The sequence below is a fragment of the Paenibacillus sp. JJ1722 genome, assembly GCF_048282685.1.
GTDB lineage: Bacteria > Bacillota > Bacilli > Paenibacillales > Paenibacillaceae > Paenibacillus > Paenibacillus polymyxa_B.
Genome location: NZ_CP182500.1, coordinates 5,836,776 through 5,894,446, shown reverse-complemented (window position 1 = coordinate 5,894,446; position 57,671 = coordinate 5,836,776). Strand labels below are relative to the sequence as shown.

General features: G+C 44.2%; 47 protein-coding genes, 1 tRNA gene and 2 pseudogenes (1 of these 50 only partly in view). 29 read left to right on the top strand and 21 right to left on the bottom strand.

Translation table 11 applies throughout. The features are described from left to right. From ACM1ND_RS26220 to ACM1ND_RS26210, 3 genes are all read left to right on the top strand, one after another. Positions 1-272, top strand: partial view of a hypothetical protein gene (locus ACM1ND_RS26220; RefSeq protein WP_264454387.1) — the 3' portion only. The gene continues 295 nt to the left of window position 1, outside the view; 272 of the gene's 567 nt are visible here — the last part of the coding sequence; the start codon falls outside the window, past its left edge; its stop codon occupies positions 270-272. A 9-nt stretch (positions 273-281) separates the two neighbouring features. Next, positions 282-431: a hypothetical protein gene (locus tag ACM1ND_RS26215; protein ID WP_179085434.1), complete on the top strand. Its 150-nt coding sequence runs from the start codon at positions 282-284 to the stop codon at positions 429-431. Positions 432-592: 161 nt separating this feature from the next. After that, entirely contained in the window at positions 593-1,030 is a 438-nt protein-coding gene (locus tag ACM1ND_RS26210) for a hypothetical protein (protein ID WP_023990966.1), read from the top strand. Positions 1,031-1,102: 72 nt separating this feature from the next. Here ACM1ND_RS26210 and ACM1ND_RS26205 read toward each other — a convergent pair whose 3' ends face one another. Next, a complete protein-coding gene (locus ACM1ND_RS26205) occupies positions 1,103-2,218 on the bottom strand; it encodes a WG repeat-containing protein (protein ID WP_418026883.1) in 1,116 nt (371 codons plus the stop codon). A 510-nt stretch (positions 2,219-2,728) separates the two neighbouring features. On the opposite strand from ACM1ND_RS26205, the gene ACM1ND_RS26200 reads away from it, so the two are divergent. The 5 genes from ACM1ND_RS26200 to ACM1ND_RS26180 all read left to right on the top strand — a co-directional run bounded on the left by ACM1ND_RS26200 (position 2,729) and on the right by ACM1ND_RS26180 (position 7,180). Beyond that, the gene (locus tag ACM1ND_RS26200) at positions 2,729-3,046 is read left to right on the top strand and encodes a PTS sugar transporter subunit IIB (RefSeq protein WP_029518773.1); all 318 of its coding nucleotides are present in this window, start codon (positions 2,729-2,731) and stop codon (positions 3,044-3,046) included. After that, entirely contained in the window at positions 3,039-3,371 is a 333-nt protein-coding gene (locus ACM1ND_RS26195; RefSeq protein WP_013312602.1) for a PTS lactose/cellobiose transporter subunit IIA, read from the top strand. The genes ACM1ND_RS26200 and ACM1ND_RS26195 overlap by 8 nt, the downstream gene beginning before the upstream one ends. Positions 3,372-3,455: 84 nt before the next feature. Further along, entirely contained in the window at positions 3,456-4,784 is a 1,329-nt protein-coding gene (celB, locus tag ACM1ND_RS26190) for a PTS cellobiose transporter subunit IIC (protein ID WP_023990964.1), read from the top strand. Positions 4,785-4,857: 73 nt separating this feature from the next. Continuing rightward, the gene (locus ACM1ND_RS26185) at positions 4,858-6,267 is read left to right on the top strand and encodes a glycoside hydrolase family 1 protein (protein WP_071559557.1); all 1,410 of its coding nucleotides are present in this window, start codon (positions 4,858-4,860) and stop codon (positions 6,265-6,267) included. 202 nt (positions 6,268-6,469) lie between these two features. Then, entirely contained in the window at positions 6,470-7,180 is a 711-nt protein-coding gene (locus ACM1ND_RS26180) for a GntR family transcriptional regulator (RefSeq protein ID WP_023990962.1), read from the top strand. Positions 7,181-7,275: 95 nt separating this feature from the next. Here the strand turns inward: ACM1ND_RS26180 and ACM1ND_RS26175 are convergent, their stop codons facing one another. After that, positions 7,276-7,812: a PadR family transcriptional regulator gene (locus ACM1ND_RS26175; protein ID WP_028540865.1), complete on the bottom strand. Its 537-nt coding sequence runs from the start codon at positions 7,810-7,812 to the stop codon at positions 7,276-7,278. A 212-nt stretch (positions 7,813-8,024) separates the two neighbouring features. Between ACM1ND_RS26175 and ACM1ND_RS26170 the strand changes: the two genes are divergently transcribed. Both ACM1ND_RS26170 and ACM1ND_RS26165 read left to right on the top strand, forming a co-directional pair. Continuing rightward, on the top strand, positions 8,025-9,296 hold the full coding sequence (locus ACM1ND_RS26170) for an OFA family MFS transporter (RefSeq protein WP_023990960.1): 1,272 nt from the start codon (positions 8,025-8,027) through the stop codon (positions 9,294-9,296). A 36-nt stretch (positions 9,297-9,332) separates the two neighbouring features. Beyond that, positions 9,333-11,282 (top strand): FAD-dependent oxidoreductase, encoded by a 1,950-nt coding sequence (locus ACM1ND_RS26165; RefSeq protein WP_023990959.1) that lies wholly within the window; start codon positions 9,333-9,335, stop codon positions 11,280-11,282. A gap of 172 nt (positions 11,283-11,454) precedes the next feature. Here ACM1ND_RS26165 and ACM1ND_RS26160 read toward each other — a convergent pair whose 3' ends face one another. After that, complete coding sequence (locus ACM1ND_RS26160) at positions 11,455-12,996, bottom strand: family 43 glycosylhydrolase (RefSeq protein WP_076295198.1); 1,542 nt, start codon at positions 12,994-12,996, stop codon at positions 11,455-11,457. Positions 12,997-13,398: 402 nt separating this feature from the next. Here ACM1ND_RS26160 and hmpA point away from each other — a divergent pair, with 402 nt between their 5' ends. Continuing rightward, positions 13,399-14,628, top strand: coding sequence for an NO-inducible flavohemoprotein (gene hmpA / locus ACM1ND_RS26155; RefSeq protein WP_418026881.1), 1,230 nt, complete (start codon positions 13,399-13,401; stop codon positions 14,626-14,628). Between the two features lie 111 nt (positions 14,629-14,739). Here hmpA and serS read toward each other — a convergent pair whose 3' ends face one another. Further along, positions 14,740-16,029, bottom strand: a complete 1,290-nt coding sequence (serS, locus tag ACM1ND_RS26150; RefSeq protein WP_075154934.1) for a serine--tRNA ligase — start codon at positions 16,027-16,029, stop codon at positions 14,740-14,742. Positions 16,030-16,746: 717 nt separating this feature from the next. Between serS and ACM1ND_RS26145 the strand changes: the two genes are divergently transcribed. From ACM1ND_RS26145 to ACM1ND_RS26130, 4 genes are all read left to right on the top strand, one after another. Then, positions 16,747-19,299: a DUF2339 domain-containing protein gene (locus tag ACM1ND_RS26145; protein WP_418026880.1), complete on the top strand. Its 2,553-nt coding sequence runs from the start codon at positions 16,747-16,749 to the stop codon at positions 19,297-19,299. Between the two features lie 162 nt (positions 19,300-19,461). Further along, on the top strand, positions 19,462-20,811 hold the full coding sequence (locus tag ACM1ND_RS26140) for a sodium-dependent transporter (protein WP_013312591.1): 1,350 nt from the start codon (positions 19,462-19,464) through the stop codon (positions 20,809-20,811). A gap of 276 nt (positions 20,812-21,087) precedes the next feature. Beyond that, entirely contained in the window at positions 21,088-23,046 is a 1,959-nt protein-coding gene (locus ACM1ND_RS26135) for an acyltransferase family protein (RefSeq protein WP_023990954.1), read from the top strand. Positions 23,047-23,241: 195 nt separating this feature from the next. Next, positions 23,242-24,198 carry a polysaccharide deacetylase family protein gene (locus tag ACM1ND_RS26130; protein ID WP_418026879.1) on the top strand — a complete coding sequence of 319 codons (957 nt, stop codon included), beginning with the start codon at positions 23,242-23,244 and terminating at the stop codon, positions 24,196-24,198. A 77-nt stretch (positions 24,199-24,275) separates the two neighbouring features. Here ACM1ND_RS26130 and ACM1ND_RS26125 read toward each other — a convergent pair whose 3' ends face one another. The 3 genes from ACM1ND_RS26125 to ACM1ND_RS26115 all read right to left on the bottom strand — a co-directional run bounded on the left by ACM1ND_RS26125 (position 24,276) and on the right by ACM1ND_RS26115 (position 28,450). Beyond that, the gene (locus tag ACM1ND_RS26125; protein ID WP_023990952.1) at positions 24,276-25,403 is read right to left on the bottom strand and encodes a glycoside hydrolase family 88/105 protein; all 1,128 of its coding nucleotides are present in this window, start codon (positions 25,401-25,403) and stop codon (positions 24,276-24,278) included. A gap of 49 nt (positions 25,404-25,452) precedes the next feature. Next, positions 25,453-26,985, bottom strand: coding sequence for an MFS transporter (locus ACM1ND_RS26120; protein WP_029518760.1), 1,533 nt, complete (start codon positions 26,983-26,985; stop codon positions 25,453-25,455). Between the two features lie 112 nt (positions 26,986-27,097). After that, entirely contained in the window at positions 27,098-28,450 is a 1,353-nt protein-coding gene (locus tag ACM1ND_RS26115; RefSeq protein ID WP_418026878.1) for a right-handed parallel beta-helix repeat-containing protein, read from the bottom strand. Between the two features lie 331 nt (positions 28,451-28,781). Between ACM1ND_RS26115 and lepB the strand changes: the two genes are divergently transcribed. Then, entirely contained in the window at positions 28,782-29,402 is a 621-nt protein-coding gene (gene lepB, locus ACM1ND_RS26110; RefSeq protein WP_068939127.1) for a signal peptidase I, read from the top strand. A 61-nt stretch (positions 29,403-29,463) separates the two neighbouring features. Here the strand turns inward: lepB and ACM1ND_RS26105 are convergent, their stop codons facing one another. Beyond that, positions 29,464-30,666 (bottom strand): GTP-binding protein, encoded by a 1,203-nt coding sequence (locus ACM1ND_RS26105; RefSeq protein WP_279833306.1) that lies wholly within the window; start codon positions 30,664-30,666, stop codon positions 29,464-29,466. Between the two features lie 326 nt (positions 30,667-30,992). Between ACM1ND_RS26105 and ACM1ND_RS26100 the strand changes: the two genes are divergently transcribed. Beyond that, the gene (locus tag ACM1ND_RS26100; RefSeq protein WP_028540856.1) at positions 30,993-32,681 is read left to right on the top strand and encodes a methyl-accepting chemotaxis protein; all 1,689 of its coding nucleotides are present in this window, start codon (positions 30,993-30,995) and stop codon (positions 32,679-32,681) included. A gap of 101 nt (positions 32,682-32,782) precedes the next feature. On the opposite strand, the gene ACM1ND_RS26095 is transcribed toward ACM1ND_RS26100, so the two are convergent. Continuing rightward, positions 32,783-33,613 carry a carbohydrate ABC transporter permease gene (locus ACM1ND_RS26095; protein ID WP_013312583.1) on the bottom strand — a complete coding sequence of 277 codons (831 nt, stop codon included), beginning with the start codon at positions 33,611-33,613 and terminating at the stop codon, positions 32,783-32,785. Further along, positions 33,613-34,509 (bottom strand): carbohydrate ABC transporter permease, encoded by an 897-nt coding sequence (locus tag ACM1ND_RS26090; RefSeq protein WP_013312582.1) that lies wholly within the window; start codon positions 34,507-34,509, stop codon positions 33,613-33,615. The genes ACM1ND_RS26095 and ACM1ND_RS26090 overlap by 1 nt, the downstream gene beginning before the upstream one ends. A gap of 122 nt (positions 34,510-34,631) precedes the next feature. On the opposite strand from ACM1ND_RS26090, the gene ACM1ND_RS26085 reads away from it, so the two are divergent. From ACM1ND_RS26085 to ACM1ND_RS26050, 8 genes are all read left to right on the top strand, one after another. Further along, positions 34,632-36,491 carry a cache domain-containing sensor histidine kinase gene (locus ACM1ND_RS26085; RefSeq protein WP_023990949.1) on the top strand — a complete coding sequence of 620 codons (1,860 nt, stop codon included), beginning with the start codon at positions 34,632-34,634 and terminating at the stop codon, positions 36,489-36,491. Continuing rightward, a complete protein-coding gene (locus ACM1ND_RS26080; RefSeq protein ID WP_418026877.1) occupies positions 36,484-38,130 on the top strand; it encodes a response regulator transcription factor in 1,647 nt (548 codons plus the stop codon). The genes ACM1ND_RS26085 and ACM1ND_RS26080 overlap by 8 nt, the downstream gene beginning before the upstream one ends. A gap of 106 nt (positions 38,131-38,236) precedes the next feature. Beyond that, complete coding sequence (locus ACM1ND_RS26075; protein WP_028540854.1) at positions 38,237-39,541, top strand: ABC transporter substrate-binding protein; 1,305 nt, start codon at positions 38,237-38,239, stop codon at positions 39,539-39,541. 317 nt (positions 39,542-39,858) lie between these two features. After that, positions 39,859-40,887: an NADH:flavin oxidoreductase/NADH oxidase gene (locus tag ACM1ND_RS26070; protein ID WP_338532971.1), complete on the top strand. Its 1,029-nt coding sequence runs from the start codon at positions 39,859-39,861 to the stop codon at positions 40,885-40,887. 174 nt (positions 40,888-41,061) lie between these two features. Continuing rightward, complete coding sequence (locus tag ACM1ND_RS26065; protein WP_103744484.1) at positions 41,062-41,991, top strand: ABC transporter ATP-binding protein; 930 nt, start codon at positions 41,062-41,064, stop codon at positions 41,989-41,991. After that, positions 41,975-42,694 carry an ABC transporter permease gene (locus ACM1ND_RS26060; RefSeq protein WP_034095122.1) on the top strand — a complete coding sequence of 240 codons (720 nt, stop codon included), beginning with the start codon at positions 41,975-41,977 and terminating at the stop codon, positions 42,692-42,694. Before ACM1ND_RS26065 ends, ACM1ND_RS26060 begins: the two co-directional genes overlap by 17 nt. A gap of 28 nt (positions 42,695-42,722) precedes the next feature. Continuing rightward, on the top strand, positions 42,723-43,460 hold the full coding sequence (locus tag ACM1ND_RS26055; protein WP_023990943.1) for an ABC transporter permease: 738 nt from the start codon (positions 42,723-42,725) through the stop codon (positions 43,458-43,460). A gap of 163 nt (positions 43,461-43,623) precedes the next feature. Continuing rightward, positions 43,624-43,737: a putative holin-like toxin gene (locus tag ACM1ND_RS26050; protein ID WP_010347020.1), complete on the top strand. Its 114-nt coding sequence runs from the start codon at positions 43,624-43,626 to the stop codon at positions 43,735-43,737. Positions 43,738-43,906: 169 nt separating this feature from the next. Here ACM1ND_RS26050 and ACM1ND_RS26045 read toward each other — a convergent pair whose 3' ends face one another. The 5 genes and pseudogenes from ACM1ND_RS26045 to ACM1ND_RS26025 all read right to left on the bottom strand — a co-directional run bounded on the left by ACM1ND_RS26045 (position 43,907) and on the right by ACM1ND_RS26025 (position 48,734). Continuing rightward, on the bottom strand, positions 43,907-47,500 hold the full coding sequence (locus ACM1ND_RS26045) for a family 14 glycosylhydrolase (protein ID WP_103744531.1): 3,594 nt from the start codon (positions 47,498-47,500) through the stop codon (positions 43,907-43,909). Between the two features lie 319 nt (positions 47,501-47,819). After that, positions 47,820-47,978, bottom strand: a pseudogene (locus ACM1ND_RS26040) (hypothetical protein); the annotation flags it as partial. 174 nt (positions 47,979-48,152) lie between these two features. Beyond that, on the bottom strand, positions 48,153-48,365 hold the full coding sequence (locus tag ACM1ND_RS26035; RefSeq protein ID WP_025719390.1) for a hypothetical protein: 213 nt from the start codon (positions 48,363-48,365) through the stop codon (positions 48,153-48,155). 31 nt (positions 48,366-48,396) lie between these two features. After that, positions 48,397-48,630 carry a glutaredoxin family protein gene (locus tag ACM1ND_RS26030; protein WP_025719392.1) on the bottom strand — a complete coding sequence of 78 codons (234 nt, stop codon included), beginning with the start codon at positions 48,628-48,630 and terminating at the stop codon, positions 48,397-48,399. A gap of 32 nt (positions 48,631-48,662) precedes the next feature. Then, positions 48,663-48,734, bottom strand: a tRNA-Cys gene (locus ACM1ND_RS26025). Positions 48,735-48,873: 139 nt separating this feature from the next. On the opposite strand from ACM1ND_RS26025, the gene ACM1ND_RS26020 reads away from it, so the two are divergent. From ACM1ND_RS26020 to ACM1ND_RS26010, 3 genes are all read left to right on the top strand, one after another. Further along, positions 48,874-49,101: a hypothetical protein gene (locus ACM1ND_RS26020; RefSeq protein ID WP_025719393.1), complete on the top strand. Its 228-nt coding sequence runs from the start codon at positions 48,874-48,876 to the stop codon at positions 49,099-49,101. A 690-nt stretch (positions 49,102-49,791) separates the two neighbouring features. After that, the gene (locus tag ACM1ND_RS26015; RefSeq protein WP_025719395.1) at positions 49,792-50,340 is read left to right on the top strand and encodes a sigma-70 family RNA polymerase sigma factor; all 549 of its coding nucleotides are present in this window, start codon (positions 49,792-49,794) and stop codon (positions 50,338-50,340) included. A gap of 197 nt (positions 50,341-50,537) precedes the next feature. Next, on the top strand, positions 50,538-50,783 hold the full coding sequence (locus tag ACM1ND_RS26010; RefSeq protein WP_049827576.1) for a helix-turn-helix domain-containing protein: 246 nt from the start codon (positions 50,538-50,540) through the stop codon (positions 50,781-50,783). Positions 50,784-51,094: 311 nt separating this feature from the next. Here ACM1ND_RS26010 and ACM1ND_RS26005 read toward each other — a convergent pair whose 3' ends face one another. The 5 genes from ACM1ND_RS26005 to ACM1ND_RS25985 form a co-directional block, all read right to left on the bottom strand. Continuing rightward, positions 51,095-51,400 carry a hypothetical protein gene (locus ACM1ND_RS26005; protein ID WP_025719399.1) on the bottom strand — a complete coding sequence of 102 codons (306 nt, stop codon included), beginning with the start codon at positions 51,398-51,400 and terminating at the stop codon, positions 51,095-51,097. After that, positions 51,382-52,452 carry an anti sigma factor C-terminal domain-containing protein gene (locus ACM1ND_RS26000; protein ID WP_418026876.1) on the bottom strand — a complete coding sequence of 357 codons (1,071 nt, stop codon included), beginning with the start codon at positions 52,450-52,452 and terminating at the stop codon, positions 51,382-51,384. Before ACM1ND_RS26000 ends, ACM1ND_RS26005 begins: the two co-directional genes overlap by 19 nt. After that, positions 52,439-52,945, bottom strand: coding sequence for a sigma-70 family RNA polymerase sigma factor (locus tag ACM1ND_RS25995; RefSeq protein WP_418026875.1), 507 nt, complete (start codon positions 52,943-52,945; stop codon positions 52,439-52,441). Before ACM1ND_RS25995 ends, ACM1ND_RS26000 begins: the two co-directional genes overlap by 14 nt. Before the next feature lie 1,498 nt (positions 52,946-54,443). Continuing rightward, the gene (locus ACM1ND_RS25990) at positions 54,444-55,166 is read right to left on the bottom strand and encodes a hypothetical protein (protein WP_418026874.1); all 723 of its coding nucleotides are present in this window, start codon (positions 55,164-55,166) and stop codon (positions 54,444-54,446) included. A 70-nt stretch (positions 55,167-55,236) separates the two neighbouring features. Then, positions 55,237-55,407 carry a hypothetical protein gene (locus ACM1ND_RS25985; RefSeq protein WP_155252347.1) on the bottom strand — a complete coding sequence of 57 codons (171 nt, stop codon included), beginning with the start codon at positions 55,405-55,407 and terminating at the stop codon, positions 55,237-55,239. Positions 55,408-55,763: 356 nt separating this feature from the next. On the opposite strand from ACM1ND_RS25985, the pseudogene ACM1ND_RS25980 reads away from it, so the two are divergent. Next, positions 55,764-56,003 (top strand): annotated as a pseudogene (locus ACM1ND_RS25980) (IS3 family transposase); the annotation flags it as partial. A 272-nt stretch (positions 56,004-56,275) separates the two neighbouring features. Here ACM1ND_RS25980 and ACM1ND_RS25975 read toward each other — a convergent pair. Continuing rightward, on the bottom strand, positions 56,276-57,199 hold the full coding sequence (locus ACM1ND_RS25975; protein ID WP_418026873.1) for a S8 family peptidase: 924 nt from the start codon (positions 57,197-57,199) through the stop codon (positions 56,276-56,278). Positions 57,200-57,671 lie beyond the last annotated feature (472 nt).

Here is a 57,671-nt window from a genome sequence, read left to right as displayed (position 1 = left end):
ATGAAGTGCTGCGGATCGCAGGTACAGAGCAGTTCCGCAGCTGGATCAGCGATATGCGGAATTACTGGGTGGAATCGGCTCCATACCGATTCGGGGATGATCGTCTTTCGCTGCTGTCGGTTGCGAGCGAGGAAGAGGGTCACTTTTCCATGCTCGTCTGGAAGGAGCCTGGTGAAGAGCCTGAAGTATGGACGTATGCTTTGCAGCATGAATACCGATTCAGTCATCTGCTCCATTGGTTCAAGTGGCTGAACGGGCGCAGTGAAGAATGAGAGGTACAGATGATGAAAAAGAATCGTAATTGGGTCGTGCTATTTATCGGCATCGCTCTGATGATGGGGGCAGCAGACTATTTAACACAAGCTAAGCCTACGACTCCTCCTGAGCTTATCGTTCCAACCGTAATCAGTGAAGAAAGCCTTCAGTTGTGAGAATGAAGTTAATTTTTTGTAGTATTACGTTGTTAAAGTAAGCCGGAATTCACCCTAATAGTTGAGAGGGAATTGAGGCCAACATCAATGAATGTGGAGCCATTCAGATGTTCAAGCGACTCCGTCATTTCCTCTACAGCTTATATTCAGGGGGAATTTCAATGGCTAGAAGTGCAAGTACTTACGCGTCTGTAATTGACGGTTTTAAGGTAGAAACGAACAAAAAGTATTCGCCAGTAGGTGGAACGAAGTGTAATATTTTTGCACAAGATGTGATGTCTGCGATGTCGGCTTCCCTGCCAAGTGGCTTAGCCAATCAAATGGCTGATGCTTTACTGAATAAAAAGGCGCCGGGCTGGGACTCTGTAACCTTTCAGGATGCTCAAAAAAGAGCAAATCTAGGGTATCCTACCATCGGTATCAAAAAAGCGGATGGTCATGGTCATGTAGTCGTTGTCAGACCAAAGGGTTCATCGATTACGATTTTGAAAGAGGTACAGGTTGCTCAGGCGGGGACAAAAAATTATAACAGTAACACTATTAACTACTCGTGGGTGGCAGCAGATTTGCCTGGAGTGAAATTCTACACACACGACTAATTGGATTCGAGATATCGGCAATCTAATGACCCTGGAAGCAGATCCATTCGATCTGCCTCCAGGGTCGTTTTTTTATTTCGAAACAGAATGTTTAGATACAATGAACGCTTTGCCTGGCTTGATAAAAGCAACAGCATAGCCATTGGAGAAGGAGGAGGATTCCACTCTGTACTCAAGTTTAGTCAGCAGTTGTCCCTGACGATTGATGTAACCGAATTTGCCGTCTGAGACGGATGATTGTGTTTGTTTACCGACTAAAGCAAGGCCTTCTTTGAACGGAGTAGTAACATCATATTTTTGTTGATATTTAATGACTAGCGTTCCGTTTTTATCAATAAATCCGACTTCGTTTTTTGCATTTTTCACACTCGCCAAGCCTTCACTAAAATCCTGGGCATCCGTAAATTTAAAGGGAATCGCGACTTTTCCCAGTTTATTGATGAATCCCCATTTTCCCTTGGCATTTTGGACTGGAGCCAATCCTTCCGAGAAGTCTCCACCGGATTTATATTGAGGAGGAATGACTTCTTTCCCTGCTGTATTGATGTACCCGTATAGCCCTTTGCTATTCTGAACAATAGCCAAGCCATCCGAGAAACCACGACTGTATTTATATTTATAAGGAATCGCTAGTTGACCAGAGGCATTCACAAAACCGATCTTGCCGGTGTTAGGGGCGTAGGCGAGGGCCAGACCGTCTGTAAATACATATTCTGACTCCCCATTTTCTTTAAAATGAGAAAGAATTTTTCCCGTTCGATCTATAATTGCATTTTCTTTGGTGTCTGCTATGGTTACCTTTGCTTTTCCTTCAGAAAAGAAATTGGCTTCGGTATATTGGCAAGGGATGACCAGTGCCCCTTTGGTGTTAATGTATCCATAGAGATTGGTTTTTGTATTTTTGACTACGGCTCGCTGCTCATGAAAATCACCAATGGGTTTAAGCTCGGCGGGAAGTGAGAAAGCTTTCTCTCCTTTGGAATTGTAATACACGAGGTTTCCAGCAGATGTTTCAGCGGCTAATAAGCCATCATGAAAAGCACCATCGCTCAGCGGGCGAGCAACGTTGTAATCCAGAGCAGTTTTAGAAACTTCAATGGTTGTTGTGCTGGATGCGGCCCAGCCTGTTCCAATAACGGAGAGGCTAGTAACCAGAATCAATGCAGCTAATCCTAACTTTTTTAACATGCATAAGCTCCTTTGTGAGTTGACTTTTTAACTTCAGGCTTCGAAAAATCTTACCCTCATACGTAAGGTCTTCCATAATATAGACGATAAAAATGTAGGAATGTTTCTTGATATTCTAAATTTTTCTAATTTTCAGCACATGAGAAAGCCCTGCTTCCAAGTATGACACTTGCTATTCTCATCTCTACTCATCTCTTCTCACCCCAGCTATTCTTTGGCTACGGAGGGGCTATCAAGTTACTCCGTAAGCTCATGTTAGCATTTTACAGAATCGAATAACATATCATTTGGCAGAACCTCTTATAGTGAAAATCGATTACTATTGAGAGATTAAAGATAAGAGATCACGTTCATTTTCAAGAAAAAAAGTGAAGAAACAGTGTCATTTTAAAAAAAGTCTATACATATAAATTAAATGTATAGACAAATCAAAAGACTGGATTTATAATTACGCTGTAAACGTTTTCTAGTACTTAACATCCAATCAGACCTTGAAGGGAAGGAATAATCATGAAGAAAATTTTACTGGCTTGCAGCTCAGGTATGTCTACAAGTTTGCTAGTTACTAAGATGCAGGAATATGCTAAGTCCATTGGGGACGAGGCTGAAATTTGGGCAGTAGGTCAAGATCAGGCGGCAGAGGACATGGCTAAGGCTGACGCGGTATTGATTGGCCCACAAATGAGCTTTCTGAAAGGACAACTGGAAAAGGAAGCTGCTCCATATGGTATTCATGTAGAAGTGATCGACATGATGGCCTACGGAATGGTTGACGGTAAGAAAGCCTATGAACAGGCCGTGAAGCTGGTGGAACGCAAAAATGGATAAAGTCAATATAGCTGAACTGACGGAAGAGCAAATTAGTTTCCAACTTATTCTTCATAGTGGAAGCGCTCGCAGTAAAGTAATTCAGGCGCTGACCGAGTACCGAAATGAGAATGTAGAAGGTGCGGACGAACTGCTCAAACAAGCCAAGCAGGATTTACGTGCTGCGCATGATATCCATTTTCAAATGGTTAAGAAGGAAGCGGGAGGTACCCAAACTCCTTTCTCGCTCCTTCTAATGCATGCCGAGGATCATCTGATGTCCACGGTTACCATGAAGGATCTGGTTCTAGAATTGCTGGAGCTGTTCAAATCCAGAAATTTATAACGAAACATATAAGTATGTGAAATTTGGGACATGAAAAGCTTGCAACCCTATTGATGCAAGTCACTTCGCGGGGAGGAATAGGCTTTGTTTGAAAAATTAAGCCGGATACTGATACCTATTGCCGGTAAACTGAACAACAACCGCTATCTTACTGTACTGCGTGATGCATTTATGCTGTCATTTCCATTAACGGTTTTTGGCTCCATTATCGTCGTTATTATCAATCTGCCGTTTCTAAAAGGGTGGATGGGCGACGGCAATTATGCGACTTTTAGCAGTCTGCTGAACATTGCGCCTAATGCCACATTGAATATCATGACCTTATTTGTAATCGTCGGGATTGGGTATTACCTATCTCGAAGTTATAAGGTCGAGCCCATATTTGGCGGCATGATTGCGTTGGCTAGTTTCTTGATGCTCACCCCGTTTGTGCTGACACAAGAAAGCGGTGCCACGATTGCTGGTGTCATTCCGGTTGATCGGATTGGTGCCAAAGGCATGTTCCTTGGTATGATCGTCGCTTTTATTGCGGCAGAGATATACCGAAAGGTGACGCAACGAAATTTTGTCATTAAAATGCCTCCAGGCGTTCCGCCGGCAGTTGCCAAATCATTTGCCGCTTTGCTTCCGGCATGTATTACATTGGGCATATTTTTGATCATTAATGTTGTAGTTACACTGACCCTTCATAATAACCTGCATGATCTGATTTATCATGCTGTACAGGCACCTCTGGTGCATTTGGGCAGTGGCATTATACCTACATTGATTGCTATTTTCTTTGTTCAGCTTTTATGGTTCTTTGGGCTTCATGGTCAAATTATTATTAACTCGGTTATGGACCCAATCTGGAATACGCTGGCACTTGAAAACTATGAAGCGTACTCCAAAGGAGCAGAACTGCCGCATATCATCACCAAGCAGTTTGTGGATATTTACACCGTAGGTATCGGTGGTACAGGTATGACACTGGCTGTCGTGCTTTCGATTCTGATCTTCCTGAAGAGTAAGCAATTGAAGCAGGTCAGTAAGCTGGCCCTTGGACCGGGTCTGTTTAATGTCAACGAACCCGTCATATTCGGTCTGCCGATTGTGATGAATCCGCTTATTTTTGTTCCATGGGTTATTTCTCCAATGATCGTTACGCTGATTACTTACTTTGCCATGACCACCGGGATTGTGCCGCCGCCAAACGGAATACAGGTTCCTTGGACGATGCCGTTGTTCTTTAGTGGAATGATGGCTACGGGCTCCCTGATGGGTGGCGTGCTGCAGTTGTTTAATATGGCTGTCGTCTTTGTCATCTGGTTCCCGTTCCTGAAAATTATTGACCGGATGAACGTTCGTAAAGAGCAGGAAGAGGAGCTTAGCCAAGCAGCCATTGCTGGTAAGGATCAAACTGTTGGAATGTAATGTGGATAAGCTGCTAGATTAGCAGCTTATTCATTGCAAAAGAGAGAGGAGTAGAGCTGTGAATCATACCGAAATGAAAGATACAGAGCAGCAAACCATTCAATACCGTTTTCCATCCGACTTCTGGTGGGGCTCATCGGCTTCGGCTACCCAAACAGAAGGAACCGTGGAGGGAGACGGCAAAGGACCGAACATTTGGGATTATTGGTTTGAGCAGGAGCCGAACCGTTTTTATGACGGGGTTGGACCTGGCGAAACGTCCCGTTTCTATACCCGTTACAAAGAAGATATTGCACTCATGAAAGAGCTTGGTCACAACTCTTTCCGGTTCTCTATTTCCTGGTCGCGTCTGTTTCCGGCAGGGAAAGGTGCAATAAACCAGCAGGCGGTTCAATTCTATAATGCCGTCATTGAAGAGTTGCATCAGGCGGGTATTGAGCCGTTTGTGAATTTGTATCATTTTGATTTGCCGATGGCTTTACAGGAAAATGGAGGCTGGGTGAACCGGGAGACGGTCGAAGCTTACGTGGATTACGCTAACACTTGCTTTGAGCTATTCGGGGATCGTGTAGCCAAATGGTTTACACATAACGAGCCGATTGTCCCGGTGGAAGGCGGCTATCTATACGATTTCCACTATCCGAATGAAGTGGATTTCGGTAAAGCCGTACAGGTGGGATATCATACCCTGTTATCGAGCGCCAGTGCTATTAAGGCTTACAGAGAAGGCGGTTATAAGGGCAAAATCGGAATTATTTTGAACCTGACGCCAACTTATCCGCGTAGTCAGCATCCGGCAGACGTGCAGGCTGCTGAAATATGCGATGCGTTCTTTAACCGTTCCTTTTTAGACCCATCTGTGACGGGAGAATTCAATCCTTTGCTCGTGGAGCTGTTACGCCAAGAGGGATATGTACCAAGCATGGAAGACGGAGATCGGGAGATCATACGCCAGGGCACTGTGGACCTGCTGGGGATTAACTATTATCAGCCACGCAGAGTTAAGGCTCGCGAAAGTCTGCCGAACCCGGATGCGCCTTTTGTGCCGGAACGTTTCTTCGATTATTACGTCATGCCTGGTCGCAAGATGAATGAAATGCGGGGCTGGGAGATTTATGAGAAAGGCATTTACGACATTCTGACCAATGTCAGAGAAAATTATGGCAACATTGAATGCTTCATTTCGGAAAACGGAATGGGCGTTCAAGGTGAAGAAAAGTTCAGAGATGAACAGGGCATGATCCGCGATGACTATCGCATCGATTTTATCCGTGAGCATCTCAAATGGGTCCAACGAGCGATCTCAGAAGGCTCCAATGTGAAGGGCTATCACTTATGGACGTTTATGGACAATTGGTCCTGGACGAATGCTTATAAGAATCGCTATGGTTTTGTGTCTGTCGATCTTCAGGACGGTGGCAAGAGATCCGTTAAACAGAGTGGGCACTGGTTCAAACAGGTGATCGAGAATAACGGATTCTAAGGTGGTCCTCTGGACCGCCTTTTTTTCTTCATCATCGTCAAAGAACTGTGCTGTACGCCGCTGGTGAGAAAGTATAATGTTCGGTATACTTACTTATACCGTAATACCTTAACGTCCCGCCTGCAGAACAAAAGGAACCAGCGCTACCGATGTTTTGGTAAAATGCTGACATAAAACAATTTTTAGTACAGGTGGTAGACAGATGAACAAATACGAGCGGATTGCACAAGAGGTCAAAGAGCGGATTATGAATAAGACCTATAGCAGTGATGATCCGATTCCCGATGAGATCTCACTGGCAAAAGAGTTTCGTGTAAGTCGGATGACGATTAAGCGGGCATTGGACACATTGGTGATGGATGGGTTGCTGAATCGTAAAAGAGGACACGGAACCTTTATCGTCAAATCAGTTCACAATGGCCCTGTTAACGTTGTCGTAAATGAAATGCTGGGGTTAACCAACGTACTGCGCGGGAAAGAGATCAAAAATAAAATCGTCGCCTTTGACGTTCAATTTCCATCCGAAGAGGTAGCGACCCATCTATTTATTGATGCCAATTCTCCTGTATATCATGTGATCCGTCTGCGTGTCGTGGAGGGTGAGCCCTACGTTATCGAGCGCACATACATGCCCACGAAGCTGATCAGCGGTATTACAGAGGAGGTGCTGTACGGCTCGGTGTACAAACATATTAAGGAGGAGCTGGGACTTAATATTGTCGGTTCACACCGTACCATCCGGGCATCCAAGTCGACGGAACTGGATCGTGAGCATTTGGACTGCGCAGCGGATGATCCAATCTTGGAAATTGAGCAGGTGGGTTATCTGGATACAGGTATACCATTTGAATACTCGTTCTCGCGGCATCGGTACGATAAATTTGTGTTTACCACAGTGAATCGAATGCGTTGATTAGTAAAAAAATAAGCATAAGGGTTCGAGCTACATATTCTCGAATCCTTATGCTTTTTTGTGTTTACAATAAGTTTAAGGGAAAATGAGATGCTTTATTTTTTACAATAAGCAATAAAACTTTCTATCCATTGTATGGTTATAGTTTCGCGTAAAATAGCACCATCTAATACAAGATAATCGCCAAAATTATCACTATCAAGAGGAGGAATAGTTTCATAACGTTCTTTATTTTTGCGTAAATGTTCCAGCCTATCTTGATGTTGAAGCAGCTGATGTTCCAACAAATATAATCGGGTTGTTATATCCAGATGATTAGAAAAATACATTCTCAGCCTAAACACATCTTTGGGAGTGGGTTCAATAGGCTCTGCTTTTTTTAGCCATTGTAAAAAATCTTCTTTGCCATTCTCCGTAATCGAATACAATTTTTTTTCTAAAATTTCTCCGCTAATTTGGATCTCGTAGACGATAAGTCCCTCATTAAGCAGTTTTTTTAATTCTGGATAGATCTGACTATGCTTTGCAGTCCAAAATTCGCCTAAATCTTTACTGAATTCTTTACCTATATCATAACCAGTCATAGGTTCTTTATTTAACAAGCCCAGAATGGCATATTTTAAAGTTCTCATAAGGCACTCTTCCTAACATTTTCGTCGTTTATTGGTTAAGTATAACATATTTAGCGAGTCCACAATAAGATTGATATATTATTGAAAACATATTTAATAAAACATATAACTACATACATGTTCCTGTTGATATATTACAAAGCACGTGTTAATATTATTTCGAAATATGTGAATGATTTCACAATACAACGACGAGGGAGAAGAAGATCTCAGTGGAACTTACAAAAAAGAGATGGATTATTCTGATTGCAAGCTGTTTTATTAATCTGTGTATTGGATCAATTTACGCGTGGAGTGTATTTTCTGCCCCAATGGCAGAATATTTGAGCAGCGTCACAGGACTTAGTTTAACACCGGGGAATTTGGCTATTGCATTTACGATTACAAATTCGGTAGGTCCTATCACGATGATTTCAGGTGGCTGGATTAATGATCGATTCGGGCCCAAGAAAGTGATCTTTGTAGGGGGCTTGCTATTTGGAGGCGGTATGATTTTATCAGGATTTGCAACATCTGTAGGTTACCTGGTATTGGCTTACGGTATCGTACTCGGCCTAGGAACGGGAATGGTTTACGGATGCACAATTAGCAACTCTATTAAGTTTTTCCCTGACAAAAGAGGATTAGTTGGCGGTATAACAACGGCTGCTTATGGAATAAGCTCAGTTATTATACCTCCTATTGCCAATAGTTTAATCAGTAGGTCTGGTGTGACATCAGCATTCATTATCATCGGTATAGCATTTCTTATTATTGTATGTGCTGCTTCTTTCTTCATTGAGAAATGTCCATCTGACTTTGTTCCTGCAGGATGGACACCCAAGACTGTAAATGTTGGCCGTTCTATTCAGAACGACAAAGACTGGAAAGGCATGCTCTCAAGCCCTCTGTTTTATATCATGATCTTGTTATTAATGTGTGGTGCTTTTGCCGGACTCATGTGTACATCACAAGCTTCTCCTATAGCTCAGAAAATGATTGGTATGTCTGCGGCAGCCGCTACGACAGTTGTTTCCGTATTGGCATTGTTTAACACGGGCGGACGAATCGTTGCAGGCTATATTTCGGACAAAATCGGTCGAATCAATACCCTGGCTTTTTCTTCTGTCTTTTCGGTCATAGGGCTCACATTGCTTTATTTTTCAGGCGAAGGTAGTGTGTTGACATTCTATATTGGTATTTCAGTTATTGGTTTATGTTTTGGTGCACTGATGGGGGTATTTCCTGGATTTACTGCCGATCAGTTTGGTGTGAGAAATAATAGTGTGAATTATGGAATTATGTTTATTGGATTTGCAACAGCAGGATACTTTGGCCCATCGATTATGAGTCATGTTTACAGCACAGACAGTAGCTATCAGAGAGCCTTTGTCATTGCGGCCGTACTTGGCATAACCGGACTTGTCCTAACATTTGTATATAAGTTCACTACCCGAAAAAATCAGAAGATGGCTGTGGATATGAATCAGAAAGCTATCAATTAACCCATAGCAATAAATACAGATAAGGAGCATGAGATCATGCAAAGAAAATATCCCAATCTATGTAAACCAATTACAATTGGAAATGTGACTTTCAGAAATAGAATGTTTGGCTCTCCTATGGGAGGTACAGATATTACAGCTGACTGCACTATTGGACCGAAATCTACAGCTTTTTATGAATTAAGAGCAAAAGGCGGTGCTGCGTCAGTTACGGTCAGCGAAGTCGTGGTTCATCCTGAGACGGAAGCTTCCCATATGTACCATCTGGATCTGGGGACAGTAGATTCTCTTGCTAGTTTTACCTATACTGCAGACGCTATTCGCCGTCACGGGGCAATTGCCAGTGTGGAATTGTCTCATTCTGGACAGTATGCAGGAACTTATCTGACTGACAAAAATAAGAAACAAGGACTTGCTCAGTGGGGACCCAGTCCAGGAGTACGTCCAGACGGCAGAGAAGTAAAGGAACTTACGCAAGAACTAATTGCTGACATTGTAGCAGCTTATGGTAGATGTGCTGGACTGGCCAAGAGAGCAGGTTACGAAATGATTATGGTTCATGGCGGACATGGATGGTTAATTAATCAGTTTTTTTCTCCTTATTTCAACCGCAGAACAGACAAGTATGGCGGATCTTTGGAAAACAGGGTGCGTTTTGCACAGGAGGTTCTTGACTGTGTTCGTAAAGCTGTGGGTTCTGGCTTCCCAATCGAGTTTAGAATGAGTGGCTCAGAGTTATTTGAAGGCGGCTATGGTCTGACAGAAGGTATAGAAATTGCTAAATTAATCGAATCAAGAGTCGACTTGCTTCATGTATCTGCAGGAACCTATCAGACAGGATTTGGTATCACACACCCTTCGATGTTCTTGCCTCATGGAAGTAATGTTTATCTTGCAGCAGAGATTAAGAAGCATGTAAGTGTTCCGGTTGCAACGGTCGGCGGATTAAATGACCCGGCACAAATGGAAGAAATCATTGCCAGCGGTCAGGCGGATGTTGTTGAAATGGCTCGCGCACTGCTTGCTGATCCAGAGCTTCCAAGAAAGGTGATGAGCAACCGCGACGAGGACATTATTAAATGTCTGAGATGCTTCACCTGTATGGCAGAACGTGCAGAAACATCCACAAGACGCTGTACAGTTAACCCATTAATTGGTCGTGAGATGGATGGAACAGAAATTTACCCTTCCCCTAATCCACGCAAGGTTTTAGTAGCCGGTGGAGGCCCAGGCGGGCTTTATGCAGCTCTTACTGCAGCCAAACGCGGACATAAAGTTATTCTATGTGAGAAGGCTGACGAGATAGGCGGTATTTTGAGGGGAGAGCAGGCGATTCCTTTTAAATATGAGATGTATGAATTAGGTGTTACTCTCGGAAAGCTGGCTAAAGACGCTGGCGTTGAGATCCGTTTGAATACACCTGTTACTAAAGAGTATGCAGAGAAAGAAAATGCTGATGCGTTAATTATCGCAGCTGGTTCCGCAGCAATTGTTCCTCCAATTCCTGGATTGAATGGTGATAACGTAGTCATTGTTAATAACTACTATCTGGAGAAGGATAGGGTCAGCGATAGCGTAGTCGTATTGGGAGGCGGTCTGGCAGGCTGTGAAGCAGCAATTCACCTTGCCCAGGAAGGTAAGACGGTTCATCTGGTAGAGATGAGAACGGAGCTGGCTCCGGATGCTAATATTAGACATCGTCCGATTATGCTAAAAGAAATCGAAAAGAATAACATTCAGGTTCATTTAGGATTTAAAGGGCTGAGTGTTACACAAGAAGGTGTTGCTTGCGCTGATCAAAATGGTGAAGAACATTTTGTTCCAGGTACTTCAGTTATTTGTGCGCTTGGACAACGTCCAAGAAGAAACGTAGTAGATGAGTTAATTGATTGTGCACCTTATGTTGCACAAATCGGAGATTGCGTTAAGGCATCTACTATCACGACTGCAATATATCAAGGATATCATGCAGCGCTTGATATCTGATTATCTGCGACTCACTATCATTGCCCGGCATGGGACACTTCAGGAGTCTAAGAGAGGTACTCGAACATAGCGGTTCAACACAAATTGCACAGCTCCTGCAAATGGGTACAACATTGCGCAAGAGCTGTGCGATATTTTTTTAAGGATTAAGGCAATATTCCAAGTGTGAAAGTTAATTGCCAAGCAATCTTACTTCATGCACCGTCGGGGTATACCAGTTGTTCGGGTTATTGAATAGCACTGCATTTACAAGGTTGATTCGCACGTAGCGAGCTTGAAAATTGACTTTGTCACTGGTAAAACCATACGTGGTATTACCTGTACGATCAATCGTGGAGTAGTTAACTCCATCCATGCTGTATTCAATTTTATATTTGTAATACGCTTCAGATCCTTTGTACATAAACCATGAAATATCCACTTCGCTGATGGTCTTGGTACTGCCTAAATCGACCTGCCACCAAGCGGGCCAGGATGCGGAGGCAGCCTTCCACGAGGTTTGGGCGTTGCCGTCGTTCGCCAGTGAAGCTGGAGAACTGGATGCGGCTGAGCTAGCAGTCGCTGTTTTGCCCTGTGCGTGATTCACAAGGGACGGCAGGATTACTGTGCCTGTCGCAGCATCCAGATCCCAGCTACTGTACCAGTTCAGGGTTGCTGTTTTGTTGGAGTCATTCAGAGTTAGTGGCAACCAGATGAATTTGTGGTCGCTCAGATTGAGCGGATTCCAGCGATCGCCCATATAGATGTAGCTGGTTCCTGCGCTACCTGTAATCGTGGCGATGGAATGGATTTGCGAGCCGTAAGCCGCTGGATCACCGAAGGGTGACAGAGCAGACCAGCTTCCAGTCATGGAACTGGCGGTTGCGTAAGCACCCTGATTCGGATACCAGCCAGATGCCTGCGAGGTGAACAGGTAGTAGATATTGTTCTTTTTCACAACAGCAGGAGCTTCGCGATAGCCATTTTCAAAAATCCAGCCAACGAACGACTGCACGCCTGTATAATCGGCTGTCAGCTTGAAGATCGCCATCGTATCGTTGGCACCGCCATTTTTACGGGAAGCTGTAATAAGGTAGCCGCTACCGTCCGTATCCGTGAACACCGTCATATCACGAGACTCGTAATTCAGTGGGCGGAAGCTGCCTTGGTAGGCAAAATTTCCGTCGGGTGTATCGCTGGTAGCGACGGCTACACGACCTAGTGAGTAGTCCGTGCCATTTTCATAGTGCGCCCATAGTACATATTTTCCGGTGGTTTTGTTGTAGATAACTTTGGGACGCTCGATTTTGCTCGAATTCAGCTCAGGGGCGGAATCTTTGGTGAGAATACTGCTGCGGAAGGACCAATTTTTCAAATCGGTTGAGGTATATACGTTCACTTTTTCAAATTTCCAGTTTTCGGCGTGCTCGCCGTACCAATAATAAGTAGAACCTACTTTTAGAATATTACCGCTGTTCGCCTGAATCGGGTTACCTGCGGTGTCTTTCCAATCCGTTCCGTTCGTAATGGCTGTGCTTGCTGTTGCGCTCAGGGATAGTTCAGCATTGGCGACGTCCAAGCCATTCAGCGCTTGGTTTACCTCGGTCCCGTAGGTTGCTTGCGTAACGCCTCTTATATTGGCATGTGCTGTGTCGGGTTGAAGACCCGCACTGGTCACTGCGAATAGGATACAAATCCATGCGGCTAACCATTTGCTGCTGTTGATCCACTTCACGATATCATCTGCCTCCTTTAACACGGATAGGATGGGTCGGAATGGCTTGTCCGGCACCTCATCTTCGATTTTATCCTAATTGGAAGCGTTTACAAGTGGAATAAATTGAAGTCTTTAGCATGGTGAAACTGTTGTTACGAGAAAGGACAAATCTGATCACTGCATACAAAATAGGTATATAGATATTTGAAACTTTGGGGAAAGCTCGTCAGTTATGTGGGAAGCGTTTGTAATTGTGCGTTTTGTCATTGACACGTTCACATTATTTTAAATTTAAAGTGACTGGAATCACATAAACGGTTACTTTATGTGGGTATACTTGCTTTAAATTGAGGGTTACAAATGGGACATATATTGAAATACCCTTTGTTATCTTATTTTGGAGAGAAGAGGGATACAAAGATGCTAAGTGAGCAAACCATTGCAACGATCAAATCGACTGTACCTGTTTTGGAGGTACACGGAACTACAATCACCAAGCGTTTTTACCAGATGATGTTTGAGGCCCATCCCGAGCTTCTCAATATATTCAATCACGCGAATCAGAAGCAAGGACGTCAACAGGGAGCGCTGGCCAATGCTGTATACGCGGCTGCACAGCACATTGACCGTCTGGAGGAAATTCTTCCGGTGGTACGCCAGATTGCACATAAGCATCGCAGTTTGGGAATTAAGCCCGAGCATTACCCTATCGTCGGAAAATATCTGCTCGCTGCGATCAAGGACGTACTGGGAGATGCGGCTACAGACGAGATCATTGCCGCATGGGCCGAGGCCTATGGTGTGATCGCTAATGTATTTATAGACGTGGAAGCTGAAATGTACAAGGAGGCTGGACAGCAGCAGGGAGGCTGGTCAGACTTTAAGAGCTTTGTTGTGCAGAAAAAGGTTAAGGAAAGCGACCAAATTACGTCCTTTTATCTGGTGCCGCAGGATGGACAGGTGTTGCCTGAATTCGAGCCCGGACAATATATCAGCTTAAAGATGGAAATCCCGGGAGAACATAATACCCACATTCGTCAATACAGTCTTTCGGATGCACCGGGCCAACCTCACTACCGAATATCTGTAAAGCGAGAGGATGCTGTAGAGTCCCGTCCGGCAGGTAAAGTATCCGTGTATCTGCATGAGCAGGTGCAAGAGGGCGATGTGCTTCAGGTATCTGCACCGGCGGGTGATTTTACGCTGGATCGGGCAGATCGCAGACCTGTCGTGCTGATCAGCGGCGGGGTCGGGCTAACCCCGATGGTCAGTATGCTGGCTTCCTTGGTGAAATCTGCTCCGCATCGGCCTATCACTTTTGTCCACGCAGCAGTCAATGGGGATAACCATGCTTTGCGTAATGAGGTGGAAAAGCTGGTCGCCACACATGCACAGGCTGCAGTTCGTTGGTGTTACAGCAGACCAACGGAGCAAGATCGGCTGGCAAAGGCTTTTCACAAGGAAGGCCGTTTGGATCTGGCCTGGTTGCAATCCGTGATACCGGAGCGTAACGCACAATATTACTTTTGCGGCCCTGAGGGATTCATGCAATCGGTATACGGCCTGTTGAAGGAGTGGAATATCCCTGCTTCGGATATCCACTATGAATTCTTTGGCCCTGCCAGCGCATGGGAAGCAGAAGCACAATGACACAATGAGACATCAAAAAGACGAAGGATAGTTATCCTTCGCCTTTTTTTCGATGATTACAATGGGAAATCCTGCTCATTGGGTACTACTTTTCAAAGTGCGCTCCTGTTTTCATAACAAGGGAGTACGCAAAAATTCCATACCTTGCGGCATATATGGGCGTAAAGCCTCCGGAATACGGATTGAACCGTCCTCTTGCTGATGATGCTCCAGCAACGGAATCAGAATCCGGGGCGAAGCGACCGCTGTGTTGTTGAGCGTGTAACAATATTTCAGCTTGCCGTCCGCATTGCGGTACCGGATGTTGGAGCGGCGCGCCTGGAAATCAAGCAGCTGGGACGACGAATGTGTCTCGCCGTAAGCTTGGCGGCTGGGCATCCATGTCTCAATGTCCACCTGCCTGTAGGTTTTTTGCGCCATGTCGCCTGTACAGACAGCCATCTTACGGTAGGGCAGCTCCAGCAGTTGAAGCAAGTCTTCCGCATTGCGCGTAATTTCCTGAAACATCTGCTCTGAAGCATCCAGGCTGGCTTCGCAGATGACGACCTGCTCAACCTTGGCAAACTGGTGCACACGATACAGTCCGTGCACATCCCTTCCGGCCGAGCCGACCTCATTGCGGAAGCATACGGACACGGCAGCCAGCCGAATCGGGTCGGTAACATCCACGATCTCACCGCTGTAATACGAGACCAGTGGCACTTCCGAAGTGCCTACAAGCCACTGATCCTCACCTGTGATGCGGTACGTCTGATCCAGTCCGAGCGGGAAGAAACCAGTGCTGCGCATGGCCTCTGCACGTACCATCAGCGGAACATCCAGCAACTGGAATCCGCGTTCAGTCAGCAGATCCACCGCAAGCTGCTGCACAGCTCGATGCAATGCAACCCCTGCTCCCGTCAGATAGTAGTTACGGGTACCGGCTGTTTTGACACCCCGAGGGACGTCGATTAGCTTATGAAGCTCACCGAGCGTCATATGATCCTTTGGTTCAAATCCGAAGTTCGGAACCGGCCCGACCTGCTCCAGTTCAACATTATCCTCATCCGATCTCCCCCATGGCGTATCTGGCGATACGATATTAGGCATCAGAAGCAAGAGTTGTTGAAACTGTTCCTCTACTTCCTGTTGCGGGGCTTCCAGAAGATCTAGTCGTCCGTTAATTTCTTTGACCTGCCGCTTTGCCACTTCTGCCTGTTCACTCTGGCCGGCATGGATTAGCGCGCCAATATCCTGACTACATTGATTACGCTTCTGCCGAAGTTGTTCCACTTCCTGAAGTAGCTGTTTTCTCCGATCATCCAGGGTCAACAGCTCCGCGACCGATACCTGTATTCCTTTGCCGTCTGCTGCCGTCTGAACTTGTTCTTGATGCTCTCTGATCCATTTGATATCCAACATGACACCGCACTCCTTTTCGGATAAAAATACAAAAAGCGCCCTCATCCACATGGGACGAGGAGCGCTTTGATCTCGCGGTGCCACCCAAATTGACCGGACAGCATGACAGATGTCATGACTCTCCAATCCACTTTGCTCCGCTGTAACGGGCGGGTCCGGTTTACTTAGGTACATATCGCCATATCCTACGCTAACGTATGGTCCTTGGCGTAAACGCCTCCGAGTTGGATGCTCTTCACAGGCATAATATCGTTTGCTTTTTTGTTAGTATACGGATTTTTGGCAGGGTAATCAAGGGCATGAGTCTGCACATTGAATTAATTCCTTTTTTCATCGTGATCTTTCCAATAAAAATAAATACACAGCGTAATTAAAATAAGTGGAAATAAGTAAAAGGCATCATTATAGCCTACAGAATGGCTGACTCTCAAATCGTATAAAAGCCAAAACATGGACATGCTTGCTATCAAAGCTATAGTGCCACTTATTGAATACATGTATATCTCCTTTCAATTTGGATTTCATGTTTGCGAAGGGGAAAGGTAGGCTTTATTTCATATGTATATCCATTCTACTTCATCTGCGATCATGAAACTGGAAGAATATATAAGTAAAAGCCCCAATTTAACGTCCAAAATGGGCTATAGTCTCTATAATGCCTTTTTAATTTCATGTAAAATGTAATGATTACCAAAATGGACAGCGATGGAGGAGAACATGGAGGATTTTAAAGATCGTTTACATACGATCCGCCAAGAACAGAACAAGCTGCTCAAGGAGTATCAAACATTAATCGCGGACTATGAAGCCTCAGATATCATTCTGGAGAATGAGGTTCTGCGAAAAAAGTTCGAGGATTATCAGGCTCGCTGCATTCACTTGGAAGAGCGAGTACGACATATTGAGCAGGAAAATGGAAAGCTGCGCACTGCGCTGACGGAGCAAATGCTGAGTGAAAAGGCGAATATGATCCGCATTTCGCGTGAAAAGCTGGAGACCTATTTTGCCTCCAGAACTACAGAAGGGGAAAATCGGCTGACAGCCTTTGAATATGGGGCTAAAAACCGGGTGGACCAGCTTATTCAGCAAACTACGCATGAGCTTAAAGAAGATCAGGACGAGATTCTCGCCAGATTACGACTGTTCTCAGAGGAGATTCGTGACCGAATCATGGAGCAACGCGGGCGGTTTCAGGAGGCCGAGCGCAAATTGCTTCATCAGACGGCAAGCGAGTTCCAGCAGTTCGGAGAAGAAGAGATCAGCGAAGAAACGATGCAGAAGCGCATGAAGCAAAATCAGTTTGAAATGAAGCTAGGCTTGAACTGGATCAACAAACTGGGGATTTTGCTCATTATATTGGGTGTGGGAGCCGCTTTTAAATACTCATACTCGAACTGGTTTACAGGAAATATGAAGGGCGTGGCCTTCTTTCTGCTAGGAGCGTTGATGCTGGGCGGCGGGGAGTGGCTGTACCGCAAGCAGAAGCAGACCTTTGCGCTCGGTATTTTGGGCGGCGGTATTTCTGTGTTGTACGGATCGATTTTTTACAGCTACTTTTTGTTAGAAATCATAGGAATGTATACAGGCATAGGCTTATCCGTACTCGTTACGGTGACCGCTGTGCTCCTGTCATTAAGGTATGAATCCCGAACGATATGCTCTTTTGGTTTAGTAGGGGGATATCTCCCGCTCTTTTCCTATATGGCAGCGAACGGACTGGAAGGGAACGCCGTGTATATCGCCATGGGCTATTTGTTCCTGTTAAACTTGCTGATTCTGCTTGTATCCTTCCGCAAACGGTGGGTCGTCGTGCAATATATCAGCTTTTTACTTAATACGCCCTTGATGATTGTGCTGGCGTGGTTATCGGAAAGTGCCGTAGCGAGCATGCTGTATGCAGTCATTACATTTGCGATGTACCTCGGGATGACGCTGTGGGTGCCGTTCCGTTTAAAATCAAAACTGTCATGGCTGGATTTCTCCCTTTTGGCTCTGAATACAGTCGTGAGCTGTTCCGTTCTGTATTCTCTGTTCGGCGATGCAGGCCTGGATGATTATAAAGGCTTGCTGGCTCTCGTCTTTTGCTTGGTGTACGGGGGTCTGGGACAATGGGTCCGTCGATATATTCCAGAGGAGAAACAAACCAAAATATTATTTTATGCGACTTCGTTGACCTTTGCCATCCTTATGGTGCCGTTCCAGTTTGGAGTTAGATGGTTATCCATGGGCTGGTTGATCGAAGCGGTTCTTCTTACATTATATGGGCACCGTTACCGGTTGAAGGAATTGGAACGAGCTGGCTGGGGCATTTTATTACTGTGTCTGGGCGCATTCTTTTTCGTCGATTTCCCTATATATCTGTTGTCAGGATTTGAGACAGACTATTTTGGACTCAAATATACGCTCATTACACTGGGAATGTTGATCGTTACCGTCTTCTATGCGATTCAATTTAGCCGTCCGAATGCTTTCAAAAACAATCGTTTGTACGAAATGCATATCATGCAAGGATTTAAATATGTAGCTTTGGTGAACGTGTATTTCTACCTTTTGTATGAAGCCGGGCATTGGTATAACATCGTCTTATCCGACGAGTTTGTCCATTACACCTTGTACAAAGTGTTGTTGTACACCTGCGTATCGCTGGTGTTGGCTTATTTCCTGCCTAAGGTGAGGTTGCTGTATGATCGGGTGATTAAATACTACAGCTTGGCGTTGTACGTCATAGGCTACGCGCTGGCACTGGTGATCACCGTAACGGTTCCAACCTTGCATGAAAATTATGCACAAAATACGGCTGCTGATTATGTGGCGTTAGTGGTACTCGCAGCCTTTAATGTGCTGGTATTCTTCAGCAGCAGGGATTTTCTGAACGCACTGATGACCCGACATTATAGAAGCAATGAGTTGTATCCGGTCATTATGGGTGTATATTTGCTGGGTATCATAACCGCCTTTCTTGGAGTTCAGTTCCGCCTGGGGGATGCTGGTCTTGTGTTCAGTCTGGTGTATTTGCTGCTGGCCATTTTGTATATTGTATACGGCTTCCTCAAGCGAGTGGTCTACATTCGCAGATTTGGATTGGGCTTGACCTTGCTGTCGACAGGTAAGCTGCTGTTGTATGATCTGCACCTGTTAACGACGGGGAGCACGATTGTAGCCTACTTCTCTTTTGGTGTTGTACTGTTGGCGATTTCGTATATTTATCAAAAAGTATCTAATCGCATGGGAGAGACCATAATAAAGAAGGATGTTGAAGAAAATATGTAGTTTTCTGTTGTATTTTGTAGATACGGAACATTATGAAAATAAATCCGGTAATAGTGAAAAATTATGCATGACCTTACATCCTACTTACGCTATAATGAGTAAAAATTATTTATGTGCGCATGCTCATGTTTATGCGTAAGTAGAGAGAATGAGGGGGATATAATGAATTTGAGCAAGGGGCAGAATAGCCTGTCTGATAAAAATGAACGCTTCTCGTCTGCTGGATTCATATTGGCGGCGATCGGGAGTGCGGCAGGACTAGGTAACATATGGAAATTTCCGTATATTACAGGACAATATGGCGGAGCTGCATTTTTCTTATTGTTTATTGTCTGCCTGTTGCTTGTTGGTTTGCCTGTACTTTTAGCAGAGCTTGCGCTTGGTCGTGCAGGTCGAGGAAGTGCTGCTTCTGCAATGGTAAAAGTAGGCGGTCATCCGATTTGGGGCAAGATGAGCATCATGTTTGTTATCGTGCCTTTTGTTATCTTATCGTTCTATGCCATTGTAGGAGGCTGGACACTGCATTATGCCGTAGAGGCATTTAGCGGAAATCTGTTTTCAAATAATGATTTTGCTGGACAGTTCGCTTCTTTTTCCTCCGGGTATGCGCCGTTGGTTTGGCTGTTAGTTGTTTTTGCATTTACAGCAGTCGTGGTTACTCTTGGGGTATCAAACGGGATTGAAAAGTTCAATAAAATTTTGATTCCTGCCAAGGTCATCCTGTTGCTCGTGTTGATGATTAACGCTCTTATGCTGCCAGGCTCTGGTGCGGGCGTATCCTTCTTTCTGAATCCCGACTTCTCTAAGCTAAGCATAGAGTCTGCATTGGTTGCTTTGGGACATGCCTTCTTCTCACTCTCACTGGGGATGGGGATTATGATCACGTACGGTGCGTACGTGGATCGCCGTCAATCGCTGGGTGGAGCCATGCTGGCAGTTGGTGGCGGAGATTTAATCTATGCGTTTATCGCAGGTATGATTATTTTCCCTACAACCTTCTCCTTCGGAATTAACCCAGCTCAAGGACCATCGCTGGTTTTCATTGCTTTACCGGCTGCTTTCTCGGCAATGCCTTTTGGTGCATTCTTCGGCGGTTTGTTCTTTGTACTGCTGGCGGTTGCTGCATTAGGTTCTATGGTATCCTTGCTGGAAGTTCCAGTAGCCTATGTCATGGAGCGTATGCGTTGGAGCCGGGTTCGCTCTGTTATCGTCGTATCGGTCCTGTGCTTGATGCTGGGCGTCCCTTCTGCATTGTCCATGGGCCTGGTGCCGGAATTAAAAGTGGGGGATAAATCATTCTTTGATTTCGTAGACTTCACCGCTTCCAACATCTTCTTACCGTTAGGCGGTTTGTTGATTGTTATATTCACAGGTTATTACTGGAAGACTGCGGCTGAGCATGCGAACATCAAACCCTTCTGGTTCAACGTGTGGTTATTCGGTCTTCGGTATGTTGCACCGATCCTGATGTTGTTGGTCTTCCTTCATACCTCAGGTATCATCAAATTTTAAGAGCATAGAATACTAATAAAAAGGCATTTTCTTCCTAAGGGAAGAGATGCCTTTTTTTGTATATCTATCAGTGGTTACCTAACTGTGGAAAGGAATGATATAATAAAAACATTGTCATTAATTTTAACTTCATTGAAATCATTACGATTATGAAGTTTTATATAATGAATGAAAAGGCTACAGGGCATCGCACAGACGATGTGCAGGAGAGGGAAAGGGCAGAAGAGCATTGAAACAGACAGGGAGCTTGAATTTGCAAGAAGGACGGCGGCTGAAATGAAGTCTAAACAATTGCCGTCACAACGTCGTTATATGCCAGGTTTGGATGGATTAAGAGCGCTGGCGGTCATCGCAGTCATTGTGTATCATCTGAATCCGGATTGGTTGCCGGGTGGTTTGTTGGGTGTAGGCGTGTTTTTTACTTTGTCGGGGTATCTGATTACAGATATTTTGGTGAGTCAGTGGGATACATATCATAGTTTTAAAATGAAAGATTTCTGGTTGCGTCGTGCCAGAAGGTTGCTGCCTGCCATGTTGACGGTTGTGGCTGTCATTGTCCTGTGCTCGTTGCTTTTCGATCCGTCGCGGCTAACGGCCTTGCGCGGAGATGTACCTGCCGCATTGGTGTATATGAGCAATTGGTGGTTTATCTTCCATCAGGTTTCGTATTTTGAAAGTTTCGGCCCACCTTCTCCGCTCGGGCATCTGTGGTCGCTGGCGGTGGAGGAGCAGTTTTATATCTTATGGCCTTTACTGCTGGCGCTTGGGCTAAAATTCATGCCCAAGCGTATTGTGCTCGCAGGCTGGGTGACTTGTCTGGCGTTAATATCTGCACTCCTGATGGCAGTGATTTACGTACCAGGAAGCGACCCGAGCCGGGTGTATTATGGCACGGATACGCGCGGATTTGCTCTGCTGATCGGTGCGGCGCTGGCCTTGGTATGGCCAAGCGGCAAACTGAAAGAGCAAGCTTCTCCTAAGGCGCGTATGCTTCTGGACAGCATCGGTGCAATAAGCTTGCTGCTGCTTTGTCACTGGGCGTGGGCCTCGAATGAATATGACCCATCTCTGTACCGGGGCGGCCTGCTGGGCATAGCTTTGGTCACTGCTATTGTGGTCGCAGCGTTGGCACATCCGGTAAGCCACCTTGGTCGTCTCCTTGGAATCAAGCCGCTACGCTGGATTGGAGCCCGTTCCTATGGACTGTATCTGTGGCATGTTCCGGTTATTACGCTAACGACGCCTCAAGTAGATACCGATGGCGTGCATGTGATGCGTATCATTTTACAATTGCTAGCTACCGTATTGCTGGCGTCTCTCTCATTTAAATATATCGAGGAGCCGATTCGCCGTGGAGGATTCCGCCACTGGATCACAGAAATCCGTTCAGCGGTTCGTAGACAGGCGCGGTGGAGATGGATGCCTACAACTACAGCGGCTGTGCTTTTTGCAGGTATTCTCGTGGGTACCGTCCACCTGTACGTGGCGTCTCCTGACGCAACGATTCAGGCAGCATCAAGTGATGAGAAGCCAGTCGCAAAGGCAAAGGCGATGCCGCCGCTTCACGGAACGGTATCCGTGGCTTCCAAGGAGCCCAAAGCCATCAAGCTGCAAGGGTCCGAGGGCAGCAAGGTGCAGATCCCAGTCCCGTCTCAAGCCCAGACGCCTAAAAACACGGCGGTCCAGGCTGGTACTACGGACGATGTTACGAAACCGTCGGAACCTTCGGACAAACCCAAAAAAGCTACGCCTATTACAGGTGATGGGTCGAGTGTGACCGCCATTGGAGACTCTGTCATGTTGGATGTACAGTCGTACATTCAGGATTCCTTCCCGGGAGCTGTTGTAGATGGACGGATCGGCCGTCAGATGGCGGAGGCGCCTGCCGTACTGGAGCAGCTAAGACAGAACGGACAGCTGGGTAAGACAGTTATTATTGAGCTGGGCACGAACGGCGCTTTCACCAAGGATCAGTTAGCGAATTTGCTGGCCAGTCTGAAGGATACGAAGCATATTATACTCGTGAATACCCGTGTGCCTCGGCCGTGGGAGAGTATTGTGAACAAGCATCTTGCCGAAGCAGCGTTGCAGGACCCGCGAATTACAATGATTGACTGGTATGCAGCTAGCTCTGGTAAAAATTCATATTTCGAGCATGACGGAGTACATTTAAAACCTAGTGGTGCTAAAGCTTATGCGTCCTTGTTGGCTCAGGCCTTAACGAAGCAATCGTAATAAACTGCAATGATACTCATAAATTATGCAAATGCAAGACAAGAAAGCCACCAGGAGTAGGTTGTCCTCTGGTTGAAGTGCATCCCTAAATTTTCATCGGCTAAACCTAAGGGTTTTTCCCATGTCCATTCTAAGGTGTGTACATCAACCCTGATCCGGTGGTTTTTCTTATTTTAGTGGGAGGTACATAAGCTAATGGAAAAGGGCTATTCACATAGTAGGACAAGAGAACACCGCTTGAAGAGGAACAGAAAAAGACTAATTTTACTTGCTATTATATTATTTGTGGCAGGCTGTATTACTTTCATTGCGATAAAGGTCTCAGATAACCAAACACATGCGCCAACACAGGAGCTTGCTAAAAAAACAGATTCCGTATCCAAGGACTCATCAAAAGGTAAAGTAAATGCGGGGGCAAATGGTAAAGCAGTCTCTCCAAAAAGCGACCCCGAAGTAGAAGATGGTGCCTTTGTCGAAAAATATTTAAAACAGCAAATGCTAGGGCAGATGCCCGATGGAGCCGATGGTAAAAAAGTGGCCTACTTATCCTTTGATGATGGTCCATCCGTGACGGTAACACCTAAAATATTAGACATTCTGAAAAAACAGAAGGTCAAGGCAACCTTTTTTATCGTAGGAAAAGAAGCCGATGAAAATGAACATACCAGGAACATTATCAAAAGAATTGTTAAAGAAGGTCATGCGATAGGAAACCACACGTACTCTCATAATTATAAGTATTTATATCCTAACAAGCGGGTAAGCACGGACCATGTTATGCAGGATATTGAGAGGAACAATAAGGTGTTAAAAAGTATTCTGGGGCCAGAGTTCACCACAAGAATGATCCGGTTTCCGGGGGGCCACATGACATGGAATAGCAGAGATCCACAGGGGATGGCTGCTTTGGATAAAGTTTTACATCAAAAGGACTATCATCAGGTAGATTGGAATGTATTAACGAAGGATGCAGAGGGGAAATCCAAGAAGGCACCGGCACTAATCAACCAGTTTATAAGGTCAGTCAAAGGTCGTGAAAAAGCCATCATACTCATGCATGACACCTATGGTAAAGAAGAAACCGCAAAAGCGTTGCCTCAAATTATAGAATTCCTAAAGAAACAGGGATATGAGTTTAAGGTTATGAAGTAGGATATGTTTATATGTAAGAAAAGGACGGGGCTGATGGCCACCGTCCTTTTTGCAATTAAGGTTTATACTTCGCGTGTTTAGATGCGTTCTGCTTCACCCATCGCCTGAATGAAAGCTCCGATACCTTTGGGATCGTTGGTTATAATCGGCTCGCTGATATAGTAAGCGAAGGTGCCATCCCGACGATCTTTACCACCCAAACCGCTTACTTGCACCGTTTTGTTCAGATTCACGAGTCCTTCTTCAGTAATCGTGATAAATTCATCGATAATTCCCTTACGGATAATTTCTGCCTCTTGACGATATTGCTCTGGCAGATAGCCTTTGCGAACGCCCTTGGCAATAGCATAGAGAATCATGCAGGAAGCAGAGGCTTCCAGATAGTTGCCTTTCACATGGCCCAGGTTGAGCACTTGATAAAAGACACCACTTTCTTTATCACGCACTTTCAGCAGGGCTTCCAGTGTTTCCGTCAGCATATCAATCAGGACGGGACGGTCTGCATGATCCTCTGGAATATAGTCCAGCACGTCAACGAGTGCCATAACGAACCAACCCATCGAGCGTCCCCAGAAATTTTTGGAGCAGCCTGTTTCCGGGTTGCACCAATGCTGCTCACCTTTCTCATCCCAGGCATGGTAGAGCAGGCCTGTTTTAGGATCACGTGTATGTTCATAGCAGAGCTTGAATTGCAGGGTCACATCGTCAAACTCTGACGGATCTCCGAATTCACGGATAAATTCAGCGTAGAACGGGGCACCCATGTACAAGCCGTCGAGCCAAATTTGATACGGATAAATTTGCTTATGCCAGAATGCGCCTTCGCTTGTGCGCGGGTGTTTTTCCAGCTGACTGCGTAATTGGTAGGCAGCCTTCTTATATCGTTCATCTCCTGTAGCACGATACAGAGAGAAGAGCAGTTTGCCGTTATTCACATGGTCAATATTGTACTCATCTACTTTATAGCGCTGAATAACGCCATTTTCGTCAACAAAATGATCCATATGTTTCTTTATATATTCCATATACTTGGGATCGCCTGTCAGTTCGCCAACCCATTCCAGACCTCTGTAAATGACGCCGTGGTCATATTCCCATTTTTCGTAAAATTCTGGACTCCGTTGTAGAACGGAATCGCTCATACGTACTGCCCAAGAATCTGTTTTTGTAGGACTGGTTGTTGGTTGTGATGTTGGATTTGCCATGATACAGTCACCTCTTTAGTAAATGTTTAATCTGTATTTGTTATTGTTATTACATAGACGGAGTGTGTGTTTTAGGGTCAACAGGTTTGTTCTTGAAGCCCACGTTATTGTTGCCCCAGCACCGATCGTAATGGAAACCTGTCAGTTCCTCGAATACCTTTCGTGCTTCCGGTTTGGCTGATTTCATGGAGCCACCGTTTTTGAGGCGGTCAATTTCGGCGATTAGCTTCTTGTGGCTGTCGATATCCAGCTTCATCACGACAGACGCAATCATACCGATGATCGCGAGAACGATGGTACCGACCACGAGTACATAAAAGATGGCGTGCTGAGCAGCGACTGGCTGACTATCAGCCCCGGATACAAAGCCAAAATGCTGTAATACCCAGCCAAGAATGAAGACGACAACGGCCCGCACCATTTTTCCGGCAAAAGTCATCATACCTGCATAAATACCTTCCCGGCGACGGCCAGTCAACGCTTCATCCACATCGGCAAGGAACGTGTATTGATTCCAAGGGATGTAGTAGACGCCCCCTGTACCAAGTCCCATGAACAGTGTGATGACATATAGCCATACCATCGTATTAGAGGCTCCCGTTATATAGAGCAGGCCATAACCTGCTACGCTGAAGCAAACGACAACGAGTGCGGCGATAAAAGGCATACGGAACCCTTTACGCACACAGAATTGGATGAAGAAATAGGTAGAAATCAATTGAATGACAGAGTTAAAGCTGTTCAAATTGGATACCATCTCCGAGCTTTGGAACAAGGAGAAGACAATAAAGTACGTAAAAGCAGAAGTAAACAGCCACTCAGCTGAAAAGCCGCCCAGGTACATCCCGAGATGATGACGGAACGTCTTGACTCGGAAGGTAGAGGAAATGTCGATAAACAACTTTTTCATCGAATCTATAAAGGAAAGCGGAGCTTCACCTTCCAGTTCCTTTTGCAGTTCCTCACTTGGACGTTCCCAGGAGTTTTTATACAAGAATGCCATCGCAATCAGCAGAATAGCTGCAAAAACGAGACCGGTATAAAAGAAAGGCAATGGAGAGTCTTTGCCATACTCAGCAATAAAACGACCAGGGATAAAAGCAGCCGCAAAATTGGCGATTTTGCCAAACATGGCCTTCCATCCGGTCAATCTGGAGCGTGCGCCGAAATCTCGGGTCATCTCTGACGCTAGTGCTTCATACGGCACCATGACAGAGGTATACACCAGTTCAAACAGTACGTACGTACTCAGGTAATACCAGAAGCCCAACCCATCTACCCAAAGCATCGGATACACGAGCATCAGCGGGATACCCATCATGATGAAAAAGCGTCGTCTGCCAAATTTACGGCCCAAGCGGGTCCGGTGAAAGTTATCGCTGATAAAGCCCATGATCGGATTGCTGACTGCATCTATGATGCTGGCAACAGAGAAAATGGCCGCGGCCTGAACGGGAGACAGTCCGCAAAAGGTTGTATAAAAGTACATTAACCACGCACCGCTAATAGCAAGTGCGCCACTTCCCAGCATGTTACCGCTTCCATAGGCGAGTGTATGTTTCAGTGTGATTCTTCGTTCCATGATCTGTTCACCTCATATTTTGTCTGGTTATGAGGACAATCACCGGTCGCTATATTATGCAGAATTGTCTAAGTTGGTAGATGGGCCAGGGCGTCCTGATTAGGCGGGGCTTTTAACGTGCCCCTATATTTTTTCCGCTCGGAGTACCCGAGCCGATCAGATCGCTTCCTTTGGCCAGCTTAAGGAAATCACCTAGCTGGATGGAACCGTCTGCACTTCGAGTGATAGAAGGCGTGAGACTAACAAAGTCGTCTGCACTGACTACCAGACCTTTGGCATTTGTCGATTTTTTGTTTTTCCACCAAACGCTAGAGTTGTCTTGATCTGTACCGCTTGTTTTGTCACTAGCGCTTCCCTCAAAGGAAAGATTGTTTATGAACACGTGATCACCCTTGTCAAAAGCAAAATTACTTTGTCCATTGTCCCACGAAGTATTATTGGTCAACGTAATGCTGCCGGGGTTGCTATTGTAGGTGAAGCCGTGTTTTTTGTTCTGGAAAGCAATGCTGTTTTTCACAATATGGTTGACTTTGATTTTGTCTCCACCCAGCTTAAATCCGTTGCCGTCGCTGTTCGCGGTAGACGTTCCATCTGAGGTCTGCCCGTTGTGGTGGGCCACACTGTTCAAAATGGTTACTTCGCCGATGGGACCCGTTTCGGTTTTGCTATACAAATCCCAGCCATCGTCTACGTTGTACGCAGCCAAGCAGTTATCAAACACATTGCCTGATCCTACAGTTAATTTAGCCGCGAAGCCATCGGCATCCTCACCATTATCGGGATCAGCGTTATCGTGAGAGTAAGAATTCAAAATCAAATTGTTCGAAGGCCACTCACTAGTGGAAGCGTTAGGCGAGTAACGTCCAAGCTGGAGTCCAGTATCCCGGTTGTGGTGGGTTTCCACGTTTTCGATTCGGTTATTGCTGCCGCCGATATAGATACCATTATCTCCGGCACCCTTTACTTCAAGGCCCTTTACTAGCCAAAAGTCTCCGTTAAGTTGAAGTCCACGATTGGCTGAACCAAAGGCTTGAGCAGAGAAATCAAGTACCGGCTTTTCACTACCGTAAGCGACCAACCCTTTGAGTGAGCCGTTATTGCCGCTGTTTTCACGCTGAATTGTAATCGTTGAGGAGTAAGTGTAGTTACCACCGCGCAGATAAATAGTTTTACCAGGAGCAATTTGTGTAAGTGCTGCTTCGAGCGTGGTAGGACTGGATATTGTACCCGGATTGGACACGTTACCATTTGGCGACACATACAAATCTCCTGCCGCTAACGTTGTGGAGACAGCTGTTGCGTCGGTTGTACTAACTGCCTTTTCTGTGAGTGCAGAAGAAGGGATGTCGTTGGATGACGTATCTGCGTAAGCGGTTCCAATAAGACAAGAAGAAGCGAAAACAAAAGAAACACCGAGCCTTAGAGCGTTAAATCCGTTTTTTGGACGATCATTTCGTTTAAACATGTAATTTCCTCCTTATTTGAGCTCATATTTTAAAAGAAGATAGCATCTATAAAAGTGACTCATGCTGTCTTTCCACTAAAAACAGGACACCTCCTGGGGGGACAGATTGATCTACCATTAGTCCAAAACGCTCTAAGAAGTATATGCACAGTGTAATATATGTTAACGTTTGCATCAACAGTTTTTTACTGTTTTTTTGATATTGTGAAAAAAAGTTCACACTTTTGTTTCAACTAAAAATGCAATTTTGCCAGACTGGGAAAATTTGATTATACTTAAACATTATACATATAATAGGAATGAAAACTGTGAGAAAGGGTGGGTTTAGTGCATGGAGAGTGGAAATCATTTGACGGATTCAACTGTCGAACAATTGCAGGAAAAGCAGCCACGAGTGAAAAATGAGATGATCGATTGGCTTAAGGCCATTATTGTAGCCATTGTGCTCGTGTTCATTATACGTTGGCTATTATTTGCGCCATTTATTGTTGAGGGAGCGTCCATGGAACCGAATTTCAAGACAGATGAACGAGTGGTCGTGAACAAGGTGATTTACGATTTTCGTGATCCTAAACCGAGTGAGGTTGTTGTATTCCATGTGAGAAAGGAACAAAAAGACTTTATTAAGCGTGTTATTGGAGTAGCTGGAGATACGATTCAGTATCAAGGAGATCATCTTTATGTGAACGGTAAGAAAGTAGAGGAGTCATACATTCAGGGAGCTATTCAGGATGCGCACGCCAAGGGAGAACTATATAACAATGTCGATTTTCCAAATGGAACCATAACCGATTCCAAGGTACCTGAGGGTTATATTTTTGTGATGGGCGACCACCGCAATAATAGTAGGGATAGTCGTGCTATTGGTTTTGTTTCTATTAAAGATATCGTTGGCCGTGCGGATGTGATTTTTTGGCCGGTGGATAGCTCGCAATGGGTTAAGCATAAATAATATAAGAGCGCCTAAGAGGGGGGGGATTCCTCACTTAAGGCGCTTTTATTTTATAACCTCATTATATTTTTTTCGTAAACGGGTCAGGCAGCTTGCGCCAATCCTGCTCCATTTCTTCAGGGGTCAGCAGTGTCTCATCCAGGGTGCGCTCGATTTCTTCCCGGTTCATATCGATACCAATAAATACGAGTTTGGTCACCCGGTCACCATACTTTTCGTCCCAGTCAGGTGTCTTTTCGAAATCTTCGCCAAGATAGTATTGGCGTTCTTCTTCAGTCAAGGCAGATACCCACAGTCCTGCGCGTGCGAATTGTTTGGAGCTACCCGCCTGACTGAATGTAAAAGCAGTGCGGTTCTGCGTGGCGAGCCACACCAATCCCTTGGAACGTACAACCTCAGCAGGCCATTGAGCCAGCCATTTCAACAAACGTTCAGGATGAAATGGGATTTTGCGCTTGTACACAAACGAAGCAATGCCATATTCTTCTGTCTCCGGTACGTGCTCTTCTTTGTTCATTTCCTGTATCCAGCCTGCCGCCTGACTAGCTGTTTCAAAATTGAAGCGATGCGTGTTCAAAATCTCTTTTGGGTCCACCTTACCGTACTCGGAACGGATGATTTTGGCGTTTGGTTGAATGCCGCGTAACGCTTTTTCCAGTCGTTCCAGCTCTTCTGGGGATACCAGATCGCATTTATTAATGATCAGCACATCACAAAATTCCACCTGTTCTATGAGCAGATCAACGATGCCGCGTGCATCCTCTTCTGCCACTTCCTGTCCGCGATCCCTGAGGGAGTCCCTAGAGTAGAAGTCTTTCCAAAATTCCGGTGCATTCACGACGGTGACCATAGTATCCAGTCGGGTCAGCTTGGTCAAATCAATTCCATTTTCCTCATCTACATAACTGAAGGTCTGTGCTACCGGAATGGGCTCACCTATACCCGTGGACTCGATAAGAATATAGTCAAACCTTTTGTCGAGTGCCAGTCGTTCTACCTCTTTTAATAAATCTTCCCGCAGGGTACAGCAGATGCAACCGTTGGACATTTCCACCAGCTTCTCATCCACACGAGATAATCCTCCACCGTCACGAACGAGATCAGCATCAATGTTTACCTCACTCATATCATTGACAATGACGGCTACCCGCAAGCCTTCCCGGTTATTCAGCACATGGTTCAGCAGTGTGGTTTTGCCGGAGCCGAGGTACCCGCTTAGTACCGTGACCGGTATTTTCTTTTCCAATTCCATAGCGTTTGCCAACGTAATCACTCTTCCCTTCGAAAGTATCATGAAATGTCGAATGTGCTGTAGTGGTATCATGCGAGATAGGAAAGCAGACGTGCTTTCTTTGCCTTTCTTTAATCGTAATAATTACGAATAGTAAAATTAGTAAATCATTATTAAGAGGAATTGTCAAGGAAGGTAAGGTCACCTGATAAGAACTGTATTAATTTTCAAATCGATAAATAATTAAAATTTTAGGTAATTTGTACGATAAAATAAGTATCCATGATGGAACAGATTCGGCTTAAGTTGTATAGAGTTGTGACGGCATGGCGTCAGATTAGAGAGGACGTATCCAATACATGCGGACAATAGGAATAGGCACAAAAATTAGTGGTATGGTGATCGGCATTTTGATAGTGTTGTCTGTCGTGATCGCTTATGTGGCTACTAGCCGAATGCAGGAGGGTATTGAGGCTTTTGCTACCGAAAAGGCTAAAAATGACTTGAATATGGCAACCCGCCTAGTGGACTACAAGTATAGCGGGGCATGGCAGATCAAGGACGGGCAATTATATAAGGGGAGCCAACGGATTAACAATAATGAGGAAATCGTCGATGAAATTGGCGAGGCAACAGGCGATACAGTGACTTTCTTTCAAGGGGAGCAACGGGTAGCGACGAATGTCATGCTGGAGGGCAAACGAGCTGTAGGCACGAAAGTATCGGAGAAGGTGGCTACCGTTGTCTTAAAGCAGGGTCAGCCCTATTATGGTCAAGCGGTAGTAGTTGGCAAAACGTATCAAGCTGCGTACACACCCATCCGCAGTGCGGACGGTGCTGTGATTGGCATTCTGTATGTAGGTGCATCGCAATCGATCATTGACGGGATCATTAGCGGGTTTATCCGCCAGTTTATGATTGTAATTGTAATTGCTATTGCGGTGTCGCTAGCCGTGATTCTCTGGTACATGAGCAGGGTAAACCGCAGGCTGGGCCGTGTAGGCCAAGCGCTCGCCAAGGCAGGTCAGGGAGATTTTACTTCTGTCCTGCTTGACCGGAGTGGAGATGAGCTTGGGCGGCTGAGTGTCAACTATAATGAAATGCGAGAAAATTTGAGCATTTTGATTTCCGAGGGCATGCATGCTTGTGGAGCGGTAGCCGATTCAACGGGGCGGCTTGCTGTCATTGCTGAAGCATCGACCAGGCAGGCCAATAGGATTGCAGACACCATACGGCAGGTTGCAGACGGAGCCGGAGCGCAGACCCGAAGCGTGTTGGAAAATCAGACGGCGATGGAAGAGATGGCTCAGGGCATTCAGAATGTCGCGGAAAATGCTTCTGAGATTGCGGAAGCTGCTATCTACTCCAAGCAGCAGGCGGAGGCAGGAGCGGAAACGGCGCGCCTCACGGTGGAACAGATGGGGGAGCTGCATTCGTCCATCCAGCATACGGAGGCTCTGATTCAAGCGCTTCACCGTCAATCAGGTGAAATTACCGGAATCATGCAGGTTATTCAGGAAATATCTGAACAGACGGGACTGCTGGCGCTGAATGCCTCTATTGAAGCTGCTCGCGCAGGTGAGCAGGGACGAGGATTCGAGGTTGTAGCATCCGAGGTGCGGAAGCTAGCAGATCAATCGGGAATAGCCTCCCGCCAAGTGGCGCAGCTTATCCAAAACATTGATGGAGATGTACAGCGCTCGGCAGAAGCGATTGGACATGTGGTAACGCATGTGGACAGCGGGCTGCGGATGATGAACGAGACACATGACAGCTTCGAACATATCGTAGAAAGAAGCACTCACATTGCGGAACGGATCGAAAGCATGGCAGCAACCGCAGAACAAATGTCAGCAGGTGTGCAGGAAGTTACCGCTTCTGCTACTGAAATTATTGTCATCGCCCGCAGGACGAGCGGCGGCTCACAGGAAGTATCGGTTGCAGCCTCTGACCAGATGGAAGAGATTAACCGTCTAAATACCTGCTCTGCTGACCTACAGCTTGCTATGGAAGAGATGCTGAAAGCGCTAGGCCAGTTTAAGGCTTAATGAATACTGTACAGAAGTCATGATGGATATCACGAAGACAAGAGGACTTGCGCGAACAACACGCAAGTCCTCTTTTTTGTATCTGGCTTCGAATACTTGACTCAGCCTTTGACGGCTCCGGCGACGACGCCTTTGACAATGTATTTTTGCAGAAAAATAAATACGATAATGGAAGGCAGCACAGCCATTACCATCGCGGTCATGGCATATTGCCAGTCTGACGTATACTGTCCAACGAAGGTGTAGGCGGCCAGCGTCAGCGTTTTGGTGCTGGGTGAGCCGTTGACCATGAGAAGCGGAAGCAGAAAATCGTTCCAAATCCACATCACGTCGATAATGACAATGGTGGCGGTGACTGATTTCAGCAAGGGGAAAATCACGGAAAAGAAAAGCCGGAAGCCCGAGGCTCCATCGATTTTGGCGCTTTCGTCAATCTCAGCCGGAATACCTTTCACGAAGCCGTGATAGATAAACACTGCCAGCGGTGCGCCGAAGCCCCAATACAGCAAGCCAAGTCCCCAAGTGCTGTCTGCCAGATTTAAGTCTTTCGCCAGTCGCAAGACAGTGAGCATGATGGACTGAAACGGGATCAGCATCGGCATAATGCACAGCATGTAAATCACGGAGCTCCATTTGCTTTTGGTTCTTGCCAGCTTGTAGGCCGCGATGGAAGATATCAGCACGATACCTGCCAGGCCGACGACGGTAATAATGGTGTTATTCAGAAATAAGCGTGGATAGTCAATGAATTTCCATACGTATACGTAGTTATCCAGCGAAAGCTGCTTGGGCAGCGCAATGACGTCGGTCATGACCTCAGCGAAGCTTTTGAACGAATTGTTAATGGCGAGAAACAGCGGGTACAAAAATAACAGTGATAATACAATCATGCCCGCTTCTAGCAAAATACGTCCCGTACGGCTGCGTTGCATCAGGCTTCAACCTCCCTGCGTTTGAAAATAGACAATTGAATAATCGTAATGATCAGGACTGCAACGAATAAAATCAATGCTTTGGCTGTTCCGTAGCCATACAGATTGTTCTGGAACGTGTCCCGGTAAATATCATACGCAATGCTGTATGTCGTACCTCCCGGTCCACCGCCGGTCAGAGATAAAATGACGTCAAACACTTTGATCGAGTTGGTCAGTGCCATGAAGACTGAGATCGTAATGGAAGGTGCGAGCATCGGTAGAATAATACTGAAAAATCTCCGAATCGGCCCCGCGCCATCAACAATGGCAGCCTCTTTTAGATCCTCTGGCACAGATTGTAAGCCTGCAATGTAAATGACCATGTAAAAGCCAATGGATTGCCAGATCGATACTGCCAAAATGGAAACAAACGCGAGCCCTTCCTCACCCAGCCAGCTCAGCTGGAAGATACCCCAGCCTGTACTGTGTCCCAGTGACTCAAAGCCTTGCATGAAGATGAATTTCCATATAAAGCCGACAATCACGAGACTGAGGATATACGGGATAAAGAAGGCCGCCCGCAGCCAAGCCGAGCTTTTCAGCTTCATATCGAGAACGAGCGCCAGCAAAATGGCCAGCACATTCACCAATACAATGTACAGGATGGCATACTTGACGGTAAACCAGGCTGCATGTGCAAAATTGGCGTCCCCAAGCAGGATTTGCTTGAAGTTATCCAAACCTACAAATTTCGGATGTTTGGATATGCCGTTCCACTTGGTCAGGGAATAGCGTATCGTCATCAAAAACGGAATATAAAATGCAATCGTAATGCACAAGATTACGGGCAGTGTGAATAAACCGAATTCCAGTTTACTACCCTTGTCGCCCCAGGTTCCCCTTTTTTTCAGCATAACGCACCTCTTTTTCTCAACATTTTCCGCTCTTTCGCTCCAAGCTGTTTAAGATATAATGAAAGTATAGGATAGCCCCTAGGGCCGGACCAATGGATTTAAGAAAACAGTTGAGGGTAAAAATGTGTACGCTTTCAAAAGGGGCGGTTATCATGATGTCAGAGCGCGTAGGAACGATTCTTCGCTCCATGTGGAGGAGGATCACGCAAAAATTAGTGAACAAACTCATTCTTCTTTTTACCTCGGTGATTATTCTGGTGGTGGGCTCACTTACAATTATTTCCTATCAGATGATTGAAAAGGAGTCGGTTAACCATAGCATCGCCAGCACGACCAATAATCTGCTGCTGGTCAATCAGAATTTGGAGGATTACTTGGAGGGAATGCAGCAGTTGGCTCTTCCACAGCTACGTTATAACGATATCATGAACGCGATTGCCAATGAGAACCGGGACTATGCTTCGCGAATGGTCATTGAAGATTACTTGCGCAGCATGTTTTATTCACGTAATGATCTGGAAGCGATCTATCTGTACGTGGCGGACCGACATCAATACTATGTGGTTACCAGGGAGACGTACAACATTACGGTGCGCAAAGGAATAAACACGGATATTCCCAAGCTTCCTTGGTATAAAGAGGCGATGGCTAGTACCACGAACGAATCATTTCAATCCTTTGTAGGGTCCCGTTCTGATATGGGCTATGTGGCGCCACAAGCCAGCTTTATGGCATACCATCGAGTGCTGAGGTCGATTGCATCCCGTCACCCGCAGGCGGTGCTGTCCTTTTATTACAATACGAGCGCCGTGGATGAAATCATGCAGAACATCCCACTGGGCAAAGGGGACCAATTGATGCTAATGAGCCCTAAAGGGGTTCCCTTTTATGTGAATAGCTTTCCGCTCTATGAGCGGATGCGTGATTCCGGAGTGTTGGCACAGATCGGCAAGGGAGGAAGCGGGCGAGTAACGTGGTCAGATAGCAGTGGCAATCAGGAGTATTTGGTCGTCTATGATGCTGGTGAAAAAGATGGGTGGCAGCTCATCAAGCCCATCCCATACCGCCAGATTTATGAAGCAGCTACGACAACACGGAATTGGAGCTATGCCATCGGGGCTTTATTTTTAGGTGTGTCTATTATATTAGTGACACTGACCTCGAACGCCATTACCCGACCTTTACATAAGCTGTCCACCCAGATGAAGCGGTTTAGCACCGGAGATTTTGGAGCAACAGCTCCTGTGAAGGGACATGACGAGATTGCATATTTGTCGCTGCATTTTAACGAAATGGTCCAAAGAACCGAAGAACTTATTAATGAGCGCTATCGCATGAAGCTGGTCGAAAAGAATGCCATACTCAAGGCGTTGGAGGCTGAAATTAATCCTCATTTTCTGTACAATGCCCTGCAAGCCATATCCACACAGGCATTAAAGCGGGAGATGTTCGACATGGCGGATATGGTGGATGCATTGGCCCAAACGTTGCGGTATTCCATCAACGGCAAGGATATCGTAGTTGCCCGCGAAGAGCTCAAGCACATTGAACGGTATATAGGTCTGCAAAAAGCAAGGTTCGGGGCGAGACTGCGGGTCGAAGTGGTATGGGAGGAAACGCTGATGGAGTTGCCGATCCCGAGATTATCTGTGCAGACGTTGGTGGAAAACGCTATCAAGCATGCGTTGGAAAAAGTATCAAGCGATATTCTGATCGTCATTTCAGCCGAATCGAGTTCTACAAATGCCACAATTGCAGTCAGGGACAACGGACCTGGAATTTCAGAGGACAAGCTGAGAATGGTGCTGGATTCATTCCATGAAAAATGGGAAGAACGGGAGAGCGAGCATATTGGTTTGAAAAATCTGAACACACGGCTGAAGCTTTTGTACGGAGATCAGGCAGGATTATTCATACTTACGGATGAAACGGGAACGGAAATGAGAATGCAAATTCCCCGGGGAGGAAGTAGTCATGTATAACGTATTGATTATTGACGATGAAGAGCCGTTGCGCGAAGCCATTCGTATTATCGGGGACTGGGACCGTCTGGGCATCGAACATATTTATGAGGCGACGAATGGAAGGTTGGGACTGGAGCTGTTGGGTCAGCACCATATAGATGTGGTGATGGTCGATATGAAAATGCCTGAGCTGAACGGTATCGAATTTCTTCGTGCGATCGAAAAGGCATATCCCCATCTGCTGACGATTGTCATTAGCGGCTACAACGACTTTGAATTTACACGGCAGGCGATTCAATCCCGGGTGGTGGACTATCTGCTCAAACCTATCAATCGTCAGGATCTGAACCAGGCACTGCGCAAAGCAGTGGACATTCTGGAAAGCCGAGAGCAAAGCAAAAACAAGTTCATTAGCCAGAACATTACGCTGAATATGTCACTGCCGAAGCTGAAAGAGAAGCTATATTTGTCCATTTTGGACGGTAGCTTTAAAAGGCAGGCCAATACGGCGTTGCTCCCATTGATCGGAGCGGATCAGAAGGGGAATCGCTTTGGGGTGATCGTGCTGCGGCTGCTGAACAGGGATGAGATTCGCAGGACGCGTTTTCATGGCGATGCCGATCTGATGGATTTTGCCGTGACCAATGTGTTAGCTCAGACGTCAGATGAACGGTTGAGTTGTTTTAGCTTCTCCCATCCGCGACGGGAGCGTGAGGTCGTTTCGATCTGTACCCTGGCCCCAGGACAAGAAGAACATATGGCCTTACTATTGGCACAAGTGACACAGAAGGCGGTGGCCAACCTGCATGGGCTGTTCAGCATGGTGGTAGCTGCCGGATTGGGTAAGCTCTGTACAGATGTATTGGAGCTAGCGTCTGCTTATATGGATGCCAAGACGCTTATCCACAGTACGGATGTGTTGAAGCTGGAAGGGGAGTCCATTCTTCATATAGTGCCACGGCAAATGGGAATGCTAGAGGAAATGTCATGGACAGAGCGACTGTTGTCGATCCAAAAGGATGCTCAGACAGGTCAAGCAAACCGGGCAAAGGTACTGCTGGGCGATCTGCTGAAACAATTGGCATCAGGCCCTATTTTCCGTTTACAGGATGCGGATCGAATGATGAAGGAGTTCCATTTTTTACTGAGAGAAGCTGCGATTGAGTTGGGTGCGTCTACGTCAGCGTTGAATCAAGATGGAGCTTTGGAAGATCTGGAGCAAGTGGGGGAAAGCGATTTGTCTGCTGATTTTACGAGCTTTGTCCACTACGGTCAGAGATTGAATCGAATGCTGGAGCTTTACATTGCTGGGGTCCAACATGCTCAAGCGGGGAACCAGCCCTTTGACATAACGGACATCAAAAGGCACATCGACCGTTATTATTTTGAGGATATCAAAATTTCGTTTTTTGCCGAAACCTATTTTTTGAGTCGGGAATACCTGATGAAGCTGTTCAAGCAGCAGTTTGGTTACGGTATTCACGAATATGTGCAGAAGGTTAGAATGGACAAGGCGAAGGAGCTGCTGGGTGATTCTAGCCTGAAAATACAGGAAATCTCGGATATGCTTGGCTACAAAGATAAAAATTATTTCAGTAAGGCTTTTCGTAATTATTATCAGGTGTCACCGTCTGAGTATCGCGTAAGCCTGCAATAAACCACTTTTTTACCCTTAACGCTTCACTAATCTGCCTTTTTAAATTGGAGTATATTTTTTAGAATGAGCGCATGGACGTTGATCACAAACAAATGGGGGAGTATCCATGTTAAAGAAGATGATGGCGTTATCCGGCAGTTTGCTTTTGACGGTCGGTTTGTTGAGCGGATGTGGAAGCAGCGGCGGCACGGATGCGTCGAAAGAAAGTGCTGGCGGCAAAGAAGATTTGAAAACGGTTACAATAAATATGTTCACAGCCTCACCGGAGTATACCGATGCTTTTAACGCGTATATCGAGGAGTATAAGAAGGTCAAACCTAACGTGAAGATTAATCTGGAGATCATGCAGGCAGACTACAACACGATTCTGAAGTCGAAAATAGCCTCAGGTAGTACACCGGATGTATTCCAAACGACGGCAGGAGGCGACATTGACACGTATGCGGATTATAGCGCCGATCTGACCAATGAGCCACTGGCAGCAGCCATGACGGATGCTGTTCGAGCGAATATGAGTTCCAGTGACGGTAAAGTGCTGGGATTCCCGGTGAAGGGGAACCTGTTTACGCTGATTTACAATAAGGATTTGCTTACCAAGGCTGGGGTAACCTCCCCGCCGAAGACGATTGCAGAAATGCAGGATGCGGTCACCAAGCTAGAGGCGAAGGGCATTACTCCATTTGCCAATGCATATAAAGAGTGGTGGGTATGGAAGCATATCTTCCAACACTATGTAGATGCTGCTGCGCAGGATGCGGGCGTGGAACCGAAGCAACTCGTTAGCGATTTTATCGCAGGCAAAGCAAAAATCAAGGACTACCCAGTGCTGTACAACAACTTCTTTAACTTCATTGATTTGACGGTGAAACATGGCACAGATAAGCCGCTGGAACGGGACAGCAATGCGGAAGTAAGTGATTTTGCATCCGGAAAAGCTGCGTTTATGACGGGTAAAGGTGCGTGGGATGAGGAAGCAATCAAGAAAATTAATCCTGATCTTAAGATTGGCATCATGGGATATCCGGTGAGTGACAAAGCTGATCAATCGGTCATCATTACCGGTGCAGATCAGGCGCTGCGTATCAACAAGGATTCCGAAGTATCGAAGGAAACGATTGAATTTTTCAACTGGCTGTACACTTCGGAATACGGCAAGAACTGGTTCTCCCAGGTAGCGAAGGTGATTCCTCCAATTAAGGATGCACCGCTTCCTGATCTGGAAATGCCTAAGGAAATGGAAAGCATCTTGAAAACGTCGAAGTCCGGTGATCTGTCTGTTAACTACTCGCTGGATACGTTCCACCAAAAATTTGGCGAGCTGATGCAAGCATATATCAGCGGTAACATGAATAAGGATCAGGCGGTTGCAGAGATTGAGAAGGCATGGGTGCAATTAGGTTCAGCACAATAAGATTGGTTCCGCAGAGGCGTCCGTAAGGGCGTCTTTTTGTGTTATAGCTAGGAGGCCGAGAGTGCGTAGACAAAAAAATATTTAATAATATTTAAATATTTACTTGCAAAAAGTTATTGAGTTGTGGATAATAGGTTGTGTGCAATATATCTACAACATACGACATACATAATGACTGCAAGTTGCAAATGTGAGAGATCCCCTTTGGAGGGAATCTCTTTATTCCGTTTGGACTATGCCGATCATGTTTATAATAGACCGTGTAATTTGGAACGCATTTTCATTGATGTGGTAAAGGTAAAAAGGAGATGAACGTTTTGACGAATTCGTTGTTTACACCGTATACACTGAAAGATTTGGAATTAAAGAATCGTGTGGTGATGCCCCCGATGTGCCAATACTCGGTGACAGCCAAGGACGGGATTCCGAATGATTGGCATCATGTTCATTACCTGAGTCGGGCTATTGGAGGTACGGGCCTGATTATTATAGAAATGACAGACGTGGAACCAGATGGACGGATTACAGATTATGATCTGGGTCTTTGGTCAGACGAGCATGTCCCAGCTTATAAGAAGCTGGTTGATGGCATTCATGCGCACGGGTCCAAGGTAGGCATCCAGATTGCTCACGCGGGCCGTAAAGCTGAGGATGCAGCTGAGCCAGTTGCTCCTTCGGCCATTGCATACCCGGATGCGAATTATAAACAGCCACGCGCGCTTACGACGGAGGAAGTCCGTGGCATGGTGCAGAAATTCGCAGACGCTACCCGGCGTGCAGTTCAAGCGGGCGTGGATACGATTGAACTTCACGGGGCACATGGTTACTTGATTCACCAATTCCATTCGCCAGTTACGAACAAGCGAGACGACGTGTATGGTCAGGAGCTATCCCGTTTCGGTGTTGAGGTTATTCAGGCTGTACGTAAGCAAATGCCTGCGGGTATGCCGTTAATCTTACGCATCAGCGCGGTGGAATACGTAGATGGTGGGTACGATGTGGATCATGCCATTGAGCTGAGCCGTGCATATCAGGCGGCAGGCGTAGACGTGATCCATGTTAGCTCGGGCGGGGAAGGCCCTGCTGGCGTCAGAAAGCCGGGCAACTATCCGGGCTATCAAGTGCCGTTCGCACGCCAAATCCGCGAAGCACTGAACATCCCGGTGATCGCTGTCGGTGCACTGGATGATCCAGCCTTGGCGCAGTCCGTTATCGGCAACGAGGATGCCGATCTGGTCGCTGTGGGACGTGGATTGCTGCGCGATCCATATTGGGCGATTCATGCAGCAGTGACGCTGCGCGGCGAGAAGCCTTCCATACCTGAACAATATCAACGTGGCTACTGAGGCCTAAGTAATCCCCACGTTGTTTATATATAAACAAGGCACCTGCAACGAAGTGTACGCTTCGTCAGGTGCCTGTTTTGTTTTATGGACAGATGGTACAGTGTAAGCAATCTTACACGTAGTAGTGGTTATATTTTGTATACTTGTATTATTTAGTGATTAGGAGGTTTGAAAGTGGATTATATTATTGAAACGAAAAAGCTCCGCAAACAGTTTGGGGGGGCTGTAGCCGTAGACGACATATCCTTACATGTGGAGCGTGGCAGTATCTACGGTTTCCTCGGTGAAAATGGAGCTGGTAAGACAACCACTATCCGCATGCTAATGAGGCTAATTGAGCCTACAAGTGGGGAGGTTTTTTTATTTGGCGAGCGGCTGGAGAAAAACTATCCTTCTATTTTCTCGAAAATAGGTACAATTATCGAAACGCCTGGTTTATACGAAAATTTGAGCGCACGCGACAATCTAAGAATTTGCTGTATGTACATGGGGGTACAGGACAACGGAAGGATAGAACGTACCCTAACCACGGTAGGATTAGAGCATACCGGGAAAAAAAAGTTTAAGGATTTTTCCCTAGGAATGAAGCAAAGATTAGGGATTGCGAGGGCGCTTGTTCATGACCCTGAGTTGCTCATATTGGATGAGCCGACGAACGGACTGGACCCATCTGGAATTAAGGAAATTCGTCAGCTATTGAAGCGGTTGTGTGAGGAGAATGGGAAAACCATTCTTATTTCCAGTCATATCTTGAGCGAAATTCAGCAGTTAGCTACACACATCGGGATTATACATAATGGAAAGCTGTTAACAGAAGATCGTTTGAGTCAGTTGGAGGAAGAATTTGAACAATACACAGACATAAAAGTACACGATGCAAAAGCAGTACAAACGTTTCTGCAAGAGCACATGGGACAGCAGCTTCAATCTAATGTGATATCCCCACAAGAACTAAGAATTCATAGTCCGATCGAAAATACAGCCACGTTAAATAAACAGTTAATAGATCATCAGTTTTCAGTCTATGAGATACACACCTCAAAACAGACGCTAGAGGAGTACTTTCTGACTCTCATTTCAGGAGAGGATGGGCGACGTGATTAGAGCAGAACTTATCAAACTTAAAGGCTCTAAAGCCTTCTTGTTGAGTTATATTATATTGCTGGCTGTTGTGCTGTTGGAATTTGCGACGAGCGCTATTTTTTACAGATATTCAATTGATAAACGGGGTTGGACTTACTATTTCGAGGGCATAGTTCTCTTCGTCAATGTTGCAGCCGGATTTATCAGTTACTACATATTAACCGGTCATATTTTTGCAAGAGAGTATCAGGAAAACACGCATCTATTTATGTTTACCACGCCTGTCACCAGGGTTAAATTTTATTTTAGTAAATTGATCATTATTTATGGATTTATTATTGTATCCTTATTTCTCGTTCTGTTTTTGTCTGCCTTATTAGGCATGTCTATTACAGATCGACCTTTAACGATGGCTATCTGGGTATACCAAATCCAAGTGTTTGCTAAAATGTGTGTGATGCATGCGATGTTAATCCCAATCGCCTCTTTTTTTGCTATACGCTGGAAGAGCATCATGGTGGTTGTACTCGTAGTTTGTACTGCTATATTTTTGAATTTTATATATAAAAGTGAATGGTACCCTTGGATTGTACCCTATCTCTTATCTCCTAATGAAAGAAATGCGACTATACCTACCAATGTTTCAATAGCATGGCTCAGCTTATCCGTGATCTTTCTTCTTGGATTGTCTTTATCCATATGGACATATCAAAGAAAAGACTAAATGGAGAGTTTTTGAGAGGAGGGTTACTATGCTTGACCTGTTTAAAGCAGAGTGCTTGAAGCTGAAAGGAACTAAAATTCTTTGGTTGAGTGTAATGATTTTAGTATTAACCATTGTTTTAGAATTTTATAGTTACGCGGGTAGTTCCAAGTATTCCATAGATCGTGATGGTTGGAATGACTACTTTATGAGTGTTGTTATTCTTATTAATTTTCTGACCGGTTATATGAGCTACTATATTTTGACCTGCTATATCTATGCAAGAGAGTATCAGGAGAAGACCCATATTGCACTGTTTACAAACCCGATTCGCCGGACTCGTATTTACTTCAGCAAACTACTCGTTATTTATATGTACATCGCTGTTAGCCTACTGATGGCATTTGTGCTATCTACAGTATTGGGTACGTTTATTACAATCAGACCGCTAACCTTTGAAATCGTTATGTATCAGCTTGGGGTATTTGCTAAAATGATTCTTATGCACGCTATGCTCATCCCGATCATCACGTTCTTCGCTATTCGTTGGAAAAAATTTGTACCCGCCATTATTGGGATGTGTACGGTTATGTGCTTAAATTTTGTTTTGGTTAATACACCGGGGAATACCTTTTATCCATGGACAGTGCCGTTATTGTTTTCTCCCCATGGACAAATGGGCAGAACATTCACGTATGTTCCTGGAGGGGTCATCAGTATTTGCTTCATTTTTGTGCTGGGTCTTTTTTTGGCGTTGAGAAGTTATACTCATATAGAGAAAAAGTAGAATGTGCAAGCAGAAAAACAAGGATGGTAGTCCGCATAAGGTTGGTTGAATGAAGCTGTAAAATGTTGTCGCTAAAGGACGGATTTGCGTGCTATAATTCCAGTAACAACAGAATGGCTTAGGTGGGCGGTCGGCTAAGTCTCCCGGAAGGGAGGTGATGCCTGTGGAGGTTAAGGATGCTCTGACATTAATGATGATGTTCGGCACGCTATTAGTAGCGTTGATCGGATTAATCGTTACGATTGTTATTGCGTTGAACCAAAACAAAAAGAAATAGACCGCCCTGGACAAGGGAAAACGGTCTATTTCTAATAGAGCTAGCCCTGTTCAGCCGACCGCTCTTCAAAGCGGCTGTTGCCAAGAGTAGGGATGTTACCAGCATCCTTGCTCTTTTTTAGTATATCCTTCTATCATTTATTTTAGCACAATTGAATAATCGATGTAACTCATTTGGTGAAAACTTTAACTTCCTTTGGAGCGAGGGTCACGGTGATCGAACCGTTGTTGATCTGAATGGAGTCGTTGCTTAATTGGTTGGTCAGGCGAGTGCCGTTGGACAGATTGTCGAAGTTGCCAATCGTGCGGGTTTGACTGCTCCAGGAGTTGTTGATAAGTACGATGGCCTCGTCTCCATTTTTAGAGCGCTGGAAGCTGTAAAAGGAGTCGTCTACCCACTTTTCCTTTTGGCTCCCGTTTTGCAGGGCAGGGTGGCTGTTGCGCACACGGTTCAGCTTAGCGATGTACTGATACAGATCATGATTGGCGTTAAACACAACGTTTTCCCGGTTGGCAGGATCATCTCCGCCACTAAAGCCTTGCTCGGTGCCTTGATAGATGATAGGAATCCCGCGTGAGGTCAAAGTAAAGCCCAAGGCGGCCTTGAGCTGAGGCCATTTGTCATAGTTAGCACCCGGCTTGCCAGAGGCGTCATTCAGGAAACGTTTTACATCATGATTGTCGATAAATACGCCGTTGGTCTGGGCATCGCGATAGTGACGATCATCTGAGTAGCGTTCCTTGATTTTCCTCATAGATTGATCGTGTCCAAACACATCCTTGATTGTATAATACATCGGAAAATCCAGTGCGGCATCGAGATACCGGGTGTAATCACCCACATAAGCAGGATCGCCACTGTAAATTTCACCGAGAGTGAAGGTATTGGCGGCCTGGTCAAAATCCTTCAAAAACCCTTTGGGTACATGCTTCACAGTGTCCACCCGCAGTCCGTCGACCCCCGACTCGTTCAGCAGCCATTTGATCCAGTTTTTGAGTTCATTCGCTGTATCTGGGTTGTCCTGATTCAGGTCGTCCAATCCGGCAACGTCACCGTTTTCGATTTTCCACTGATTGTTTGAGTTGTAGTCTGCTCCTGTGATGTCGCCATTGTGATGATACCAGTCCGCTTTGTCAAAAGGAGCCTTGGCGATGCCGTTCCCAGGTTGAAAATCGCCAGTGTGATTGGGAACTACGTCCAGCATCACAGCGATATTTTTGTCGTGTGCCTTACCAACCAGCTCTTTGAACTTGTCCATGGTACCAAGATGCCCGTCTACCGCATAAAAATCATACGTATGATAGCCGTGGTAAGCGTATTCGCTCTTTTGCATCGTTACCGGAGTAATCCAGATGGCGGTAAACCCCATATTTTTAATGTAGTCGAGTTGGTTAATAATCCCTTGAAAATCGCCACCATGCCACTTGCGCTGATCGTTGTTGTTGGAATTGAAGCCACCGTAATTATCGTTGGTTGGATCTCCGTTGCTAAATCGGTCTGTCATGATAAAATAAATGCTCTGTTTGCTCCAGTCTGTGTTGAGGGGAGTGGGCTTGGAGAGGGTACCTAGATCTATAGGAGTGAAGGCGCCCGAAGGCGCCCCCGTTTGAATAGTTACTTCAACTCCGTTAGGGTTGGGTACGTACGTAGAAGTGCCTACGTTTAAGGATGCACCCGAAAGTTCCACTGTTTGGATAGGTCCTGCAACTTCGTTAAGGTTGGTTGTGTAGGTGGAAGTCCCTACGCTGAGGATGCTCCCCGAAGGTGCCCCCGTTCGGATAGTTCCTGCGGCTCCGTTAGAGCCGGGCGTGTAGGTAGAAGTTCCCGCGCTGAAAAGGTAGTTCTTCGTGTTATTGCTGTCCCAGCTGTTATTGCCGTCATTAAAAGCGGCTTCCAGTTGGGAGGCAGACCCGATATCGACGGTAATTTTAGCATAGCCGCTAATCTCGGCATCCTGCATTTTCACACCGGGTACGGCAGTCCAGTTTCCGCCAGCCGGGCGGTAGTGAATGTAAGGCGAGTTAAAGCCTTTTTTGTAGTATACCGTTACCTTATTAGTTGTACCGCCGCCATCCCCGGGAACCGTGCCCGATGGAGCGCCTGATGTGATCGTTCCCGCATTGCCGCTGTTACCGGGCGTGTAAGTAGAAGTGCCCGTGCTGAAGGAGTAGTTTTTGGTGTTGTTGCTGTCCCAGTTGTTATTACCGTCATTAAAAGCAGCTTCCAATTGGGAGGCAGACCCGATATCGACGGTAATTTTGGCATAGCCGCTAATCTCGGCATCCTGCATTTTCACACCAGGCGCAGCAGTCCAGCTTCCGCCAGCCGGACGGTAGTGAATGTAAGGTGAGTTGAAGCCTTTTTTGTAGTATACCGTTACCTTGTTGCCTGTACCGCCACCGTTATCGCCGGGCTTGGCCTTGTTTACGATATACTGTTTGAATCCACTCATCTCACCGGTTGGTGAGCCGTCGTTGTTGACGAGATTGTTGAGGCGTAAAAGTGTAAAGCCGTGATAACCGAACTTTGTGATTTTTTCTTCGATTTTTTGAAAGCCGCTACCGCCTGTTGGGAGTGCATTTTCACCATTTAGGCGAACACCCTTGGCATTAGCGATCGAGGAGACAGTATCTACTAATGTGGACGGCAAGGAATAATTTGGTGCTGTACCACTGTCGTTCATCTCCAGAGCAGTAAAGGTCAAATCCAGATCCGCATCTTTGAACTTCTCGATGAGACGGTTGTAATCATAATACCCACCTGCTTGCTCTGTGCTGTGAGGCATAGCAGGATTGTTCATCTGCCAGTGCAGACCGGAAATCTTGGCTCCGATACGGACACCGAACACGGAATCGAAGTTTTTGTGTGCAGCAGCTCCGATGACGCCCAGATGCTTCTCAAGCACGCTTTGGTACCACGACAGAAAATCCTTCCCATACGTGGAAGTATACCCGCCGTTCGTGTAAAATCCGTCCCCGTCGGTCGGTGGATTGATTTGGCCAAGGCTGCTCAGCTTGGTACCCCAGGCTGCATTAATCTTGTCCATTGATCCATACTTTTCATTCATGGCCGTGCGGAACGCATTTTTGGCTGTTTCAGTGTAGGCTTGGAATTTGCCCCGTGCAGGATAACTCCATCCCGCTGCCGGATAGTATGAAGGATATCGCAATTCTCCAGAGGGCCCACCGCTTAAATAAATTTTGGGAATGATGCTTTTGTAGCTAGCAAAGGTTTGAGCAAATGAGGCATACAGCTCGTCATATTGTTTACCAGTCCCGCTCCATAATGGAGAGAGGGCTTCGTTATTGGCAAAACCGCTTTCGTCCTTGAACTGCATTTCATCTGCACTGCCCTTGCTAGACAGCCAGCTTGGTAGCGGGATGTTGCAATCATCCCCCACATTTCCCCCACACTTATGCGTAGAGATAATAGGAACCCACTTCAATCCCACTTCTTTTACGGCATCTGCATAGGTCTTGTAGTAGCTCCAATCGAACTGGTTATCTCCTGCGCTCTCCACATGGCCCCACCAGACGTCGGTGGTAATGGCATACACACCGTTACTTTTCAGCGTTTGCAGTTGCTTTTTGAATGCACCCCAGTCACTGATTTTCGCCAGCGGCCCCATGACAGAAGCCTGAAAATCATCAGCAACCGCTGCGCTTGCCGTATTGGAGGGTGAGCCAATAAAGGCGGTCAGAGATAGCACAATGCTTAATAGCATCAGGCACCCTTTTTTCCATAGACTTCGATACAAGGTCAAACCGATCATCCTCCCCAAAGCATAGTCTAATTCGACAACATTTTGTAAACGTCTACAAAAATAGTATAAAGCAAGCGGTTGCATAAAAAGAAGAATTTATTGCACACTCAGGGTGGACAAATATGACATTTTACGTAAGCAACCGTGTGCTTAAAAGTATTCAGACAAAAAAATAAGGCATAGGTCTGAGTAAGACGCATGCCTTTTAGTGATGTGCGAGCCAATGCCAGTATAGGAGAAAGTGAACCTAAGCGTATAAAAGCCTTGTTCCAGTCTGTATGAAAGTATTGCCGAGGCAGCTTGTTTAATAGTTGCTTACTTAATAAATAGGACGATCCTTCTGGTCGGAAATGCCGCTTTTACGGTAGAAATACGTATTGATCCGATCCCGCCATTCTTTGGCATGCTCTGCCTGATGCTCCAGCCGCTCCAGCACCTGTTCATACATGGCAGCATTCAGTTGCTCATACAAACTGATCTAGATGTCTTTGAGACGAGTGAAGTTTCCACGTTTTACACGAATCTGTCCGAAGGAGTGTATTCACTAACGAGTAATATATATTATGTGAAATTGAATATAATTGACAGACATTTCTCTCAGAAATAGCTTACTTGGAAGGTGTCAGCATGATTTTCCATTAGGATGCTGATATCACATAAGTGAATTTTTTTTTGAATCAAATTCATTTTTAGAGTTTCTTAACAGGCTAATCTTTTTAATTGTAGTATTAAGCTGATTCATTGAGTTGTCTAACTTATCTAATTTTTCTCCTAGAGTCTTCAAAATGTACCAAAGAAGAATAAAACATAGTGAAACGGGAAATCCAACATTTGTAATCAGTGAAATCATTGCCTCTACACTCATAGATATCTTCCCTTCAGAAGAGATTTTGAAATTATAGAAGCGTCTCCCTAAGCTTGTTTGGATTGAATCCGCAGATAACTGTTTCTTTACCAGATCTCTTTATGATTGTGTAGGGTACGCCTTTAATTTCACGAAGTAACTTGAGATCATTTATATTGGTAATATCAATGTCAGTAAAATTGATCTTGTTTTCCCCCATCCACTCCTTGATTTTTTGGCAAAATATACAATTTGGCTTTGTGTAGATAAGTACCTCATTTAACATTTACCTTTCTCTCCCATCGAATTAAATTAGCAAGGGGGTACCCGGATTTGAACCGGGGATGAAGGTTTTGCAGACCTTTGCCTTAGCCTCTTGGCTATACCCCCCAAACTTAATTGGTGTTTGATAAGTAAAGTGATAGTAGTTTTAAAAAGTACAACCCCAAATAGTTTCTATTTTTTTAGGTTGTTCTATCAGTCCGGTGCCCCACTTTATTAAACATAAAATATTTTGGAGGCGATCCTGTTGGAAGAATTGCACGCTTGGAGATCAAGACATCATAATTTTAAAATTGAACTATTAAAGCTGAGCAAAAAAATAGAGGAAACTGAAAATACTAGTGATATTTTGTTTTACCAGGAGATATGTGAGAAATATGCTTATCATCTTAAAAAAATTGAATCCGCTTGCTACGATAAAGTAGGTGTCACAATTTGTGGTTGTAACTTTAATCCTGAACATTGTACGGATTAGTGCTCCTTTTCTTTGTCAAGTAAATAAACCGTGAATTACATTTATATGAGTTGAACTCTTAAAATTTAGATTAAACGGATGGGCACAATAGTGTTATAGAAGCGAGAAGGCCGCTTTTAAAGTATTACCTGCGAGCCTTCTGCCCTGATTATAGGATTTAATTAAGCGATATTAGGAAGGAGGAAAAGGGGCATATCTAACTGAGTAGTAGTACTTATAAGTTCAGCTTAAATCATATAGCGAAACTCCGCTTCCTCTTCGGAAGCGGCTTTTTTCATTTCTCAAAGAGCTAACGCCCATAAACATTTTATTCAAAACCTGAACCAAATGTTTTGTTTTTTAGTTAACCACAAGTGATAAATATTCAAAGCTTTTAAATTTCTATTTTTTGTATATTATTATTATGGATTTTTATATATACCAATTAAATACTAAATTGTAATATTAACAACCGTGTAGAATAACTAAACCTTTTTACGTCATTTTATTGATTGGGGGTGTGCGAAAAGTTTTTTTTCAGACCACTTTCAGTCTGTCTTCTTCACTCTCTCAAATATTCTCAATACTAAAGCCTTTCACAAGGTTTTTTAACAATTTTTTTAAAAAAACATCTTTTTAGACATTTATGGTTGTGGTTTCGCCAAGTTGTATCACTTTGATTAAACATACTGTTTATTTAGGAGGGAAATTATGAACTCTTATATACTAAATTTTACTGAAATTGTTAGCATTCTTTCAAGAAAAAAAATTATAAATGAGTTTTTGAATGACCCAGAGCACTATGCTTTATTCAAGGAAAGTATTATGTTGCCATCTGATGCTAATAATAAGGAACTAGATGAAAAATTCAAACAATTCTTTTTAGAACTTCGTTTTACAACCTATATATCATCCTTGATACATTATGCTTCGATAGATTTTGACAAGAAACAAAGAAGAATCCGAAAAAGAAACGTGTTAATACCGGAAGAGGATTCACACAATCTTTTTAAGGATATATGTACACAATATGAATTCTTGAAGGATAAGCGAACAGCTAAGATAGAAGATGTGGTAACGAGTTCAAAGCTACATAAAGCGATAAGTTTATTAACGGAAAAAGAAAAAAGTATTTTGAGCGCTTCATATGTTATGAATTGTTCGGACACTGAAATTGCTAAAAATAATAACGTATCACAGCAGGCCGTTTCAAAAACAAGAACTAGAGCATTAAAAAAACTCAGAGATTTTTTGGCGTAAAATGGATTAATATATAGTGCTGCAATCAAAAAGTTCCCTAAATATATTCGCGAAATAGGGGGAAATCGCTCAAAGTAGAACATTGCAATCTTATAAAAGAACAGTATCAGTCCAATCTATATGATCAATGGCATCAATCCTCAATACTCTCGGGAAAAATAGAGCGAGCAATTCGTTATATGAAGGGGAGAGAAGCAGTGAACTCTTTTATCGATCTAATTAAGAAAGCACAACAAAGAGACGCACGAGCAATAGCAACTATTATTGATAAATTCAATCCCAAAATTCAAAAATCTCTTACACAGACAAAACCTCAAGATCGTAATGACTTAAGACAAGAAGTAAGCTTAAAATTAATCGAGGCAATCTATAGATATGATTTGAAATCAGTGCCTGGTTTTTGGGAATTTGTAAACAAAAAAAATGAAGAGACAGATAATTAAGTCTGGTGCTGTAAGCCGGGACTGTCTTGTGAGAGTGGGATATCAAAACATATTGCAATTAAGCGACCAGTCGCCTGAAATCTATCGGCGACTGGTTATTTAGTTTTGTTTGAATGCGAGTTAAGTTAGTAAATAGCGTGATGTATATATCAATTCATTCGCATTATGGTTTAATAATAAACCAAATATGTTGAATAAATGGTAGATAAAACCAAAATTATTTTTTAATTCATGTTAAATATAACCTAATTATTCTGGAAAGAGGCGACTTAAAACCATCTATAAAATGTGAATCATTTACCGCCGTTTTATCATGGTTTGGGATTAATTGACCAAGCGAGTATTATTATCACGAAAGAGAAGAGGAGCACAAAAATATTCAGTCCAATCCCCCACCATGCATACATTTTGGATCGCCTTGTAAATAGTGCTACAATTCCCGAAAAAATTCCTAGTACTGGTATGCTATATAGTGCTTGAGGAAGAAAAAAAGAAGAGAGAAATAAATAGTTAATATTCAATTCAACTAATGAAAAAATACCGCACAAGAAAGATATCATTCCTGTTATGGGGTGTAAAAGGGTTCCCTTTTTATTTTTTATGAATGCCAATTCCATAACTCTACCTCCCCAACTTTTATTGTGCGCACCATTTTATTACTTTTAAGTTTTTTTAGTTCTTCAGATGGCCCTGTAACGACGATTCCATAAGTGAGTATTCCATTTTTCTTTATATAATCCAAACGTTTAGAGAAAGATGTATTCTGGTAGTTTGGAAAAGTTGATATTAGCTTTTGTCGCTGAGCCAACTGTTCGACAATTTTAAGAAATATAGGTTGAATTCCTTGTTCAGCAACCTTAGCTCCGAAAAATGGAGAAAATAAATTGGTATCAGAATGCGTAGGGTACCCCAAAGGAATTATTTGTTCACTATTTTGTGAGTTTTCCACTCCTGAGTTTACTGCAAGCCACAGAGTATCAATACTTTTGGGGAGCTTGTGTTCCACTTCTTGGGGAGAGTACAAATCATCGAAAGAAATGTACAATTCGGCGACAGACCCAGAAGGCAAACCGTTTAAAACCTCCCACTCCTTATTTTTATCAAAATTCAGGTTGTTACTCGGGAAAATGAAATGATTCTTATTTGACTCAGATACAGGTATACTTGTTTTAGATTGCCGTTCCACAGCAGAAAATTGTTTCATTGTGTAATGCACATTGATTGCCTCAGAATTAAGACTTTGCTTCCCAACACGTTTTAAAGTGTTAAAATTCGCATCCATAGAAAAAAAACCAATTCTAGTATCAAACCCTTCTTCTAGCATTGTGTTAGGTTCAGTTACGTAGATTAAATTTTTAGTGGTGTCTAGTAAGTCGTTAGCTCGGTTCCCTGTTCCGTAATATAAATAGGAACAAAGTGTTAGAACAGGTACAATTAAAAGTAAAATGGTTAGAACAATGAGGATTGTACTTATCTTTGCTTGGTATTTTGCTAATTTTATAATGCCCTTTGAACCTTTTTCTTCAAAGTGTAAAGTGGTCCCTAGATCTAAATTAGCTTTTTTAAACAACTTATTGTATTCATCATTAGTCCCCTCTTGATCTTCTTTAGGTGTTAAATTACTATTAATACTTTTTTTATCGAGAAATTGTTCGTTATCCTTCTTCATGTAGTATGCCCCTCTTTTCAAGAATCGTTTTTAACTTTTTCCTCCCACGATAAATATGACTTTTTAAAGTATTAAGATTTAACCCCAACACCTCAGCTGCTTCGTGCATTTTGAGTTGATGTAAATCACATAAAAGGATGGCTTGGGATTCTTTTTCGGGTAGAGTATGAATTGATTGTATTAACTGCCTTAATTGATCACGCTCTATGAACTGATTTTCCGGAGTATTGTTATCCAATAATTCTAGTCCCTGGATTTCTTCAATAAGCGCATTTTTTTTGTTTTTTCGTCGTGTGAAATCAATAAATGCATGGTATCCAACTTTAAATAACCAAGCCTTAATATTTCCAATTTCATTATCCTCAAGATGTAAAAAGGCTCTAAAGAAAGTTTCTTGGACTAGTTCCTCTGCAACGAAATGATTACAGGAGAGGGAAAGCAGATATTTATACAAGTCGTTAAAGTAGCTGGAGTAAAGAGTTTCTAGGTTCATTCTTTCCTCCTTTCACTACAACCACGAATGAAGACAGGAAAAAGTTGCAGTAAATAATAATTTACTGATGAATTTTAAATTTATTTACATACCGATTGTTGTGACGGTCCCAAAGAAATAAATATTAAGCTTATGGTCTGGTCATGTGAAATAAAGTTACCAAAATACATTTGTGTAGATGAATCTCGATTTATTCCTCCTTCATCATAGCACAATCGAAATAGCTCAATTTGAATTCCTTAAACGGTAAGAGTGAAGAAAGATCCAATGATTAAATGATGGATTGCCAAGCCTAGTGCAACAACTCCTCTGTAAATCGTTCGTGATTGATTTTCCAGTCCAGATATTGTTGGGGAGGTTGTAGATGAGGACGAACATGCTCCAGTATTTCATCTGTAATTTGAGTAAGATCACTGCCTTTAGGGAAAACTTCTTGAAACAAATCGTTTGCGTTCTCGTAGATACTTGTTGCCATGAAGTAAGAGTCTGAAATAGACCTGAGGTGGTGGATCGCTTCGAGGCTCGCGTAACAAGCAAAACCCTTTTCCCCGAGGGGGGGGAAGTAGCCGTAACGCTTTGAAACATTCCGGAAGAGTACTAGAAAGCGACTACGCCAAAGGTAATCTCCATGAACAAGGTCTATGAGATCCGGCACTTTTATCGCGGTTTACAGACGCATCTTCAGTTTGATGAAGGTAGCTAAGCAGTTTTTACTTTTCCCACGACTGGGTATTACCGTATCCAGTTCCCAGTACCAAAGGTTCCTCAAGAGCATACTTCTTTGACGCGCTCCTGAATTGACTTCCTATCCCAAACTTCCCACGTTTCTCTGTCGGTTGTTTCCGTTTGCCTCTGTGCCCTAGCATCTAAGGAGACACTCGTCAACACACCAGCATACAGCTTGCGCTAGAGCGTCAGGCCATGGGCCATTTATTCCAGTAGGTGTCGCACTCTATAATTACAATCCGTCATATAATAATTTTTAATTTAGAGTATTCGGTGATGAAGGTAATTTTTATTAGAGGCTAAATTCCACTGTGGCCAAGTGCACTGCTGTCCATTTATCATAAGTAATGAAAAGTGCGAAGTAGCGAAATTTGACTAGAATTTAGACACGGGGAATGGAGACACAATCAAACTTGGTTGGGGGGTGTCCATGAGTTAGTTTTTAAGTCCTCCGACTGATAATTATTCAAGGTGAAGGAAAAGGGATTGCCCAAGTAGCGAGAGGACTGGGAGTCTCGCAACAAGCTGTAAGGAAATCTTTTAAAAAAATTACAAAGATCAGCAGAGGCCCTGAATAAATAGTAGGGAAAGGTACCTGCTCTTATTCTGCTTCTGCTTCTTCTAAAAAAGAAAGTACCCTTTCTATAAGGAAATATCCCCTTCAAGTTTACTCTTTCCTCATGTGACATAAGGTTTTTTTGAGTGTCTACTTGAAAGGGATAGTACTATTTTAGGAAGTGAAGATATTTATACAATTTTTAAGTATTATCTATTAGCATCCTTCGAAATAAATGATAATGGCATTAGCTATAATATAATATTGAGTTCTATATCTGCGAGCGCAGTTCTCGAGAATCCCATCGCATTCGCAGTTACCTTCACCGAAATTTGCCCAGCAACGATCATGTGCTACGCAACATTCATCTAATTCGTTAATGGGGGCGCCCCCACCTCTAGCCATATTGTATCCACAGTTTTTGCCACAATGCTGATAACCACCAGGAGCACAAAACTCCGTAGGATCCCAAGCAGTAGTAATTTTACTGTTAGTTTCTCCGGGGGTGTATGTCTCGTCATGAAAAGGTGGAGTTTCCACATCTACGTCTAGATCAACTCCATCATAAGGTGAATTAGTGACGTGAGTTCTCCCTTTTTTCACATCTAACTGTTTCAATTCGTTTCCCTCTAAAATATCTACACCAAGGGAGTAAGTAACTTCTGTACTGTCAACTTCATTATAACCAAAAGCATGAAATACTAATTTCTTATCTTCACTAATGAAATAAATCATTTTCCCTACATTTAATTTTTTGTTTGTTGTATATAAGTCACTCACAAAAGTAGCTTTGATTTTTAGGTTTTCAAGAGAAAATTTCGAATACTCTGTATCAATTAATTTTGAAATTTTCTTATAATCAGGGCTTTTTGTAAGCTCTGATAAAAAATCGGTTGTTTCGATTATTGTCATAGGTCGACCATTAATTATATTCATCATAACTGTATACACTCCTCTAAATTTGAAATATAAAAGCGGATAACGCACAAATCTTATCAAAAGCTAATCATTAAGGTGAACAGCCACATGAATAAAAGACCTGCTTGTTGTTAAACACGCGAAATGTTGCTGGGCAGTCAGGCCCGGAACCACAGCATTTAGGCAGTTGGTAACAGCCGATTTCTGCTTGAATCTGCACTTGCTTGGAAGCATTTGTCTGAGTAGTTTGCTTTTCATTCATAATTTAATTTCTCCTTTCTATTTAATTTGTTACAACTATAAAAGTGAGTTATGTACTAGATATAACAACCCAATATTTATTAATTTAAGACGAATGGAGTTCGTTTTTTTTGAAATGGATAATTCCCAATCACTTTAGTGATGGGAAGTTGATAGAGTATTCAAAGCTCAGACCGTCCCAATGATTCAAGAAGAAGGGAAAGCTGTTGCCTAAGTGACACGTGAACTGGGATTTCCGCGAACACGTTGTATTGTTGGGTTGCCGAATACTGGAACTAATCTTTGCATGCATCAATACCGCTTCCAGTGCCCGGTTGCAAAGGGGTAGTAGCAAATCTACCATTATCTCATTAAACTGGGATTGACGTGTCTGAAAAGACTGTAGCCAGGATCATGAAGCAACTGGGTATGAAATCCAGGATCGTGAAGAAATACAAAACGACAACGAATTCCAAACATCAGATGCCCGTCCATGAAAAATACCTGAACCAGCAGTTTTCTGCTCAAACGTCGGGGGAAGTATGGATGATGGATATCCCCTATAGTTCCACCGATGAAGGATGGTGTTACCTGCCCAGCGTCATGGATCGTTTCACAGCATTTTAAAAAAGGAACTCGTGTATTTGGAGCATTTCAAAACGAGAGAGGAATATATAAGTTTTACTTGGAGTTCTACTGCTTGAGGGAGGGAGTTCCTGAAAATGTAAGAAACATACTTTCATAAGACTATTTTACAGAAGTTTTGCGGTGATGAGAGCAACTCATGAACTGATTCTCTTGTATGATTGTAATTATAGCTATATTTCACACTAATCAGGTCATGAGTCGTTTTTTCTTAGCAGGCGATAAGTTTTCAATTTTAGATCAACTTATCCAAAGCTCTTTAACAAATTCAGCATTCCGTTTCCTTCTATAGCTGGATTTCCAAAGAGCAGCGAACTGCTTTTAATTAATTGAGCATAAATTTCTGGTTCAGTAAGATCCCTTTTGAATAGGATTCTGCCTTCTTCGATGATCAATGCTAATGCACCAGCAACGAAAGGGACTGCCATAGAAGTACCACTAAAAGAAGCATATTTATTATTAAGGAATGTGGAATATATGTCTTCACCCGGAGCGACAATGTCCAGTTGTTCGTTTTTGTTGGAAAATTTTGAAATTAATTTTGTTGCTCCGATAGACCCAACTTCTATCACTTCATTGTAAGCACCGGGATATCTATATTCCCGATCACTCTCCCCATTTCCATCATTTCCGGAAGCAGCGACTATAGACAAGCCGTGTCCCACTGCATAGCGGATAGCGTCATGCAGAAGAGGATTGTCTTTTTTGGTACCCAAAGACATTGTCATAATGTTAACTCTTTCTCCGTTGGGCCCTCTCCATAATATTGCGTAGTAAATAGCCTCAATTAAATTATTAATATCTCCATCTCCGTCATTGGTTAACGTTTTTAAAATGAGAATGCTGGCTCGTGGGGCAACTCCAATGTTAAATTTTTTATTGTTAGCTGCAATAATTCCTGCAACATGAGTCCCATGTCCATTGCCATCCTGATAGTTATGCGGATCATTGTCATAGTCTGAAGTGAAATTTCTTCCACCAATGATGTTGTTTTGTAGATCTTCATGCTTCATATCTATTCCGGTATCCAACACAGCAATGACAACATTAGATCCAAAAATATTCCGCTTCCAGAACTGTTCAGCATGAATTATTTCTAAACCCTTGTTTTCTTTGTTTGTAGCAGTTTTAATGTTATAGTTTGGTAATCCTATCGATTGTATTTTCACTCTATCTCACATCCATTCTCTTTTGTTAATTAAGAAAGTGTCAGTGATATTAAAAAATACAACTAAAGTTTTGAAATTAAAAGTCGGTCATTCAAAGAACGTGTAACAGAAGCTCTGACATTGAGGCATGCATTACACTCACCCCCAGAGCACACGTGCTCATTGATAAAACTCAAAGTCAAATAGTCGATGTCCCGTAAGGGCAACTGCTAGGATAATGCTCAATGGATACTAAAAAAGATGACTCCTGATGAATTCAGAAGTCATCTTTTCGAAACCTGAAGAGTCTTGGTCAAAACCGGTCGCCCCTATATGAGATTCAGTTCAGGTAAAACACGGTGTATTTCCAACAACTAATCACTTTTTATCTGATACTTTTAAATCGGATGCTGCTAAGAGTGGGGATGTTATCAGTATCTTTAAGTTATCATTGTTCTATAAAATTTTAATTTCCATGGAAGCCGAGGCAGCT

What these genes read in the sequence shown, in the direction of transcription:
- ACM1ND_RS26215 (WP_179085434.1), top strand. Translation starts at nt 282, where the DNA reads ATGATGAAAAAGAATCGTAATTGGGTCGTGCTATTTATCGGCATCGCT.
- ACM1ND_RS26210 (WP_023990966.1), top strand. Translation starts at nt 593, where the DNA reads ATGGCTAGAAGTGCAAGTACTTACGCGTCTGTAATTGACGGTTTTAAG.
- ACM1ND_RS26205 (WP_418026883.1), bottom strand. Translation starts at nt 2,218, where the DNA reads ATGTTAAAAAAGTTAGGATTAGCTGCATTGATTCTGGTTACTAGCCTC.
- ACM1ND_RS26200 (WP_029518773.1), top strand. Translation starts at nt 2,729, where the DNA reads ATGAAGAAAATTTTACTGGCTTGCAGCTCAGGTATGTCTACAAGTTTG.
- ACM1ND_RS26195 (WP_013312602.1), top strand. Translation starts at nt 3,039, where the DNA reads ATGGATAAAGTCAATATAGCTGAACTGACGGAAGAGCAAATTAGTTTC.
- ACM1ND_RS26185 (WP_071559557.1), top strand. Translation starts at nt 4,858, where the DNA reads ATGAAAGATACAGAGCAGCAAACCATTCAATACCGTTTTCCATCCGAC.
- ACM1ND_RS26180 (WP_023990962.1), top strand. Translation starts at nt 6,470, where the DNA reads ATGAACAAATACGAGCGGATTGCACAAGAGGTCAAAGAGCGGATTATG.
- ACM1ND_RS26175 (WP_028540865.1), bottom strand. Translation starts at nt 7,812, where the DNA reads ATGAGAACTTTAAAATATGCCATTCTGGGCTTGTTAAATAAAGAACCT.
- ACM1ND_RS26165 (WP_023990959.1), top strand. Translation starts at nt 9,333, where the DNA reads ATGCAAAGAAAATATCCCAATCTATGTAAACCAATTACAATTGGAAAT.
- hmpA (WP_418026881.1), top strand. Translation starts at nt 13,399, where the DNA reads ATGCTAAGTGAGCAAACCATTGCAACGATCAAATCGACTGTACCTGTT.
- serS (WP_075154934.1), bottom strand. Translation starts at nt 16,029, where the DNA reads ATGTTGGATATCAAATGGATCAGAGAGCATCAAGAACAAGTTCAGACG.
- ACM1ND_RS26145 (WP_418026880.1), top strand. Translation starts at nt 16,747, where the DNA reads ATGGAGGATTTTAAAGATCGTTTACATACGATCCGCCAAGAACAGAAC.
- ACM1ND_RS26140 (WP_013312591.1), top strand. Translation starts at nt 19,462, where the DNA reads ATGAATTTGAGCAAGGGGCAGAATAGCCTGTCTGATAAAAATGAACGC.
- ACM1ND_RS26135 (WP_023990954.1), top strand. Translation starts at nt 21,088, where the DNA reads ATGAAGTCTAAACAATTGCCGTCACAACGTCGTTATATGCCAGGTTTG.
- ACM1ND_RS26130 (WP_418026879.1), top strand. Translation starts at nt 23,242, where the DNA reads ATGGAAAAGGGCTATTCACATAGTAGGACAAGAGAACACCGCTTGAAG.
- ACM1ND_RS26125 (WP_023990952.1), bottom strand. Translation starts at nt 25,403, where the DNA reads ATGGCAAATCCAACATCACAACCAACAACCAGTCCTACAAAAACAGAT.
- ACM1ND_RS26120 (WP_029518760.1), bottom strand. Translation starts at nt 26,985, where the DNA reads ATGGAACGAAGAATCACACTGAAACATACACTCGCCTATGGAAGCGGT.
- ACM1ND_RS26115 (WP_418026878.1), bottom strand. Translation starts at nt 28,450, where the DNA reads ATGTTTAAACGAAATGATCGTCCAAAAAACGGATTTAACGCTCTAAGG.
- lepB (WP_068939127.1), top strand. Translation starts at nt 28,782, where the DNA reads ATGGAGAGTGGAAATCATTTGACGGATTCAACTGTCGAACAATTGCAG.
- ACM1ND_RS26100 (WP_028540856.1), top strand. Translation starts at nt 30,993, where the DNA reads ATGCGGACAATAGGAATAGGCACAAAAATTAGTGGTATGGTGATCGGC.
- ACM1ND_RS26095 (WP_013312583.1), bottom strand. Translation starts at nt 33,613, where the DNA reads ATGCAACGCAGCCGTACGGGACGTATTTTGCTAGAAGCGGGCATGATT.
- ACM1ND_RS26090 (WP_013312582.1), bottom strand. Translation starts at nt 34,509, where the DNA reads ATGCTGAAAAAAAGGGGAACCTGGGGCGACAAGGGTAGTAAACTGGAA.
- ACM1ND_RS26085 (WP_023990949.1), top strand. Translation starts at nt 34,632, where the DNA reads ATGTGTACGCTTTCAAAAGGGGCGGTTATCATGATGTCAGAGCGCGTA.
- ACM1ND_RS26080 (WP_418026877.1), top strand. Translation starts at nt 36,484, where the DNA reads ATGTATAACGTATTGATTATTGACGATGAAGAGCCGTTGCGCGAAGCC.
- ACM1ND_RS26075 (WP_028540854.1), top strand. Translation starts at nt 38,237, where the DNA reads ATGTTAAAGAAGATGATGGCGTTATCCGGCAGTTTGCTTTTGACGGTC.
- ACM1ND_RS26060 (WP_034095122.1), top strand. Translation starts at nt 41,975, where the DNA reads ATGGGCGACGTGATTAGAGCAGAACTTATCAAACTTAAAGGCTCTAAA.
- ACM1ND_RS26055 (WP_023990943.1), top strand. Translation starts at nt 42,723, where the DNA reads ATGCTTGACCTGTTTAAAGCAGAGTGCTTGAAGCTGAAAGGAACTAAA.
- ACM1ND_RS26035 (WP_025719390.1), bottom strand. Translation starts at nt 48,365, where the DNA reads ATGAGTGTAGAGGCAATGATTTCACTGATTACAAATGTTGGATTTCCC.
- ACM1ND_RS26030 (WP_025719392.1), bottom strand. Translation starts at nt 48,630, where the DNA reads ATGTTAAATGAGGTACTTATCTACACAAAGCCAAATTGTATATTTTGC.
- ACM1ND_RS26015 (WP_025719395.1), top strand. Translation starts at nt 49,792, where the DNA reads ATGAACTCTTATATACTAAATTTTACTGAAATTGTTAGCATTCTTTCA.
- ACM1ND_RS26005 (WP_025719399.1), bottom strand. Translation starts at nt 51,400, where the DNA reads ATGGAATTGGCATTCATAAAAAATAAAAAGGGAACCCTTTTACACCCC.
- ACM1ND_RS26000 (WP_418026876.1), bottom strand. Translation starts at nt 52,452, where the DNA reads ATGAAGAAGGATAACGAACAATTTCTCGATAAAAAAAGTATTAATAGT.
- ACM1ND_RS25995 (WP_418026875.1), bottom strand. Translation starts at nt 52,945, where the DNA reads ATGAACCTAGAAACTCTTTACTCCAGCTACTTTAACGACTTGTATAAA.
- ACM1ND_RS25990 (WP_418026874.1), bottom strand. Translation starts at nt 55,166, where the DNA reads ATGATGAATATAATTAATGGTCGACCTATGACAATAATCGAAACAACC.
- ACM1ND_RS25985 (WP_155252347.1), bottom strand. Translation starts at nt 55,407, where the DNA reads ATGAATGAAAAGCAAACTACTCAGACAAATGCTTCCAAGCAAGTGCAG.